This is a genomic window from Runella sp. CRIBMP, assembly GCF_009905605.1.
Lineage (GTDB): Bacteria > Bacteroidota > Bacteroidia > Cytophagales > Spirosomataceae > Runella.
In genome coordinates this window covers 1,037,338-1,095,008 of the sequence record NZ_JAAAKZ010000002.1, presented here as the reverse complement: position 1 = coordinate 1,095,008, position 57,671 = coordinate 1,037,338, and the positions used below count along the sequence as shown (strand labels likewise).

The 57,671-nt window shown below is 46.1% G+C and carries 50 protein-coding genes (2 of these 50 only partly in view); 23 read left to right on the top strand and 27 right to left on the bottom strand.

The features are described from left to right. The 4 genes from GVN20_RS09690 to GVN20_RS30005 all read right to left on the bottom strand — a co-directional run. Window positions 1-955: the 5' portion of a DUF1624 domain-containing protein gene (locus GVN20_RS09690; protein WP_166558104.1), read on the bottom strand. 206 nt of this gene lie to the left of the window's left edge; the window shows 955 of its 1,161 coding nt (coding positions 1-955); the start codon lies at window positions 953-955; the stop codon falls past the left edge of the window. A 90-nt stretch (window positions 956-1,045) separates the two neighbouring features. Further along, window positions 1,046-2,332 carry an aspartyl protease family protein gene (locus GVN20_RS09685; RefSeq protein WP_229599012.1) on the bottom strand — a complete coding sequence of 429 codons (1,287 nt, stop codon included), beginning with the start codon at window positions 2,330-2,332 and terminating at the stop codon, window positions 1,046-1,048. A 166-nt stretch (window positions 2,333-2,498) separates the two neighbouring features. Then, the gene (locus GVN20_RS09680; RefSeq protein ID WP_114460781.1) at window positions 2,499-3,125 is read right to left on the bottom strand and encodes a response regulator transcription factor; all 627 of its coding nucleotides are present in this window, start codon (window positions 3,123-3,125) and stop codon (window positions 2,499-2,501) included. A 27-nt stretch (window positions 3,126-3,152) separates the two neighbouring features. Next, window positions 3,153-6,158 (bottom strand): two-component regulator propeller domain-containing protein, encoded by a 3,006-nt coding sequence (locus tag GVN20_RS30005; RefSeq protein ID WP_166558103.1) that lies wholly within the window; start codon window positions 6,156-6,158, stop codon window positions 3,153-3,155. A gap of 205 nt (window positions 6,159-6,363) precedes the next feature. Between GVN20_RS30005 and GVN20_RS09670 the strand changes: the two genes are divergently transcribed. Beyond that, a complete protein-coding gene (locus GVN20_RS09670; RefSeq protein ID WP_166558102.1) occupies window positions 6,364-7,611 on the top strand; it encodes an FAD-binding oxidoreductase in 1,248 nt (415 codons plus the stop codon). Between the two features lie 53 nt (window positions 7,612-7,664). On the opposite strand, the gene GVN20_RS09665 is transcribed toward GVN20_RS09670, so the two are convergent. Then, on the bottom strand, window positions 7,665-8,141 hold the full coding sequence (locus tag GVN20_RS09665; protein ID WP_166558101.1) for a hypothetical protein: 477 nt from the start codon (window positions 8,139-8,141) through the stop codon (window positions 7,665-7,667). Between the two features lie 84 nt (window positions 8,142-8,225). Here GVN20_RS09665 and GVN20_RS09660 point away from each other — a divergent pair, with 84 nt between their 5' ends. The 9 genes from GVN20_RS09660 (at window position 8,226) to GVN20_RS09620 (ending at window position 18,179) form a co-directional block, all read left to right on the top strand. Then, window positions 8,226-9,281 carry a proline racemase family protein gene (locus GVN20_RS09660; protein WP_166558100.1) on the top strand — a complete coding sequence of 352 codons (1,056 nt, stop codon included), beginning with the start codon at window positions 8,226-8,228 and terminating at the stop codon, window positions 9,279-9,281. A gap of 18 nt (window positions 9,282-9,299) precedes the next feature. Then, entirely contained in the window at window positions 9,300-9,653 is a 354-nt protein-coding gene (locus GVN20_RS09655) for a hypothetical protein (RefSeq protein WP_166558099.1), read from the top strand. Between the two features lie 23 nt (window positions 9,654-9,676). After that, window positions 9,677-10,657 (top strand): ornithine cyclodeaminase family protein, encoded by a 981-nt coding sequence (locus tag GVN20_RS09650; protein ID WP_166558098.1) that lies wholly within the window; start codon window positions 9,677-9,679, stop codon window positions 10,655-10,657. A gap of 147 nt (window positions 10,658-10,804) precedes the next feature. After that, on the top strand, window positions 10,805-12,235 hold the full coding sequence (locus GVN20_RS09645; protein WP_166558097.1) for a metallophosphoesterase family protein: 1,431 nt from the start codon (window positions 10,805-10,807) through the stop codon (window positions 12,233-12,235). A 377-nt stretch (window positions 12,236-12,612) separates the two neighbouring features. After that, window positions 12,613-13,467 carry an ATP phosphoribosyltransferase gene (gene hisG / locus GVN20_RS09640; protein WP_166558096.1) on the top strand — a complete coding sequence of 285 codons (855 nt, stop codon included), beginning with the start codon at window positions 12,613-12,615 and terminating at the stop codon, window positions 13,465-13,467. A 40-nt stretch (window positions 13,468-13,507) separates the two neighbouring features. Continuing rightward, complete coding sequence (gene hisD / locus GVN20_RS09635) at window positions 13,508-14,776, top strand: histidinol dehydrogenase (RefSeq protein ID WP_166558095.1); 1,269 nt, start codon at window positions 13,508-13,510, stop codon at window positions 14,774-14,776. A 60-nt stretch (window positions 14,777-14,836) separates the two neighbouring features. Beyond that, entirely contained in the window at window positions 14,837-15,895 is a 1,059-nt protein-coding gene (hisC, locus tag GVN20_RS09630) for a histidinol-phosphate transaminase (RefSeq protein ID WP_166558094.1), read from the top strand. 55 nt (window positions 15,896-15,950) lie between these two features. Further along, window positions 15,951-16,484 carry a hypothetical protein gene (locus GVN20_RS09625; RefSeq protein WP_166558093.1) on the top strand — a complete coding sequence of 178 codons (534 nt, stop codon included), beginning with the start codon at window positions 15,951-15,953 and terminating at the stop codon, window positions 16,482-16,484. 168 nt (window positions 16,485-16,652) lie between these two features. Then, window positions 16,653-18,179 (top strand): right-handed parallel beta-helix repeat-containing protein, encoded by a 1,527-nt coding sequence (locus GVN20_RS09620; protein WP_229599010.1) that lies wholly within the window; start codon window positions 16,653-16,655, stop codon window positions 18,177-18,179. Between the two features lie 107 nt (window positions 18,180-18,286). Here GVN20_RS09620 and GVN20_RS09615 read toward each other — a convergent pair whose 3' ends face one another. The 4 genes from GVN20_RS09615 to GVN20_RS09600 form a co-directional block, all read right to left on the bottom strand. Further along, window positions 18,287-18,676, bottom strand: coding sequence for a DUF1398 domain-containing protein (locus tag GVN20_RS09615; protein ID WP_166558092.1), 390 nt, complete (start codon window positions 18,674-18,676; stop codon window positions 18,287-18,289). Window positions 18,677-18,763: 87 nt separating this feature from the next. Next, complete coding sequence (locus GVN20_RS09610; RefSeq protein ID WP_166558091.1) at window positions 18,764-19,528, bottom strand: helix-turn-helix transcriptional regulator; 765 nt, start codon at window positions 19,526-19,528, stop codon at window positions 18,764-18,766. A gap of 16 nt (window positions 19,529-19,544) precedes the next feature. Next, complete coding sequence (locus GVN20_RS09605; protein WP_166558090.1) at window positions 19,545-20,534, bottom strand: NAD(P)H-dependent glycerol-3-phosphate dehydrogenase; 990 nt, start codon at window positions 20,532-20,534, stop codon at window positions 19,545-19,547. 83 nt (window positions 20,535-20,617) lie between these two features. Continuing rightward, entirely contained in the window at window positions 20,618-20,743 is a 126-nt protein-coding gene (locus tag GVN20_RS09600; RefSeq protein WP_229598173.1) for a FeoB-associated Cys-rich membrane protein, read from the bottom strand. Window positions 20,744-20,866: 123 nt separating this feature from the next. On the opposite strand from GVN20_RS09600, the gene GVN20_RS09595 reads away from it, so the two are divergent. Beyond that, the gene (locus GVN20_RS09595; protein WP_229599009.1) at window positions 20,867-22,126 is read left to right on the top strand and encodes an MFS transporter; all 1,260 of its coding nucleotides are present in this window, start codon (window positions 20,867-20,869) and stop codon (window positions 22,124-22,126) included. A 96-nt stretch (window positions 22,127-22,222) separates the two neighbouring features. On the opposite strand, the gene GVN20_RS09590 is transcribed toward GVN20_RS09595, so the two are convergent. Further along, window positions 22,223-22,600, bottom strand: coding sequence for a DUF1573 domain-containing protein (locus tag GVN20_RS09590; RefSeq protein WP_166558089.1), 378 nt, complete (start codon window positions 22,598-22,600; stop codon window positions 22,223-22,225). Between the two features lie 213 nt (window positions 22,601-22,813). Between GVN20_RS09590 and GVN20_RS09585 the strand changes: the two genes are divergently transcribed. After that, window positions 22,814-24,061 carry a sensor histidine kinase KdpD gene (locus tag GVN20_RS09585; protein ID WP_166558088.1) on the top strand — a complete coding sequence of 416 codons (1,248 nt, stop codon included), beginning with the start codon at window positions 22,814-22,816 and terminating at the stop codon, window positions 24,059-24,061. A gap of 90 nt (window positions 24,062-24,151) precedes the next feature. Next, window positions 24,152-24,847 (top strand): response regulator transcription factor, encoded by a 696-nt coding sequence (locus GVN20_RS09580; RefSeq protein ID WP_166558087.1) that lies wholly within the window; start codon window positions 24,152-24,154, stop codon window positions 24,845-24,847. Window positions 24,848-24,853: 6 nt separating this feature from the next. Here the strand turns inward: GVN20_RS09580 and GVN20_RS09575 are convergent, their stop codons facing one another. Then, the gene (locus GVN20_RS09575; RefSeq protein ID WP_166558086.1) at window positions 24,854-25,732 is read right to left on the bottom strand and encodes an AraC family transcriptional regulator; all 879 of its coding nucleotides are present in this window, start codon (window positions 25,730-25,732) and stop codon (window positions 24,854-24,856) included. A 187-nt stretch (window positions 25,733-25,919) separates the two neighbouring features. On the opposite strand from GVN20_RS09575, the gene GVN20_RS09570 reads away from it, so the two are divergent. Further along, entirely contained in the window at window positions 25,920-27,353 is a 1,434-nt protein-coding gene (locus GVN20_RS09570; RefSeq protein ID WP_166558190.1) for an arabinose isomerase, read from the top strand. Between the two features lie 5 nt (window positions 27,354-27,358). Here the strand turns inward: GVN20_RS09570 and radA are convergent, their stop codons facing one another. Further along, entirely contained in the window at window positions 27,359-28,726 is a 1,368-nt protein-coding gene (gene radA, locus GVN20_RS09565) for a DNA repair protein RadA (protein WP_114066213.1), read from the bottom strand. A 215-nt stretch (window positions 28,727-28,941) separates the two neighbouring features. On the opposite strand from radA, the gene GVN20_RS09560 reads away from it, so the two are divergent. After that, a complete protein-coding gene (locus tag GVN20_RS09560; RefSeq protein ID WP_166558085.1) occupies window positions 28,942-29,601 on the top strand; it encodes an ABC transporter ATP-binding protein in 660 nt (219 codons plus the stop codon). A 165-nt stretch (window positions 29,602-29,766) separates the two neighbouring features. On the opposite strand, the gene GVN20_RS09555 is transcribed toward GVN20_RS09560, so the two are convergent. From GVN20_RS09555 to recJ, 7 genes are all read right to left on the bottom strand, one after another. Then, window positions 29,767-30,465, bottom strand: coding sequence for a hypothetical protein (locus GVN20_RS09555; RefSeq protein WP_166558084.1), 699 nt, complete (start codon window positions 30,463-30,465; stop codon window positions 29,767-29,769). Window positions 30,466-30,560: 95 nt separating this feature from the next. Continuing rightward, the gene (locus GVN20_RS09550) at window positions 30,561-32,057 is read right to left on the bottom strand and encodes a helix-turn-helix domain-containing protein (RefSeq protein ID WP_166558083.1); all 1,497 of its coding nucleotides are present in this window, start codon (window positions 32,055-32,057) and stop codon (window positions 30,561-30,563) included. A gap of 56 nt (window positions 32,058-32,113) precedes the next feature. After that, entirely contained in the window at window positions 32,114-35,842 is a 3,729-nt protein-coding gene (locus GVN20_RS09545; RefSeq protein WP_166558082.1) for a hydantoinase B/oxoprolinase family protein, read from the bottom strand. 108 nt (window positions 35,843-35,950) lie between these two features. Beyond that, on the bottom strand, window positions 35,951-36,679 hold the full coding sequence (gene gldF / locus GVN20_RS09540) for a gliding motility-associated ABC transporter permease subunit GldF (RefSeq protein WP_114460756.1): 729 nt from the start codon (window positions 36,677-36,679) through the stop codon (window positions 35,951-35,953). A 48-nt stretch (window positions 36,680-36,727) separates the two neighbouring features. Further along, the gene (locus GVN20_RS09535; protein WP_166558081.1) at window positions 36,728-37,246 is read right to left on the bottom strand and encodes a DUF4199 domain-containing protein; all 519 of its coding nucleotides are present in this window, start codon (window positions 37,244-37,246) and stop codon (window positions 36,728-36,730) included. A gap of 168 nt (window positions 37,247-37,414) precedes the next feature. Further along, a complete protein-coding gene (gene lptB / locus GVN20_RS09530) occupies window positions 37,415-38,149 on the bottom strand; it encodes an LPS export ABC transporter ATP-binding protein (RefSeq protein ID WP_166558080.1) in 735 nt (244 codons plus the stop codon). A 111-nt stretch (window positions 38,150-38,260) separates the two neighbouring features. Continuing rightward, window positions 38,261-39,982: a single-stranded-DNA-specific exonuclease RecJ gene (gene recJ, locus GVN20_RS09525; protein ID WP_166558079.1), complete on the bottom strand. Its 1,722-nt coding sequence runs from the start codon at window positions 39,980-39,982 to the stop codon at window positions 38,261-38,263. A 410-nt stretch (window positions 39,983-40,392) separates the two neighbouring features. On the opposite strand from recJ, the gene GVN20_RS09520 reads away from it, so the two are divergent. Further along, on the top strand, window positions 40,393-41,454 hold the full coding sequence (locus tag GVN20_RS09520) for a saccharopine dehydrogenase C-terminal domain-containing protein (RefSeq protein WP_166558078.1): 1,062 nt from the start codon (window positions 40,393-40,395) through the stop codon (window positions 41,452-41,454). 31 nt (window positions 41,455-41,485) lie between these two features. On the opposite strand, the gene GVN20_RS09515 is transcribed toward GVN20_RS09520, so the two are convergent. Next, on the bottom strand, window positions 41,486-41,818 hold the full coding sequence (locus GVN20_RS09515) for an L-rhamnose mutarotase (protein WP_166558077.1): 333 nt from the start codon (window positions 41,816-41,818) through the stop codon (window positions 41,486-41,488). A 150-nt stretch (window positions 41,819-41,968) separates the two neighbouring features. After that, on the bottom strand, window positions 41,969-42,565 hold the full coding sequence (locus GVN20_RS09510; RefSeq protein WP_166558076.1) for a hypothetical protein: 597 nt from the start codon (window positions 42,563-42,565) through the stop codon (window positions 41,969-41,971). Between the two features lie 49 nt (window positions 42,566-42,614). Between GVN20_RS09510 and GVN20_RS09505 the strand changes: the two genes are divergently transcribed. Together GVN20_RS09505 and GVN20_RS09500 are read left to right on the top strand one after the other, a co-directional pair. After that, window positions 42,615-43,070, top strand: coding sequence for a nuclease A inhibitor family protein (locus tag GVN20_RS09505; protein WP_166558075.1), 456 nt, complete (start codon window positions 42,615-42,617; stop codon window positions 43,068-43,070). Between the two features lie 10 nt (window positions 43,071-43,080). Continuing rightward, the gene (locus tag GVN20_RS09500; protein WP_166558074.1) at window positions 43,081-44,565 is read left to right on the top strand and encodes an aldehyde dehydrogenase (NADP(+)); all 1,485 of its coding nucleotides are present in this window, start codon (window positions 43,081-43,083) and stop codon (window positions 44,563-44,565) included. Between the two features lies 1 nt (window position 44,566). On the opposite strand, the gene GVN20_RS09495 is transcribed toward GVN20_RS09500, so the two are convergent. After that, window positions 44,567-44,965, bottom strand: a complete 399-nt coding sequence (locus GVN20_RS09495; protein ID WP_166558073.1) for a lipocalin family protein — start codon at window positions 44,963-44,965, stop codon at window positions 44,567-44,569. Window positions 44,966-45,173: 208 nt separating this feature from the next. Between GVN20_RS09495 and GVN20_RS09490 the strand changes: the two genes are divergently transcribed. After that, the gene (locus GVN20_RS09490; RefSeq protein WP_166558072.1) at window positions 45,174-45,917 is read left to right on the top strand and encodes a DUF4197 domain-containing protein; all 744 of its coding nucleotides are present in this window, start codon (window positions 45,174-45,176) and stop codon (window positions 45,915-45,917) included. Between the two features lie 120 nt (window positions 45,918-46,037). On the opposite strand, the gene GVN20_RS09485 is transcribed toward GVN20_RS09490, so the two are convergent. From GVN20_RS09485 to GVN20_RS09465, 5 genes are all read right to left on the bottom strand, one after another. Further along, window positions 46,038-47,060 carry a hypothetical protein gene (locus tag GVN20_RS09485; protein WP_166558071.1) on the bottom strand — a complete coding sequence of 341 codons (1,023 nt, stop codon included), beginning with the start codon at window positions 47,058-47,060 and terminating at the stop codon, window positions 46,038-46,040. 22 nt (window positions 47,061-47,082) lie between these two features. Next, window positions 47,083-48,366, bottom strand: a complete 1,284-nt coding sequence (gene rodA / locus GVN20_RS09480) for a rod shape-determining protein RodA (RefSeq protein ID WP_166558070.1) — start codon at window positions 48,364-48,366, stop codon at window positions 47,083-47,085. A 94-nt stretch (window positions 48,367-48,460) separates the two neighbouring features. After that, window positions 48,461-50,383, bottom strand: coding sequence for a penicillin-binding transpeptidase domain-containing protein (locus tag GVN20_RS09475; protein WP_166558069.1), 1,923 nt, complete (start codon window positions 50,381-50,383; stop codon window positions 48,461-48,463). Between the two features lie 188 nt (window positions 50,384-50,571). Continuing rightward, complete coding sequence (locus GVN20_RS09470) at window positions 50,572-51,582, bottom strand: SMP-30/gluconolactonase/LRE family protein (protein WP_166558068.1); 1,011 nt, start codon at window positions 51,580-51,582, stop codon at window positions 50,572-50,574. 161 nt (window positions 51,583-51,743) lie between these two features. Continuing rightward, window positions 51,744-52,529, bottom strand: coding sequence for a hypothetical protein (locus GVN20_RS09465; RefSeq protein WP_166558067.1), 786 nt, complete (start codon window positions 52,527-52,529; stop codon window positions 51,744-51,746). A 328-nt stretch (window positions 52,530-52,857) separates the two neighbouring features. Between GVN20_RS09465 and GVN20_RS09460 the strand changes: the two genes are divergently transcribed. The 4 genes from GVN20_RS09460 to GVN20_RS09445 all read left to right on the top strand — a co-directional run. After that, entirely contained in the window at window positions 52,858-53,067 is a 210-nt protein-coding gene (locus GVN20_RS09460; RefSeq protein WP_114065138.1) for an alkylphosphonate utilization protein, read from the top strand. A 152-nt stretch (window positions 53,068-53,219) separates the two neighbouring features. Beyond that, a complete protein-coding gene (sufB, locus tag GVN20_RS09455; RefSeq protein WP_114065139.1) occupies window positions 53,220-54,665 on the top strand; it encodes a Fe-S cluster assembly protein SufB in 1,446 nt (481 codons plus the stop codon). Window positions 54,666-54,786: 121 nt separating this feature from the next. Beyond that, window positions 54,787-57,087, top strand: coding sequence for an FdhF/YdeP family oxidoreductase (locus GVN20_RS09450; RefSeq protein ID WP_166558066.1), 2,301 nt, complete (start codon window positions 54,787-54,789; stop codon window positions 57,085-57,087). Between the two features lie 263 nt (window positions 57,088-57,350). Then, window positions 57,351-57,671: the 5' end (the start) of a putative Ig domain-containing protein gene (locus GVN20_RS09445; protein ID WP_166558065.1), read on the top strand. 3,435 nt of this gene lie beyond the right edge of the window; 321 of the gene's 3,756 nt are visible here — the first part of the coding sequence; it begins with the start codon at window positions 57,351-57,353; its stop codon lies beyond the right edge, outside the window.

The following is a 57,671-nucleotide window of genomic DNA, read 5'->3' as shown; positions in this document are numbered from 1 at the left end:
ACATGACGCTGTGTATCAAATACCAGTGAACCAAGTAATAAAACATCGGAACTTTTCCATAAGTAGCCATTACCTTGGTGAAAGCATTGGGTTGAATATCGCCCAGCGCTAACAATCCAAACATGAGTCCGAGCATAACCAACGTATAAAGCAGGGAAGGCGGGTATTTGGATACATTTATAAACGACAGAAAAGTAAAAAGACTTGATTTTTGCGCTGCCCATTGCGTAGGGTTGCCGTAAAAATTGAGGAGCCGAATCATCACAAACAGACTTATTGCCAACAAAGCAGAGCGCCAAAGTATGTTTCTGCGAATGGGCTCGGCTTTTTCAAACACGCTACCAAAGCCAAACCCCGCTAGCATGATGCCAAGCCAAGGAATGAAAGGGTATAGTGTGCCCAATGTGAAGTTTGGAGAAAGCGTAAATACATTGGTGACAAACAAAAATGACCAGCCCACGGCTAGTCCTGGATTTTGAGGAACAGGAATTAGGGTGGTCAGGCCATGCAACAAGACAATGCTCCACCCGATAATACCTAATACCCTCACGGGTACTTTTAACAAAAAGGATAACGTCACAAAACCCAACCCGATGGCAAAAATAACTTGTAGAATAATGGTACGGAAATGAATATCGAACCAAAAAGCAAAATTGATGACTGTGATTTCCAACAACATCAGCCAGAGTCCTCTGGTCAGCAGGAAGCGTTTGGTTTGCGCGGGATTGTGTTGGCTTTTAAAAGTTAAGTACGCCGAGACTCCCGACAAAAAAACGAAACTGGGCGCGCAAAGATGCGTTACCCAGCGGGTCATAAACAGGGCAGCGGTAGTGGTTTGTAAATTGGTAGGGTCTTGGGTTAACGCGGTAGTGTGCATCAAATCCCTGACGTGATCTAATGCCATGATAATCATAACAATACCGCGGGTAACATCAATCGTGTGAATTCGTTTCATGAATTTATCTTTTGGCTTAGGGGCCTAAAGATAAATAGAAACCCACAGAAATAAAGGCGATTTACTTCTGTGGGAATGGATATTTGAGGTTTAAATAATCCGCTTCAAGGCAAAATTGGCCGATACCAGCCGCCCGTTGCGACGTACCACCACGTGCATTTCTTTGCCTTCGCGGCGTTGAAACATTCGGTAAATATCAGGTAGCCCCATGGTTTCGACCGATTGGCTGTTGATCAGAAGCACTTCGTCTCCTTCTTGAAGCCCTGCCTGAAAGGCGGGTGAGCCTTGGATTACGTTTTCAACAAAAAATTGCCGAAAGCCTTTTCCTTTGGCTCGTACATCCATACCGCTCATGTCGTGTTCAAAGCGCTCTTTGAAGCGTTTTTTGTTGGGTTTCAGCACAATGTATCCTGCTTCATAATTAAACGTCACCTTGAAGCGACTTAACAATTCTCCACCTAGGTTTCCGTCGCGGTAAGGAGACTGGTCGGTGAGTTTCATGCCAAATGCTGAGCTGTCTGGAAAAGTGGTCAATACATCCGTTAGTTCAAACTGCCCGATACGCACCTTGGGAATCCGACCGATGTGGCCGTTGATAACCCCCGCCAAGCCAACGCCTAGCTGCGATTTTACCACTTTTTGGGGCAATTGAATATTATTGACCGAAGTATTGAGCATTAAAGCGTGCCCCGCACCCGTATCCAACACCACCCGAATCGGTAATTCGCGGTCATTGGACACGACCGTTACGGCGTCCAGATAGGGTTTGGTTTTTTCAATTACAATCGGGAATCGGTCGCCTTGTTTGGCCGTATATTTGTATTTGGTAGGCGTGGTGAGCGTGAGTTCTTGTCGATGAAAATCAATCGTGACCACAAATTTGCTGAATATTTCGTACCCAAAAATGCCGTGAATGGGCGTTCCTACCACCTCCGATAGCCGCAATATTTCGCTGTCCATTACCACGATGTTATGTTTGAACCCCTGCATTTTGCCCATTTTGAGCGTGTTGCCCACGGTGACATCGGCTGCAATGGATTTGCCGTCGCCCATGCCTTCGATTTTCATTTTGCGTACCGATTTCATGCCCAGTTTTTGCGCAACGGAAGCATCGGTCAAAATCGTTGAGCCCACGCCCGTATCAAGCACAAATCGGAGGGTATCTGATTTATTGATGCGCACGGGCACAATGATGAGATTAGAGTGTAATTCAAACGGAATCCGTGTGGATTGGCGACCGTTGGCCAAGTGCAGCCCATGGATTTGCTCCTGTTCTTTTTGCTCGATGGCTCGGCTGCTGAAGCACACAAAAAGAGTAGCGAGGCAAAGTACTAAGTATTTCATTTTCATGGCTTTGTAAGGGTTATTTGAAGCCATGAAGTAAAGCTATTTATCAATGCGGCGCATCACCCCAAAATAGGGGTTTTTGCGCCAATGTATTGTTTATCAGCTGATTTTGGCGGAGCCCACCCGCCTGACGGACTGTGCGTCCCAGTTCAAAACCGTCAGACGGGATAGTGGTTATCCCCCAAAAATAGGTAGGTTAGATAAGTTTGTCTTTTACCGCCTTTTTGAGGGCTTCGGTCTTGTTGGTTACGTGTAGTTTTTGGTAAATATTCCGAATGTGCGTCTTAACGGTCTCGACACTAATAAACAGTTCGTCGGCAATCGAATGATACGTTTTTCCCCTAGAAAGAAGGGTCAAAACGTCTGTTTCTCGGTCGGAAAGAGGAGTATTGAGGTTGCGTTGAAATGACTTTACCACCAGCGATGCAATCTTTGAGCTCATGGGCGCACCACCGCTCAATACCTCATCAATGGCATTCAGCAAACGGATGTGGTCGGTATCTTTAGTTAGATACCCCGAAGCACCCGCACAAAGCGCTTCAAAGACCAATTTGCCATCTTCGTGTACGCTGATGACCAGTATCGTGGTGTGGGGGCGTTCGCGCAAAATGCGTTTTATGCCTTCAATGCCGTGCATCCCCGGAAGCTCAAGGTCAATCAATACGAGGTCGGGAGCGTCTTTTTTTAAGTTTTTGAGGGCATCGATGCAGTTCGTGTACGTGTTCACGACGTGAAAACGTTGCTGACTTCCAATGATGAGTGCCAAGCCATCTTTGACGGCTTCGTTGTCTTCAATAACGGTGATTTTTGTAACGTTAATCATTATACGTTTATGGGTTTACCCAAAAAGCTAACTACTTTTGGGGGAGGCTGTTTTGGTTGGAATGCTCCCTCTCAGCAAAACGATTGTTCCTTTGGGAGGGGTAGGCGTAATGGATAAATGACAATGGATTCGTTCGGCGCGTAAGCGCATGTTATTCAGTCCTTTATGATAGCCTTCGGTGGGGAATACGATTCCCGTGCCATCGTCAATCAGGGCAAAAGACATCATTTGATTTTCGATGGTTGCCCGAAAAATGATGTTTTGACATTGAGCATGCTTGACGCAGTTGGTTAAGGCTTCTTTGAAAATCATAATCACCTGAATGCTTCGGCCCGGTGGCAGATGCACGTTTTCGTACTCGTTAGGAAAACGAATGTCGGTATGAAAATGAATGGGGGTATCTTGTAATAAATTTTCGCCTAAATCCTTGATATACAGGGATAATTCGTTGATTTGGTTACTTTCGGGGTCAATCGACCAGATGAAATCTTTGGTGTCTCGGAAGAGCTTAACAACGTTTTTTTCAATTTCTCCCACAATGCGCTTTTCCTCACTTTCGTGCCCATTGTAGCGAAGTTTGAGCACGTTGGACTGCATTCGAATGGCAGCCAAACGATTGCCCAATTCGTCGTGAAAATCCTGAGCTATTTGTACCCTTACGGCGGCCTCGGCTTCCTGTTTTAGCTTTTCATACGCCAATACCCGCCGTGTACGGTATTGAATATAAAGCTTTTGCGATAAAATCCCGAGTGATACTAAAGTGGTGGCAATGAGTAATATAAACCACCAACGTTGATAAAAAGGTGGAATAATTTCAAAAGTATAGGTCGAAATATCTCCCCAATGATTGTCGCCGTAGGAAGCGCGTACTTTGAAGTGATAGCAGCCCGGCGTGAGATGGGAATATACAACGGCCGTTTGGTCGGTTGGGCCGAGCCAGCCTTCATCCGCTCCTGCCAATTGGTACTGGTACCTTACGTGGTCTGGACGGGTGTGATTAATGGCTATAAAGCTGATTCTTAGTTGATTTTTGGTGTTTGGTAATGATAAGCCCTCGTAGACTTGGTTCCACTTGCTTTGGCCTTGGGCGTAGCGGGCAAGGTCTGTTGTGTCAAAAGGAATTCTGACATCCGTAAAATGGACTTTCAATGCTTCTGGGCGAGATTTAACGTTCCTCTCTCGGTGCCTGAAGAGCCCTTTGATGGTTCCAATCCATAATTCCCCGTTGGGGGCTACAAATGCCGTATTGGCGTTGGTTTCGCGGGCGGTAAAGCCGTCAGTTTCGTTGTAATGTCTGATATTGCTGATTTTCAGGCTTTTATCAATCGTGATTAAATCAATGCCGCGCTCGGTGCCGACCCATAACCGGCCTTGCTTGTCAAAAATGGTATTGTAAATCAGGTTGGAACAAAGCCCGTTTTTTACGGTATAATACTCCTTTTTGCGCGTTTTTGGGTCAAACACCGCAATACCGTCCTCAAAGCTTCCCAAGGCTAGCAGACCATCGTGGCGTTTGGCCATGCTCAAGGCGGGAAAAGAAGCAAGGGCACGGTCGTACATAAAATCGTAGACAGTACCGTTTTTTAGGATATTCAATCCCCCCGGGCCAGAAGCAATCAGTTCATTATCATTGAGTTGTAGCGTTCTACGTACAAATCGACCTTTTAATCCCTGCTTAGAAGTATAGTGGTGGAGTTGGGTTCCATCGTGCAAAATTAACCCGTTAGAAGTGCTAATCCACATCTCCTTCCCCTTTCCTACTTCCATAAAAAGCGTGACTCCGTGCGAAGATAAGTATGTATCAAGGGGGATATATTCTATGGCTGTTTTTGAAATTTTATAAACCCCCGCCCCCGCCAGTCCAACCCAGGTATTTCCTTCATTATCAACGGATAGGCAATTGACTCGCTTGCCCAGAAGCGGCTTGGGGAGCGGCAGAATTTTGCTGGTTTTGGTGTCCCAAATATCCATTCCATGATCGAAATAGCTAATCCATAATTTTCCGTCGGGGGCAAGGGCAAAACAGGAGATGGTATTGCTGCTTAAACCTGACGTAGCATTCAAACCCGTGAAGGCAGGGTTGGTGAATTTATAGACGCCGTCGCCGTCGGTGGTAAACCAAATATTTCCTTCGCGGTCTTCCAACATTCCTTTGACCATGAAGTTTGTAAAACCATTTTGGACGCCAAATTTTAGGAGGCCTCCTTTTTGGTAACGCATCGCTCCCGTGGTCAGCCCCATCCAGATACAGCCGTCGGAGGTTTCGGTCATTTCGTGGGCGAGTTCTTTGCTAATAAATTGTAAATCAGTGGTTTTGATGTCAGAGTTATGGGCAGAAGTTCGAAAAACTCCCTTTTCGGTTCCCAGCCAAAGGCTGTCTTTAGAGTCAAATAAAATACACCGCAAGACCATGCCGTCGGGCGTATGATACCGAGATTGAAGGCCTTTAGGAGTTACCTCAAAAATTTCTCCGCTGTAGGTCGAAACCATCAATCTTTTATCGCGCGTGCCCGACATATCGCTGTAAAAGGAGGGGCGAACCGCGCCGCTTTTCTTCAAAAAAATGAGGCTATCGTTGACTATTTTCCCCAGTTGACTCGCATTACAAATGGCGTAAACATTGCCTTTTTGGTCACCAATTACGGAGGAAACCGTGTAGGGTTCGCGGTTGGGGGAGTAAACGGGACGGGTATTTTGGCCGTCGTAGATAGAGAGACCAAAGGGGGTACCGATGTACATCAGGCCTTTGGCGTCAATTTCGAGTGATAAAATATTGTTTGCGGGCAGATTATCCTCTTTTCGGTAGGTGGTAAAATGCAGCCCGTCGAAGCGAGAAAGCCCGCCGCCGCGCGTAGAAAGCCAAATGTACCCAAAGCGGTCCTGCTCGATGTCGGAAACCTGCGATTGGCCCAACCCCGAAAAAATATCATAGTGCCGGAAATAATACACCTGCGCCACTGATACTCGCAGCACCAGTGAGAACAGCAAAAGGGCAACCCATCTGCTGGCGGTTAAAATGTTGATTGACTTCACATTGCTAAATATATTTTAGAGAATATTCTATATGGCTGAAATTTTGAATATTCACTACAGGAAGTAAGTGTACAAATGTAAAACAAATCTTTATATCTGATTAAAAATAGGGTAGTTAATATTTTATCAAAATTCATCAATTTCTGGCTATGAAAACTCCTCGGGGGCATCGTACCTTTGGCCTGAAGAATGTAAATTTCAAACGATGAATTCAGTAACGATTATCGGGGGAGGGGTAAGCGGCCTTTTTTCGGCGTATTATCTTCAAAAAACGGGCCATTCGGTCACTATCATTGAGCAAGGAGCGTTTCTCGACGGTTGCTCTTTTGGCAATGCAGGCATGATTGTCCCGAGTCATATTGTGCCGTTGGCCCAGCCGGGCATGATTGCCAAAGGCTTGCGCTGGATGCTGAAATCCACCAGTCCGTTTTATGTAAAGCCACGGTTGAGTTGGGATTTGATGAAATGGGGATTGCTGTTTTATAAATATTCCACCGAACAACACGTCCAACGTTCCATCCCTATTTTGCGGGATATAAGTTTGCTTTCTAAAAAACTCTTTCAAGATTTGGCTGCTTCTGGCGACGTAGATTTTGGGTGGCACGAGCGCGGATTGTTGATGTTGTACAAAAACGCCGATACCGAGCACGAAATGGCCGAAGAAGCGCACTTGGCCAATCAGGCGGGCATTGTGGCGGAGATGCTGAACGGCGCTCAGGTGCAGGCGCTTGAACCTGAGGTTCGGGTAGATGTGCGTGGCGCAGTTTACTACCCAGGTGATGCACACATAACACCCAACTTGCTTATTAAGAATTTATTAGACTTTCTTAAAAAACAGGGAGTGCAGGTTTTGGAGAACGAAGAGGTGCTTGGTTTTGAGAAAAAAGGAACAAAAATAACGGCCATACAAACGGCCAAAGGGAGTCATAAAACCGAAGAATTAATCATTGCGGCGGGGGCTTGGTCGCCCGTTTTGACAGAGAAGTTGGGTATTTCGTTGCCTTTACAGGGCGGGAAAGGCTACAGTTTCATGCTCAAAAATGTGAAAAATAATATCCACGTACCCGCCATCATGCTTGAAGCGCGCGCCACGGCGACTCCGATGGGCGGGGACTTACGTTTTGCAGGTACCTTGGAAGTGGCAGGAACCGACATGACGGTCAATATGAACCGCGTGCGGGGAATTGTACAGGGAATTACCAATTATTATCCCGAACTAGAAGTACAACTACCCGAAGTAGACAAGGTATGGCGCGGTTTGCGGCCTTGTTCGCCCGATGGGCTGCCTTATATCGGACGAGTAAAAGGACTGGATAATGTTACGCTCGCCACGGGGCATGGAATGATGGGCGTGAGTTTGGGCCCTGCTACGGGAAAATTAGTCGCTGAAATTGTGACGGGCAAGGCGGAATCAATGGAGGTGCAGGCTTTTAATCCTTTGCGTTTTAGCTAGTTAATATCTTTTGGTCATGAGTTGTGACTACTTGCACAACTCATGACCAAAAATTAATTTTTAGAAGTTTGGGTATACGGCATTCCTTTTTTCTTCTTTTCGTAGATTGCCCACTGCTCGGGTGTGAGAATGCCTTTGAACTTTTCATCTTTTTCCGTTTGCCATTTATCCACCGTTTCTCGGATTTGTTGGATTTCCTGCGGAGAAGGGCGTGAATTGGCGTGTATTTTCATGAACGCCTCCTGATAATCGCTTAATTTCAGGGCATGGTCCAGATTGAGCGTTTCGATAGAAATTGATTGATCTTCGGTAAGCTTTACTTTTTTGTCCAACCATTTGGTTTGCTCTTCGGCAATTTGGTCTGGCGTCAGTGGTTTTTTGGGCGTAGAGGGAAGCTGATTCATGCTGCGAGAACCGTATCCACGGCCATAGCCGCCACCGTAGCCGCCGTACCCACCATATTGCGCCATTGTTTGAAAACTTATAAAAAGGGTAGCTACGAGGCAAAATTGTAGGAATCCTATTTTCATCGTGTGTCTTTTTTAGAAAATTGGTCGAAATGTAGTTATTTTCGATGCACTTTCAAAAATACTGTTCCCGTATTCTTTCAGTTTATGACTCCTTTTAATCAACGCCTACGTGCCCTTAATGCCTGGAAACCGCCCCAAGATTGGCTTCAATTGACCGCCATCGACGCCCACACGGGAGGGGAACCCTTACGAATTATCACGGACGGTTTGCCCGAAATCAAGGGGAATACAATTCTGGAACGACGGGCTTATTTAAAAACAAACCTTGACCAATTGCGCAAAGCCTTGATGTGGGAGCCGCGCGGTCATGCGGATATGTACGGGTGCATCGTTACCGAACCAGTAACCAAAGAGGCTGATTTTGGAGTGATTTTTTTGCACAATGAAGGCTATAGTTCCATGTGTGGGCATGGAATTATAGCAGTAACAAAAATGGCGGTTGAATTAGGATTGATTGAGGTAAAGGAACCAGTTACAACGGTTAGAATTGATACGCCAGCGGGCTTGATTACGGCCTATGCCAACGTGAAAAATGGCCAGATAACGTCGGTGAAATTTCAAAATGTACCTTCCTTTGTCTTGTACCGCGACCAATCTTTGATGATTGAAGGATTGGGCGAAGTGCGATTTGATGTGGTCTACGGCGGGGCTTTTTATGCGTATGTAGACGCAGACGCACTGGGCATGGGCATGACGACTGGAGATTATCGTTTGTTGATTGAAAAAGGAATGGCCATCAAAAAGGCTGTGATGGATTCACTTTCCATTGTGCATCCTTTTGAGAAAGATTTGAGCTTTTTATACGGGACCATTTTCTACGGAAAAGGCCATGCCGAAGGCGTTGACAGCCGAAACGTGTGCATTTTTGCCGATGGCGAAGTGGATCGCAGTCCTACGGGAACGGGGGTGAGCGGGCGCGTGGCGTTGCAACACGCGCGTGGGGAGCTGGCCATCAATCAGCCAATGGTGATTGAGAGCATTGTAGGGAGCCGATTTACCGCTTCCCTTCAATCCGTTACCACCTTTGGCCCGCACGCGGCGGTTATCCCTGAAGTGGAAGGGACCGCTCATATTTGCGGTAAAAACACCTTTTTGATTGACCCAAAAGATGAATTGGGAAAAGGGTTCTTCTTGCGGTAAATTTAATTCTAACAACCAATGACTGAGTTACAAAAAAACTCAAGAAACCATATCATGGATTTTTTCTACACATTAGCCTCAAATGAAAGGCAAATTGGTTATAAAAGATTTGTGCCTTTTGTTCATATTCCATACGAGTTAATTGCTCAATGGGATGGGTTTTACAAATATCATCAAAATCAAAAATGGTTTAGAGATATTTGGAATGAAAATGAATTGAAATGGCTCAGAGACTTCGATAACAAGTTCAATGAGTCATTAGATATGTTACCAAAAGATATTCCTGACATCCCCGAAATATTTGAAAATACTCATTGGTTACAGATTATGCAATTAGCTAAAGAGACACTGGATAAATTTACTAACCAATAGAAATTAAAACATATTTTCTGAAAATGTTTCAACTTCGCTATTTTTCCCGTCAGGCCGTCGAAGAAGGAGTTACCATGCCTGAGGCCATCGAATTGATGAAAGAAGCTTTTCGCAGCCTATCGGTGGGGGAGGCGGTGGTGCCTTTGAGGGTAAACCTGCCGCAGCCCCAACAAAACGCCCAAACGCTCTTTATGCCTGTGTATCTACCATCAGCCGAGGCTTTAGGCCTGAAAATGGTCACGATTTTTAGAGATAATCCAGCGCAAAATCTCCCCTTGATTCACGGGCTGATGCTCGTGATGGATGGCACCAACGGACAGCCGCTGGCGCTATTGGATGCTGAATACCTGACCGCCTTACGAACGGGGGCGGCGTCTGGCTTGGCAACAGATTTATTGGCCCGCAAAAACGCGACTGTGTTGGCGGTTTTTGGTACTGGAGTGCAGGCACGTACGCAGGTTGAGGGAGTTGCTGCTGTACGGGCGCTGCAAAAAGTGCTAGTTTTTGGGCGAAATCCTGAAAATACAGAAGTTTTTTGTAAAGAAATGCGGGCAAAAACGGGGCTGAAAATAGAAGTAGCGCACACCCCTGAGCAGTTGTTGGAGGCGGATATTATTTGCGCCGCCACTACGTCCAACGTGCCTGTTTTTGAACATCGCTACCTCAAAAAAGGTGTACACATCAACGGTGTAGGTTCGTACCGACCCGATGCCCGCGAAATTTCTGGGCAGACCATGCAGGCCGCGACCATAGTGGTAGACCAACGAACAGCGGCCATTGCCGAGGCGGGAGATATTGTGTTGCCCATGAAAGAGGGGTTGCTCAGAGATACCTCAAATTTTGTGGAGCTAGGTGAGATTATTTTGGGAGCAAAACCGGGACGCATTTCGGAGAATGAAATCACGGTTTTTAAGTCCGTAGGCAATGCTGTGCAGGATTTGGCTGTGGCGAGTTACTTAGTTGGGAAAGCCCAGAAAGAAAGTTTAGGTATAGTTTTGATGTGACTTTTGGGATGTAATTGAGTATCACATTAAAGAAACAGACATTTTTTTAATGTACCAATTTGAATTTAACCTTTTATATTGCCGACGATTTATAGACGATATATACTGGATTGATAGAGGAATAAAGGGAGAAAAAGTATGAACGTTATGAATTATTGGGTACTTCTATGCACATCTTCTACGGTTTGCTGCGCCCAGTCCATTATCACGCGTGGGCCTTATTTAAATAACTCTGATACCAAAGCGACTATTCGCTGGCGGACAGACAGTCCCACAAATTCGGTCGTGACCATTGGCGCTGCCACCTATTCCAATTCGCTCCAAACCACTGAGCATATTGTGAAAATAATGGGTTTGACGCCCAACTCCCATTATTCATACCGCATTGGAAGTACAAGTTATACCTTTCCAGTCGACACAAATTATCATTTTCATACCGCCCCGGTTTCGGGTAGCTTCGTACGTCCCGTAACGGTGATTGGGATTGGGGATTTCGGGGTAAGTACAACGGCGCAAAACGATGTGGAAAATGTTTTGCCACAGCAGGCGGATGTTTGGCAATGGTATGGCGATAATGCGTATCCTATCGGCTCAGCGGCTGAGTATGAGGCCCATGCCTTTGGCCCTCATTATCGAAATCATTATCCTAAACTCAATCTTCTGCCGAGTTTGGGAAACCATGATGCCGTCAGTTCTTCTCCCACTACCCAAACTGGGCCTTATTTTGAGTATTTTAGTCTTCCGTCATCGGGAGAATATGGGGGTGTAGCCTCCAATACTGCCGCCTATTATTCATACAATTATGGGCACGTTCACTTCATTGTTTTAGAATCAACAGAGGCTCCTTTTCGCAGCGCTACTGGTGCAATGGCCAATTGGCTTCGGCAAGATTTGCAGGCGGATAAAAGCCTTTGGAGGGTTGTCTATTTTCACCATCCCCCCTTTTCAAAAGGCTCACACAACAGTGACCTCGAAATAGACATGGTGGAGATGAGGCAAAATATAGTTCCTATTTTGGAACAATACGGGGTGGATTTAGTATTGACGGGCCATTGCCACGGGTACGAACGAAGTCATTTTATGCACGGTTTTTATGGTACTTCGTCACAATTCAACGATTCGTATCGCTTGTCTACGGGGACGGGGTTTCCCGAACCCTATCAAAAAACGAACAAAGGGGCGGTTTATGCCGTAGTGGGGACGGGAGGAGTTGCTTTGAAAGGCTCTGGGATTCATAACGCAATGGCGACTTCTGTTTTTAATAAATATGGCTTTGCTAAAATGACCTTCACACGTGACAGTCTTTGGTTTCAGTTTATAGGGACTGATAAACAGGTAGTTGATCAGTTTATTATTCGAAAGTTGCAACCCTGCCCTGACCAACTTGTTTTTAGTTCTCCACCTCACCTCGGAACCCAATCATTTGAGGCACACCTGACCATTACCTCTACTAATCAGACGGCAAAAGGAAGTGCAATTTCGTATTCAGCAGGTAAATCGGTAGAGCTTAAACCAGGGTTTTCGACGTCTTCGGGAAGCATTTTTCAAGCCACTGTCGGAGGGTGTAATCCCCCTTGAACCTTTAGTTTATCCTTTAAAATACTCCGTCCGACTTACTTACAATCATACGCTGACGCGTATTTTTTTTGTTAAAATTGCTTTTTTTGTACAAATCCTTGACAATCCTGCGCGCCTACCCTACATTTGCAGCTTCAATTTGTACAATTCTTCGTGAAAACACGCAACTACGCTTTTTTTCGACATCACCACCACCACGCCTGCGGGCGAGCGTAGATACTATTCCATGCGTAGGGCTTCTGGATATAAGTCATGCGTTTTCATTAACTTTGCCTCCCTATTTCGTGTTAGAACGACTTTTGCTCAGGCAATCGTACGCGCACAGATAGTGAATCCCACTCAATCATTTGCTCATCTATTCTTTTCGTTATTCAAAAATGTTACGCATTGCCATTCAAAAGTCCGGACGTCTCAGCGACGATTCCATCAAATTATTCAAAGAATGCGGTATTCAGTTCGATAGCAGTTCTTCCGGAAAGTTAAAGTCTATTTCTGCCAATTTTCCCGCCGAATTTTTATTCCTGCGCGACGATGATATTCCTGGTTACGTCGAAGACGGCGTGGCCGACTTGGGCATTGTTGGAGAAAATGTATATACCGAAACGGGCCGTCAGGTGACCGTAGTGCATAAATTAGGATTTTCGAAGTGCCGTTTGTCGTTGGCTATTCCGCGCGGTACACAATGGAACGGCGTTGAAGACCTTCAAGGCCGGGGCATTGCTACGTCGTATCCGCGTATTTTGGGCAATTACCTGAAAGAAAATGGCGTAGAAGCCGACATTCATGAAATCAGCGGTTCGGTTGAAATTGCGCCAAGCATTGGCCTTGCCGATGCCGTATGTGACATCGTAAGTTCAGGAAGCACGCTCTTGAGCAACGGCCTCAAAGAAGTAGAGGTCATTTATCGTTCGGAAGCGATTTTGATTGCGGCTCCGAATCTAAGCGACGAAAAAGCCCTTTTGCTGGACAAAATCATGTTTAGAATTAAGGCAGTACAGGCGGCGCAAAACCACAAATACATTCTGCTCAATTGTCCTGCCGAGGCCGTTGATAAAATCATGCAATACATTCCGGGCATGAAAGCACCGACCGTATTGCCGCTGGTGACCGAAGGCTGGGTGTCGCTTCATTCGGTTATTAATGAAAATGATTTTTGGACCAACATCGAAAAAATACGCGAAGCTGGTGCCGAAGGGATTTTAGTCATTCCTATTGAAAAAATGATTCGATAACAGTGTAGTCATTGCTTGGCACGACATTTCTTACAGAACTATGCAAATTATCCCTTATCCCAACCGCAGTGAGTGGCCTGCGCTTTTAGCTCGACCGACGCAAAGCATGGCCAATATCGAAAAAGCCGTAGCACCGATTCTGGAACAGGTTCAGAAAGAAGGTGATGCCGCCTTGCGCGCTTTGGCCCTCAAATTTGATAAAATTGACCTTACAGAGATTGCCATGCCCCCCGCAACAGTGGCGGTAGCGGAGGCCAGTCTTACCGAAGAACTCAAAGCCGCCATCCGACAGGCGTATGCTAATATTCGGAAATTTCACGAAACCCAGTACCAGCCTGTTCAGAAAGTTGAAACCATGTCGGGCGTTACTTGCTGGCGGCGCAGCGTGGGTATCGAGAAAGTGGGATTGTATATTCCTGGAGGCTCGGCTCCGCTTTTTAGTACCGTGCTGATGCTTGGTGTGCCTGCACAACTGGCTGGTTGTAAGGAGATTGTTCTCTGTACTCCTAGCGACCACCCCGCCATTTTGTACGCGGCGCAGTTGGTGGGCGTGACCAAAATTTTCAGAATAGGCGGAGCGCAGGCCATTGCGGCGATGGCTTATGGAACGGAGTCGGTCCCCAAAGTTTATAAGATTTTTGGGCCGGGAAACCAATACGTAACGGCTGCAAAAATGTTGCTGGCCAAAGAAGGCGTGGCTATTGATATGCCTGCGGGCCCTTCTGAAGTGGCAGTGTACGCCGATGGGTCGGCGGTTCCGTCGTTTGTTGCGGCGGATTTATTGTCGCAAGCGGAGCATGGTGCAGACAGCCAAGTGTTGTTGGTATCGACAGATAAGAAATTCTTAGCATCGGTTAATCTTACGCTTTCTACACAGTTGGAAGCGTTGCCCCGTAAGGAATTGGCGCGAAAAGCGATTGAAAATAGCAAGGCAATTTTGGTCGAAGATGAAGCCGAAGCCATTGACTTGCTCAATGAATACGCCGCCGAACACTTGATTTTGAGCGTAAGAAACGCCGAGGAAATCTGCGAAAAAATCATCAATGCGGGTTCTATTTTCTTAGGTAATTATACCCCTGAATCCTGCGGCGACTACGCATCGGGCACCAATCATACTCTGCCGACCAACGGCCACGCCCGGGCATACAGCGGAGTGTCGTTGGATAGTTTCGTGAAAAAAATCACCGTTCAGCATATCACTCCCGAAGGCCTCAAATCCCTCGGACCGACCGTTGAAGCCATGGCCGAAGCCGAATCGCTCCACGCCCACAAGCGCGCCGTGAGCCTTCGATTGAGCAGTTTGAAATAATGTAAACGTGGGGGCAGGCCTTGTGCTACCCGTTTGTGTCTATCAGAAATACCTACCACAATGACTTTTGACTTAACAAAAATCCTCCGTCCGCACATCCTTAACTTGGTGCCGTACTCGTCGGCGCGGGATGAATATACGGGCAAAGAAGGTATCTTTTTGGATGCCAATGAAAATCCCTATCAGTCGGTAAACGGGCAGCACTGGAACCGCTATCCCGACCCGTACCAGTGGGCTATCAAACAAAAATTGGCGCCAATTAAAGGCGTACGACCTACCCAAATTTTTCTGGGCAATGGCTCTGACGAACCCATTGACCTTTTGGTGCGGGCCACTTGCACGCCCCGTGAAGACAATATGCTGCTCATGCCGCCTACCTACGGCATGTATCAGGTAAGCGCCGACATCAACGATGTACCTGTAATAAAAGTGCCATTGACGTCTGATTTTCAGATTGATACCTCTAAAGTGTTGGCGGCGTTGACCCCCAAAACCAAAATTGTGTGGATATGCTCGCCCAATAACCCCAGTGGAAATCTGGTACAGCGCGAAGCAATTTTAGAAATTCTGAACAATTTTCAGGGATTGGTGGTCGTCGATGAAGCGTACATTGATTTTGCGAGTGAGCCGTCGTTTACGCAGGAATTGGATAATTATCCCAATCTGATTGTGTTACAGACTTTTTCTAAGGCGTGGGGGTTGGCTTCGCTGCGTTTAGGAATGTGTTTTGCCTCCGAAGAAATTATTAAGGTATTAAACAAAATCAAACCTCCTTACAACCTCAGCGGGGCTACGCAGCAGTTGTTATTTGAAGCACTGGACTATGTCGAAACCAAAAAACAATTGGTCAATGATATTTTGGCGGAGCGGGAGCATTTGCGCACGAATTTGGCCGACTTGCCGTTAGTTAAAAAGATATATCCCTCAGATTCCAACTTTTTGCTCGTCGAATTTGACGATGCGTCGGGCGTGATGCAGTACTTAATTGACCAAAAAATCATCGTGCGTGACCGTTCAAAAGTAATTCTGTGTGATGGATGCCTTCGGATTACGGTCGGCACGGCGGAGGAAAACAAAACGCTGTTAGAAACGCTGAAAGCATTTGCCATCATGGCATAACCGATAAGGGTTCTGAGGCCGCCGATTGTCATTATTAAAATTAACACTACAGTAGATGAAAAAGAAGCTTTTATTCACTTTGTTGCTTACCGCCTTGGGCATTCTACCCTCAATGGCGCAGTATAATAATTGGGCGGTTGGATTTCAATTGGTGGAGCCTTCTGGGCTGAATGTCCGTAAATATTTTGGCGACAACAAAGCCTTAGATATATCGGCAGGAACGTATGGCCTGTTTTATGGCCGCGACCGCAAGTACCGCAAAGGTACCTACCAAAATGCGGGATTCTCGGTGCGGGCGGCGTACCTGTGGCACAAGGGGTTGTTCAAAGCTGAAAAACTGCACGTTTATTACGGCTTCGGAGGCCAAATCAACTCACGTCGCTATTATTTTGACCCTAGCAATGTGCCCGGTGTCAAAGTGTTTACCAATAATATTTCGCTCGGAGGCGCGGGTTTGGCAGGAACTGAATATTTTGTACCAAACAGTCCCTTATCCTTGTTTCTGGAAGGCGGACTTTACATTGAATTGATTCCTGACATTTTTTATCTTCACCCGCAGGCCAGCATTGGCGTTCGTTTTAATTTTTAGCATTGTTATCGTCGGTGGAGTTATAACCTCACCGACGATATTTGTTAAAACGCGGCTTTTTTTATCACTTCAGCACTCACTTTTACCGTTTCAGCACAAATGCCCCTTTGCTTGAGGGCTAGGCCAATTACTTTTGAGCGTTCAAAAATTCAAACAGTAATTTAAGCCATGAAACAAAAAAATGTACTTCAGAACCTGCGGGTTCAGGCAATGCCTTTTGCCAAAAATGCTGCTATCGCCTCGCTATTTGTGCCTTTGATGATGCTCATGTTGATAATGACGGGGTGTAAGAAGGAAGAAATTGTGGATCCAACGTTTACGGTTACGGCAAAAGCGGGCGCAGACCAATCCGTACAGGTAGGGCAACAGGTCAGCTTGGATGCCTCTGAGTCAAGCGACGCGCAGGGCAAGCCGCTCACGGTAGAGTGGAAGCTATTGCGTAAGCCCGCCAAAAGTACCGTAACCCTCTCAAACGCGTCGTCGTTTAAGCCTACGTTTACGCCTGATGAAGTAGGCGAATACGAGCTAGAATTGACCGTTAGTAGTGCCAATGGCAAAAGTACCGACAAAGTGCTGATAACCGCATCGGTGGCCGAGCCTTTGGCCATTACCGCAAACATCACCGTAAAGACCAACCTCACCGACCGCGTAGCCAATCCCGACTTGCCAGACTACATCGTAACCAAATCCATTGACGTCAACAACGAACTGACCATTGCTCCGGGCGTAGTCATTGCGTTTGAGCGAGATGTGCGGATGAACATCAACGACAACGGCGGACTTATCATCGCCAAGGGTGAAGCCAACCGCAAAATCAAATTTGTGGGCGTACAGAAAACCAAAGGGTATTGGGTAGGTATTTCGCTTTATTCGGGTAGCAACGCCAATCTCTTGGAATACGTGGAAATAATGCACGCAGGTAGCCGTACCGTCTTCAGCACTACAAAATCTGCCTTGTTTATGTCGGGAGGTAGCAAGGCGCAGATTGCCCTTAAAAATACCGTGTTTTCACAAAACGAAGGCTACGGAATCTATGCCTACGACGGGTCTATTATACGCGAATTTTCACAAAATGCTTTTTCGAACAACACCGAAGCGGGGATTATGCTTACTGCCGAAAATGTGGCAAAATTGGATGCCGCTTCGACGTTTAAAGGTGGAAATGGCCGCGATGTGGTAGAAGTGACCGCCTCGGGCATCAAAGGCAAAGAAGAAATCACGTGGGCGGGTTTTGCCGACAAAACTCCTTACCGCTTGACGGGTGAATTTACGGTTAGTACCGGTTGGAAATTAAACCCGGGCGTTATTCTGGAAATGAACCGCGACGCCGTCATCAGAATCAATACAGACGGGTATATTTTGGCCAAAGGAACGGCGGCCGCGAAAATAGTTTTTAACGGAGCCAACAACACGGCGGCCTATTGGCGCGGACTGATTTGTTACTCGGCTGACCCGAAAAATTTGCTTGAACAAGTAGAGGTTAAAAATGCGGGCAGCGTAGCTATTGTGTCAGGCAAGCGGGCAAACGTAGCCATCTACGGCAACCGTGCCACCATGACCATCAAAAATACGGCTATCAGCGGCAGCGGCGGTTATGGGGTATTTGTGGGCTACGGCGCTTCGGCCAACGCCGATTTAACGACGGTGAATACTTTCGATAAAAATCAGGAGTCGAATGTGTTGATTGAGAAATAATCAGGGAGATTCTGCACAATTCGGGCCGCCCTTCACGAAGGGCGGCCCGAATCTTTTTGCTCACTTGCCCCACAAATGCCTGAATTTTGGGGTTTTCTAGGGCCGTTCTATTGTGGTATAATTTCCGTCAACAGTTTATTTTCGGCCTTGTCATAGTAGGTGCAAGTCATTTTGTCCATCGCAACTGTCCATTTTTCGATGCCCGATTTTGCACAGTCCTTGCAAAAAGTAGGATAGTCGGTTTGGCCTTGCTGATGCGCATTTAGGTCAATTTTGAATTGTTCGGCATTGCTTATTTCGGCAATAAACAGGGTATCATACGCCGGGGTAGTTGAAGTATGGTAGGCATCTTTCCCAAAATAGTCGGTGTGTCCGTCTGAAACGTAGGTTTCATAGGAGGTCACACCCAATTGAACCAGCTCTTGAATATAGTTGGGAAAATCGGCACCCGATTTTACTTTTGAATGGGCGGCTTTAATTTGGTCTATGGTAAACATTGGTTTTGATTTTTTGGTCGTTAAACGATAATTTGTACAATGCAAAAGTCCTCAAAATGAAGGCGCTGTCATTGTAAAAAACCGTTTTTATAAGAACCGCTTAAACTGTTCGGGAGTGTCGCCCGTGTATTGTTTAAAGTCCTTGATAAAATGGGCTTGGTCAAAAAAGTTGTTTCCGTAGCAAATGTCAGTAAGCGATTTCGGGCCATTCAAATCATTTAATACCGTATTGAAACGAACAATCGACGCAAATTTTTTGGGGGAAGTGCCCACTAATTTTCTGAAACGTTTCTCAAAAGGGCTTTGGCTGATAAACAGCTTTTCGTTTAACTCCTTGATTTTAATGGCTCCTTTTGACTGATAAATGAGTTTGACCGCCTCAACGATAAGTCGGTCGTTTTGAATGTCTTTGAGATGCGAGAGAAAGAATTGTTCAATAATCTGAATACGCTGGGCATCCGTCGTGGCAGATGAGAGTTTTTCTTCCGCTTCACGTACTTTGTTCTTGTCAAAAATATCGTCGAGCGAAATGCTTTGGTTAAATAGTTCGTGGGCGGGGCTTGCCGTAAAGTGCGTAAAGCCGATTTCGGTAAAGTAAACCAATAGGGTCCCGATGTTGGCGGAGTTTTTGAAGAGTTTATAGTGGTCAGAAATACCCGTTATGCCCGATGTTTCCAAATTTAATTTCACATTATTGATAACGGTTGAAAGCTGCCCACGGTACTGAAATCCAATGACAAGGCCCGACGCAGGAAAAACCTTGTATTGGCTTTCCTGCGCGTTTTCGGCCACCACAAAGTATTTAATGTAGGGGCTAAGTTGCGCTGTCGGGATGAATTTATCAAATCTCATAGGGGCTTCTTAGTAGCTATCGAAGTTTCATTTTCAGCAATCCAATTTCAGTGGCTGGCGGCTGACGTTCGTAGAGAATCCTGTAGGTGGCTTCTGTGATGGGCATTTCAACGCCGTATTTCTTGTTCATTTCAAAAATACTGTTGACGGCGTAGTAGCCTTCGGCAATCATTTTCATTTCCATTTGGGCCGATTGAACGCTGTACCCGCGCCCAATCATGTTGCCAAAAGTACGGTTGCGGCTAAATTGCGAATAAGCTGTTACGAGCAAATCGCCGAGGTAGGCCGAGGCGCTCAAATCACGCTCACGCGGGTCTACGGCATTGACAAAACGGCGGATTTCTTGCATGGCGTTGGAAACCAAGACCGCCTGAAAGTTATCTCCGTAGCCCAATCCGTGACTGATGCCACAGGCTAATGCCACTATGTTTTTCATCACTGCGGCGTACTCAACCCCGTACAAATCCACCAAAGGGTTGGCGGTGACAAACCGACAATTCATCAATTGGGCAAAATGCGAAGCGCAGGCTTCGTCGGTGGAGGCGATGGTGAGGTAGGATTGCTTTTCGAGCGCCACTTCTTCGGCATGACACGGGCCCGCAATGACGGAAATCTGACTCAGCGGTACTTCAAAACGCTCCTCTACCCAATCCGTAACCAGACAGTTTTTTTCGGGAATCATGCCTTTAATGGCCGAAACGACCCGTTTGCCTGCAAAATGTTGGGCGGTTAGTCCTTGGAGCGGCTCCTGAACAAAAGCGGCAGGAATAGCTAAAATGACGTATTCGGCACCGTTTAGGGCGTCGGTAATTTTAGAAAAAGTCTTTACTTTACGGGGACTTAGGCGCACATCGCGGAGATAATCGGGATTGTAATGGTGCTTCCGGATGTGGTCAACGGCGCCACGGTCGCGCAGCCACCAACGGATAGATACGTTGTTTTCGGACAGGATTTTGATAATAGCAGTGGCCCAACTGCCACCACCTATAACGGCGATTGATGTCATTGATAGGATTGTCGGTTCTAATTTCGTAGCACAAACTTGCAAAAAAAGCCTCAACTTTACCCTTTGCCACTTCAACTTTACCCTTATTTCTCACATCCGCAGCCTTTGCCGCAACCCGATTTTTTGGGGCTTAATTCTTTTCGTAGGCGGTTGCCGACGTACCCCAACGCTCCTAAAAAAAGCAAACCGATGACAATTGTTTCCATCATTTTGGAAGAGAATTAACGTAAAAATGCGTTTGGGAGAATTTTCTGGTGATTTACGCATTAAAGTATAAAATCTACCCCTCATCGCTTTACACAAAAACGCCTTTTTCCGTAATTGCGTTCCTGATGACCCTTTCCGTTAATAATTTTATGAAAAACAGCAGTACCGAACCTACCTCTTTAAGCCGTTTAGTGAGCTTGCCCGTTATTGTGGCTGCGCTGGGCTATTTTGTGGATGTATATGATTTGATTGTGTTTAATATCGTAAGGGTACCGAGCCTCAAAAGCCTCGGTCTTAGCCCCGAAGAAGTGTCGAGTGTAGGCGCAGCCATTTACAACTGGCAGCAGGCGGGATTGCTGATAGGGGGAATTTTATGGGGAATTTTGGCCGATAAACGTGGTCGGCTGTCGGTCTTATTTGGCTCTATTATCATGTATTCGCTGGCTAATATCCTATGCGGTTTTGTGCAAACGCCTATGCTGTACGGTTTTCTGCGTTTTATGGCTGGGGTAGGGCTAGCGGGGGAATTGGGGGCAGGCTTGACGTTGGTTTCTGAGATTTTGCCCCAAAAGCTACGCGGTTATGGGTCTTCGATTGTGGCGAGTGTGGGGCTTTTGGGTGCGGTGGTGGCTTTCCTGACCAACTCATGGTTTGACTGGCGCACTACGTATTTTGCGGGTGGTGGTTTGGGGTTGGCTCTGCTGCTGTTGCGGATACGCGTGTATGAATCAGGGATGTTTGAGCAGGCCAAAACCCAAAGTTTGCGACTGGGCAGTATGTCGGCGTTTTTTACTGATAGTGCCCGTTTTTGGAAATACATGCGTTGCATCGGGGTCGGTGTGCCTACGTATTTTGTCATCGGAATTTTGGCCACGTTCAGCAATGAATTTGCAAAGGCGTTGGGTATCACGGAAGAGATAGTGACCGGACGTTGCGTGATGTACGTTTTTGTCGGAATGGTCATCGGAGATATGTTCAGTGGGGTGTTGAGTCAGTGGCTCAAATCGCGTCGCATGGCAATTGGTATCATGACCACTATGACTTTGCTGGGGGTGATTATTTATCTGTATGGCGGTATCACCGAGGCAGCGGCTTTTTATATTGTGTGTGCGTATTTGGGCTTTTCGATTGGTTATATCGCCATGTTTTTAACGGTAACGGCCGAAAGTTTCGGGACCAATTTGCGCGCTACGGCTACCTCGACCGTGGCTAATTTTGTGCGGGCCACTACGCTACTGACGCTTCCCTTGTATCAATACCTCAAACCAGGCATGGGGGCTATTTCGGCAGGTGGACTGGTAGCGCTGCTCTGTTTTGCGATTGCGTATCTTTCCCTTTTTCTCATGGAAGAAACGTTTCATAAAGAGCTTGACTATGTAGAATAAGGAGTTGTGGTTTCATGACAATGACAGGCGCACTTTCGGGGTGCGCCTGTTTGTTTCATGACTGTGTTGTACTTTTCTACATCCAATCTGATATGGTTATTTAGTGACTTCTCCGTGGATGTTTAGCGTCACCAATCCACCCTCTGCGTTGGATTCTACCGTGACTGTTTTGTTAAATGTTCCAACGGCGGCGGCGTTAAATGTCGCTTTGATCGTGCCCGATGCTCCTGGCATAATTGGCTGTTTGGGATAATCTACCCCCGTACACCCGCATGAACCGTAAGCCTTGTGGATGATGAGGGGAATGGCACCTTTGTTGGTGAACGCAAATTCGGCCGTAACTGGCTTGCCCTGTGCGATTTGGCCAAAATTGTGGGCGGTTTCTGCCCAACCAAACGCTGCTACTGCCGCACCTGCAAAGACGAGCGACGTGGTAACAAAAAATAATAATAAAGGAAGTGTTACTTTTTTCATAATAATAAGTCTTAAAGTGATTAATTATTTTTTTGATCAATTGACTTTTCAAAAGTAGAAGGTTAGGGCTTGTGCCTGTGTTAATGAAAACTCAACTTTTGTTAATGGTTTGTTAATCCATTGGTAAGAATCCGTCTACGTCCTAAATTCGTATGTGTTTTTTGGTTAATATTGCCAACAGGCAATTTTAATTAAAAGCCTACGCCTGTATTTATGTCAAGAAAAACGATACGCCTTCTGGTAATTTTATCCACATTGTCCATCATTGGGGTCATTGTGACTCAGATATATTGGGTAAGGAAAGCCCTCGACATGGGAGAGCGCCAGTTCAATCAGCAGGTACATGTGTCTTTGCAGGAAGTGGCCGAGCAGCTTGCGCAGCTCAACGCCGTGATGCTGCACAACAACCCCGTCGAGCAACTTTCTTCCAATTATTTTTTGGTTAATACCAACTCCATGGTTGATCCAGGCATTCTGGAACATTACCTCAAAACGAGCTTTGTTAGGCATAATATCATTACTGATTTTGAAGTAGGAATTTATGATTGTGCCAGCAATAAAATGTTTTATGGCGTAGCCTTGAGTACCCGCAATGACAACAAAACCCCAACTCAAACCGCCAATTGGCTCAAATCCAACAAATATCCTTATTATTTTGGCGTACGTTTTCCCAATCAAAATAGTGCGGTCATCAACGACCTTAGAGGCTGGATTTGGTCTTCGTTGCTGGTGTTGATTGCAGTTAGTTTTTTTGGATATGCCCTGTTTGTCATTTTACGGCAAAAACAACTGACCGAAATACAGCGCGATTTCATTAACAACATGACGCACGAGTTGCAAACGCCCATTGCTACGATACGTATCGCAGCCGACGTGCTCAACACCCCCGCCATCAAGGACCAGCCCGAACGCCTCAAAAAATACACTGCGATTATCAAAGAAGAGGCTCTACGCCTCCAAACCCAAGTGGAAACCGTCCTGAATATGGCCAAGGCGGCAAAAAATAAGCTGCCACTTACCATTGAATGGCTCGACGCCCATCAAGTCATTACTTCAGTATCTCATAAGTACGAGAAAGACCTGACCCTTCATCTGAACGCTGTGGAGCCTTATATTCACGCTGACCGGATGCATTTTACGAATGCCATCAGCAATTTAATTGACAACGCTTTTAAATATACGCCCCAAAACCCCGTAATTTTGTTGGAGACATTCAATGAAAATGGCTCATTGGTGGTGTCAGTCAAAGACAATGGCATAGGAATTGCCCCTGAATACAAAGATAAGGTCTTCAAAAAGTTTTACCGGATTCCGACTGGAAATGTCCACAACGTAAAAGGGTTTGGCATTGGCCTGAGCTATGTACAGCAGATTGCTAAAGCGCACCAATGGAGAATCCAACTCAAGAGTGAAGTGAATAAGGGAAGCGAGTTTAAGATTTTGATTCCATTAAAAAAGTAGAGGAAAGCATCTGTACTTTCCGCCATAAATTCTCGATGAGCAGTAATTCTACTTACTGATACGATTTCACCAATAACAGAACCCCTGAAAATGCCGCGTATTTTATATGTTGAAGATGACCCAAATTTGGGTTTTGTGACCAAAGATAACCTCGAACTTCATCATTATGACATCGTCCATTGTACGGACGGATTGCAAGCGTTAGAAACTTTTCAGAAACAGCAACCTTTTGATTTATGCGTGTTGGATGTGATGTTGCCGCACCTTGATGGATTTACGTTGGCGCAGAAAATTCGTCAACAAGACATGCATGTTCCCATTCTTTTTTTGACGGCGCGTTCGTTGCAAGAAGACAAACTCCACGGCCTCCGTCTCGGGGCAGACGATTACCTCACCAAGCCTTTCAGCATGGAAGAATTGGTACTCAAAATAGCAGTTTTTCTCCGCCGAAGTCAAAAAAATCAAGCCAATGAATCAATAACGCAAACGTCAGGAGTAACCAACGTTGGTAATTATGCGTTTGATTTTGAAAAATTATACCTTCAAATCGACGGTAAAACGCAAGATTTGACCTTTCGTGAAGCCGAAGTTCTACGCTATTTGGCTGAACGCCGCAATCAGGTCATCAAACGCGAAGACTTGCTCAAAGCCATTTGGGGCGACGATGATTATTTTATGGGACGTAGCCTCGATGTGTTTATGTCGCGCTTACGTAAATACCTTTGCGACGACCTCAATATCAAGATTGAAGGAATTCATGGCGTAGGCTTCAGAATGCGGTGGTGAGGTTGATTACTTCTTCTTACGAAGCTCAGAGGCGTTGTAATTCATCTTCTTTTTGAAAATTCTTGAAAAATAAAACTCTGATTCAAAGCCAGATTGATACGCAATTTCGGCCAATGTCAGGTTGCTTTCCTGAATGAGTTGCTCCGCTTTGCGCAATTTAAGGGTAAGGTGGTATTGGTTAGGTGAGGTACCTAACACTTCTTTGAAGGTTTTTCGGAACCAGATATAGCTTAGGTTAAATTTTCTAGCAAGTGCTTCAAAGTCAATGTCTTTGTTCCAGTTTCTGTGGATTTCGTCCCGTATTTTGTCAATGATTTCTTCTTTTCTCGATATCTTTTGGTTAGACAACAAGACCGATGCGTACACGATTCCCAAAAGGTGAATGAGCTGAAAAGAAGATAGTTTTTGGAAAGAGTCGCCACGAGCCTCAATTACCTCAATGAGCTTCGAAAAAGTCTCCAAGAATTCAGCGTTAAAACCTACTTTAATGATTGGATTTTGGGGATTAAAACATTCCTGTTCCAATAAATAATGCGCATACGTGCCCGAAAACCCCACCCAATATTCTTCCCATCCCGTTTTCTCTTTGGGACGATAGCGGTGCCAAACCCCGGGATACAGCAAAATAATGGTTCCTTCTTCAATGACTTGCGGGGGGAGGCCGTTGGCCTCAAAATAGCCTTCTCCTTTGGAAATATAAATGATTTGGTACTCTTTTAGGCTTCTACCTTTATCCCACTCAAAATAGTAGTCGTTAGGGTGTTGGATGTCAGGGTAAGGATGATTGGCTGGGTGAATATTATGCCCTACATTGAGGATGTTTATTCCCTGATTTTGTTCGTTTGTGCCGGGGTCAAGGGTAAAGTATTTTCTAAATAATTTCATATCAAAAAATATAAAACAATAATCAAAACGGTCATTTGTGGATGGTCGAAAATACTATTTATTTGTGGAATATTACCATAAATATCCTTTAGTACTGATTTGGTTTGAAAATGGGCCAGTCTGCTGTTGTACAAAGTGATATTTATATTGTGAGTGTACTACCGTTTGGAATGAATTCTAACGTATGATGAAATTGAATACAACCTTAAAAATTGGACTGTTTGGTATTGGGCTAGATACTTATTGGCCGCAGTTCGAAGGATTAAAAGAGCGCTTAGAAGGTTATCTGGGGGTAGTTGAGGCAAAATTGGCCACCGTTCACGCAAACATTCTCAACGTCGGATTGGTGGATTCGCCTGATAAGGCATTTGAAGCAGGAAAACAGTTTAAGACCGAAGATGTCGATATTATCTTTTTGTACGTAACTACCTACGCGCTGTCTTCAACGGTTTTGCCCGTCGTGCAGCGCGCCAAAGTTCCTGTCATCATTCTTAACTTATCGCCCCAAGCGGCCATTGATTATACGTCATTCAATGCCATGACCGACCGCACCAAAATGACGGGCGAATGGCTGGCGTACTGTTCGGCCTGCCCCGTACCCGAAATCGCCAATGTCTTCAATCGGGTGGGGATTAGGTTCCACCAAATTACGGGGATGTTGCACCACGACGCTGAAACTTGGCGGGAAGTTAGCGAGTGGGTAGAGGCGGCCAAAGTTGTCAATATCATGGCTTACAATCGGTTGGGCTGCATGGGGCATTATTACAGCGGAATGTTGGATATTTATTCAGACCTGACCCAACATTACGCGCATTTCGGTGGCCATATTGAGTTGTTGGAAGTGGAAGAATTGGCTGAATTACGAAAAGAAGTAAGTCAGGCTGAAATTATCCAACGCCTTCAGTTATTTCAGGAAACATTTGATATTCAGCTAGATTGCCCGCCTGAGGAGCTTGAAAAAGCGGCCGTTACATCGGTAGCGCTGGAGCGCTTGGTGGAGAAGCACAAGCTGGGCTCGATGGCGTATTATTACAAAGGAACGGGCAATCCAGAGAATGAAGAAGCGATTGCGTCCATTATTTTGGGAAATTCTCTACTGACCGCCAATGGCGTACCCGTAGCGGGTGAATACGAAATCAAAAACGCCCAAGCCATGAAAATCATGGACAGTTTTGGAGTAGGTGGTTCATTTACAGAATATTACGCCATGGATTTTGCGGACGATGTGGTGCTGATGGGCCACGATGGCCCAGGGCACATTGCCATTGCCGAAGGTAAAACCAAAGTGCGCCCCTTGAAAGTCTACCACGGCAAAGTAGGCAAAGGGGTTTCGGTCGAAATGAGCGTAAAAAATGGCCCCGTTACCCTATTGTCCGTTGTAGAAAAAAGAGGCGGTGGGCTAATGCTATTGGTGGCCGAGGCAGAATCGGTTGCGGGGCCGATTTTAGAGATTGGCAACACCAACAGCCGATATAAGTTTTCTATCGGTGCCCGTAAATTTGTTAACGATTGGAACAGCCACGGCCCTGCGCATCATTGCGCCATCGGGATTGGGCATATCAGTTCAAAAATCGAAAAATTGGGGGCGTTGCTGGGAATGGAAGTACGAAAAGTTTGCTAAAAAAATTATCTTAATAATTCACCAAACACTTCATCCAACTTCGCGACGGGGATAATTTTAATGTCGTAGCTCTTGAAAATCAGTCCTTTGGTGTTGTACTTGGAAATAAAGATTTTCTTAAAACCCAGTTTCTCTGCTTCGGCAATGCGGCCTTCGATGCGGCTCACGGCCCGAACCTCCCCGCCCAAGCCCACTTCTCCCGCAAAACAGACCGAAGGCGGCACAAAAGAATCTTCAAAAGACGACGCAATCGACGTCACCACGGCCAAGTCAATGGCGGGGTCTTCTACGCGCAGACCACCCGCTACGTTGAGAAACACATCTTGGGTACCCAGACGAAAGCCGCCGCGTTTTTCCAACACCGCCAACAGCATCTGAAGGCGTTTGTTGTCAAATCCCGTGCTGCTGCGCTGCGGTGTACCGTAGTTGGCCACACTCACCAGCGACTGTATCTCGATCATCAGCGGTCGGTTGCCTTCGAGCATGGAGCCAATGGTGATGCCGCTCAATTGCTCTTCGCGCTGTGAAATCAATATCTCCGACGGATTGGTCACTTGGCGCAGGCCCGTGCCGAGCATTTCGTAAATTCCTAATTCTGAGGTGCTTCCAAAGCGGTTTTTGGTGGTACGCAAAATCCGGTACGTAGTGTGGCGGTCGCCTTCAAACTGAAGCACCGTATCCACCATGTGTTCGAGGGTTTTAGGTCCCGCCAAGCTGCCGTCTTTGGTGATGTGCCCAATCATAAACACGGGTACGCCGCTTTCTTTGGCGTATTTCATCAGTTCGGAAGCGCACTGACGCACCTGCGACACGCTGCCCGCGCCCGATTCGATGAGCGACGATTGCATGGTTTGGATAGAGTCAATGATGAGAACATCGGGCTCAAATTCTTCGATTTGACGAAAAATATTATCGGTCGACGTTTCCGTCAGAATAAAGCAATTGTGATTTTTGGACGTAAGCCGCTCGGCACGCATCTTGATTTGCTGCTCACTTTCCTCACCCGACACGTACAGCACGCGTTGGGTAAGCGTGAGCGCAATTTGCAGCATCAGCGTCGATTTTCCGATGCCCGGCTCGCCGCCAATGAGCACCAACGACCCCAACACAATGCCGCCGCCCAAAACGCGGTTAAGTTCACCGTCTATCGTGACAATACGCGGTTCTTCTTCGTATTTTATTTCGACAATGGCTTTGGGTTTAGAGGCCAAACTCACCGATTTCCATTGTCCGATGGGCCCTTTTTTATCTTCTTTTTCGAGAACTTCTTCTACCAATGTGTTCCATTCGCCGCAGGAAGGGCAGCGCCCCAGCCATTTGGGTGACTGATGACCACAACTTTGACAAAAATAAGCGGTTTTGACTTTAGCCATATAATCGTTGAAAAATAGGTTACGAAACTAACCTATAAAAATGAAACATCAATATCAGGGATAAAGATTTGGAGAGGAATGTAAATAAACGGCCTTTCTTTTTCATTCGGGCTATCTATCACCAACAGCTACTAAAAGGTGTTTAACCTTAAATCGCTGTTGCCTAAGTTGCGAAGTTTTTCAATCTTTGTCAATTCAATTTTAACGCGTTAAGAATGCTGAAAGCCCGCCAAATTGTTCGTAAATACGGAAATCTTTCCGTTTTGAAAGGCATTGATTTAGAGATTAATAAAGGAGAATTGGTTACGATAGTGGGCGCTTCGGGGGCGGGAAAAAGCACCCTTTTGCACATTTTGGGAACCCTCGACCGTCCTGATGCGGGACAGGTTTTTATCAACGATACCGATGTTTTTGCCCTCAAAGAGAAAGACTTAGCCGCTTTTCGCAACCACACCATTGGCTTTGTGTTTCAGTTTCACCATTTGCTGCCCGAATTTACGGCCCTAGAAAATGTGTGTATGCCCGCTTTTATTGACGCCAAAAGTGATGAAACGGAAGTGAAAAAAAAAGCTGGTGAATTATTGGAAATGCTGGGATTGAAAGACCGTTTGGGCAATTTGCCCTCACAATTGTCGGGGGGAGAGCAACAGCGCGTGGCCGTGGCCCGGGCCTTAATCAACAATCCCGCCATTATCTTTGCCGACGAGCCCAGCGGTAACCTAGACTCTCGAAACGCCGAAGACCTGCATCAATTGTTTTTTCGTCTGCGCAACGAATTGGGCCAAACCTTTGTCATCGTGACTCACAACGAACACCTCGCCGACATGGCCGACCGCAAACTGGAAATGATCGACGGTGGTCTGGCCCACCCGTAGTTTTTTGTTAGTCCAAAGCTTGGAAAAGTCTTACATAGAAACGTCATGGCACTTGGTGAAGAAGCGGTTTTCGGAACCCGAAACTGTCCATACACCATCCCGAAGGCTTTCGGGATTTCATAGCTTGGCTTTCAACCACCACGAAACCTTAGTTATTATTGGCAGTTAATTTTGTCCACATGCTTTTGCTATTTCTTTTTCAATGCTTATAAAGTCTCCTGTCAAGGCAAAAGATTTTACACTTTGCAAAAAAACACTTTCGTCAATTTCATTGCTGTCTGGCTTTAGATATTCACTTTGAGTAATCCCCATAACAGGTCTGCTCATTTTTTTGTCAAGATATTGATTTAGCAATTCCTTGTTTTTTGTCCTTATTGCTGCATAAATTAAAAGTTCGTACTTGTTATCTAGCCCAAAATCCTTTGGTTCTATCTCTTTACGCTTTGCAATTATCTTGTAGTAGGAGCCATGAGTTTCAAAATATTTTTCTATTTCTGTTTTGATTCTTGTCGCCAAATAAACTGCTAAGTCATTCCATTCTTGAGTCAATGGAAAAGAAGTCCTTCTATGATTATTCAATATGTCACACAAAGGAACGATGTTAAGCATAGTATATTTGTGCTTTCGGTAAAAGTCAACAGGCTTAATTGAAGTCCTGACTTTCAAATTGTATGTCCCCTTATCTTTTTCTATAAAAATAGCCTGCTCAAGTTGATTAATTTCTCGGGAAAGTTTAATAATTGAAGCTGTCTGGTCGAGTTTGAAGCCGTTTGTAAAGGACAATAGTGTCGCACCGAACTTTTTAAATGTCGGATTAATTTCTGCTTTATCTAGCTGCTTATATACTTTTAGTTCTTCCCACATGGGCTTTCGTTTAATTGCCTATAACATCCATACACACCCATCTACCTGCGTATATACACCAAAAACAAACAGCTTGACGCAATGAACAGCTCCTCCTACGCCTCGCTGCTTAGCATTTTCATGGCTTTTTGGATGGCTTCGTTTTTGCGCTTGCGTTGGAGTACGGTGGGCGCGGCCATGCGCTCTTTGCAGTCAAACGAAGGGCAGCGCTCGCAGGTCTCGTTCACTTCGCGCTTGGTGATTTCGCCAGTGCTCAAAAATTTAATTTTGGAGAGCACGTTTTCGTCCAACCGAATCCCCATCGAAACGCTCACGTTGAGGTTGGGCGTGGGTGACATCGGCTTGGCAAACGACACCACAAAATACTGGTCCTGCGTGTCCATGTAGTGAGAAACCTGCGTACGGCACAGTATCTGCTCGTACTCTCCGCGCGATTGCAACTCGGCCAACTCCTGCAAAATGGTCAGCGAAATCCAACGACGGCAGTAGTGCTCATCGCGCACCGTGTGTGGATTGTGCTTGCGCGCAATGTGCATTTCTTTGGTCAAATCAAAGCGGTTTTGTCCCGCAAAATTATTGAACCGGAGAAAGAATAACTGACTGATTCCGAAGTATTTAGGAAGAATATTGCTCAGTCGATAGCAAAATGACTCGGGCGTACTGTGGAAGTAATTGATCATATTGACCAATGCCTCCCCGTTAAAATGCGGCTGCTCAAAAAAGGTGGATAGTTTCTTGGCCAGCACTTCCCCTTTAATGATAATGGCACTGGAAAAATAAGAAGCTTTGTAGTTGTTGAGCAGTTGTTCAAACGATTCAGCTTCTACTAAGTGTGTGGTATTCAGTCGGTTTTTGAGCTTCATGAATTGATACCCCAACTCACGCCCGTAAATAAACGCCCGCTGATTGGCGTCGAGTTGGGGGCTGATGAGCAACCGTAATTTATCCCCGCGGGACACCAACATCGAGCGAATTCCGATAAGTTCGGGATATTTTTTTTCGTCAATGAACTGAATTTCGTACGGATAATTTTTAACCAACAAGTCGGCTAAGTATTTGTCGTCCAGAATCAACTCTTCAGGAACGGCATGAAACTTCAAAAACTGCTCGGCTTCTTGCTCCAAATCCTCGAAATAGTTGTCGTACATTTCTTGGTAGGTCCGCAGCGCCGAAAAGTAAAATTGCTCCACCGACATATTGTAGTTGCGCGCGATTTCAATGAGTGTCCCGATAAACGCGCTCAATTTGGTGGGCGCGTCGGAAAGCATTTCCAACAAATCGGCGGGGTCGATTCCGAAAAGGTCAAGCGGGAGTTCAGTGAGAATATTGGACTGCAATAATTCCGAAATGGGCTCCAGTTTTTTGCTCAACTTGATGGAAACCAGCGAGTCGTATTCTACGTCCAATGCCCGCGAGAGGGCCATGATTTTGTCGGACTTGGGATATTTTTTCCCTTTTTCAATTTCGTTGATGTAAGAAATGGATAGTCCAGTAAGTTGTGACAAATCGCTGAGAGAGAGAGATTTGTCAAGACGAAGCTGCTTTAATTTGAGCCCAAAAACGAGGCGAATATTATCTTGGTTAAGAGACACGTTAGGGATTTTTATTACTGTGTAAATTTAGTACTTTTTCCGAAAAACATAGTACTTTAAATGAGGTTTCCGTAACCGCCGCCGCCGGGAGTTTCAATACTCAGTGAATCACCCGCTTGTGCTTCTACGCTGCAAACCCCTGATAATGTTTGGGTTGTTCCATTTTTTCGGATCAGGATTTGCCGCCCCGTTTGCCCGTTTTGTCCACCTGCCAAACCATACGGCGGCACTTGGCGGTGCTGGGTAATGAGCGTGACACGCAGCGGCTCTAAAAAGGTGATTTCGCGGACAACGCCCTCTCCGCCGTGCCATTTTCCGCTGCCACCCGAGCCTTCTCGAATGGCGAACTGATTGAGACGCACAGGATACCGCCGTTCTAGTTCTTCGGCATCGGTGATGCGCGTATTGGTCATGTGCTGATGCACGGCCGAGCGCCCGTTGGCTCCTTCGCTTGCGCCCGTACCGCCGCAAATGGTCTCGTAATAGCCGAATTGCCCGTTGCCAAACAGGAAATTATTCATCGTTCCCTGACTGCAAGCCGCTAATTCAAAGGCTTTTAGCAGCGTGTCCACTAATCGTTGGCTGACTTCCGTATTGCCTCCTACCACGGCGGGGCATTGCGTGGGGTCGTCGCTGAAATGAGGGTGTAAAAAGCTATTTTCGGGTAAAATGACTTCGACGCCTTGCATCAATCCTTCATTCAAAGGGATATTTTTGTTGACCAACAGTCGTAAAACGTATAAAATAGCGCTGTAAATAATGGAAATGTTGGCGTTGAGATTGTGGGGGTGGCAGGGTGAGGTGCCCGTGAAATCAAACTGTGCTCCCCCTGCCAAGCGCGGTGTAATCTTGACCTGAATGCAATGCCCGTCATCCAATGATTCGGTAGCGGCAAATGATTTATTTTGATAGGGAATCAGGGCTTTTTGTAAGGCGTCAAAAGCGCTGTTTTTCAGTAACTTCATATAGAAATGTACCTTTTCTAACCCGTGTTGCGCCACAAGACTTTGAAGGGCCGCTTCGCCAGAGCGTAGCGAAGCAAGGGCGGCGTTGATGTCGGCAATGTTTTCGGTCAGGGCGCGGGTGGGGTAGGAAGATTGAGTAAAAAGACGCTCAATGCTTTCCCATTGCATTTCGCCGTTTTTGACCAAATACGTCGGTAGAATCACTACCCCTTCTTCGTTGAGCGTGGTGGCGTCGGGGGGCATAGAGCCGGGCGTTCGACCGCCGATTTCGGCGTGGTGCGCGCGGTTGATGACGTAGCCAATAAGGAGTTGGTCGGGCGTAAATACACCCGCGAGAATCGTGACGTCGGGTAAGTGCGAGCCGCCGTATTTGGGGTGGTTGGTGATGATTACGTCGCCCGGGCCGATGGTGATTTTTTCGCGAACCAATCGCGCGCACACGCCCAAACTGCCCAAATGTACGGGAATATGGGGCGCATTGACGAGCAATTCGGCATTGGCGTCCAACAAAGCGCAGGAGAAATCAAGTCGCTCCTTTACGTTGACCGAAAAAGCGGTACGCTGCAATTGTGCCCCCATTTCTTCGGTAATCGCCATAAAACGATTGGTAAAAAGCTCTAGCTCAATGGCTTGGTTGACATCGGTTTTGGTGACGTTCTTTTGGTTTTGGGCCGTACTTTTAACGACAATATCTCGCGTAGATGTCACCACTGCTTGCCAACCTTCAGGGATGAAAGAGGTTGACGTTGGATTGAGCAACACGGCAGGGCCATTGAAAAAATCGTTTGCTGAAAGCTGTTCCCAATCATACACTGGGTAGCGCGCGTGTTTGATTGGATTGGCTTCATTATCAGCTTGATATGCGATTGGTGTTTGGTTTTTTTTGCCTTTTTCTCCCGCAATTATTTTTATGCTTTCCACTTCGATGGGTAGCGTGGTGGGACAATACCCAAACAACTGTTGGTACTTTTCGCGGAATTGGTGCGGGAGGTTTTCGGGGGTGTGATAGCTGATTTCCAACGCATTTTCCTGTCCTTTAAAACGTAAATAAAGCAACACAGCGCTCACCTCAACAGCACTTATGCCTTCATTGAGAAGAATTTTTTCGGCTTTTTGAGAAAGTTGAGCAATGCGCTCGTCGAGCTGTGGGGTTAGTTCATCCAACGGTTTAAGAACTTGCTGACTGACAATCCGTTCTACCCGCGCCTGCCCCATTCCGTAGGCACTCAACAAACCTCCATCGTAGGGTAAAATGACCGTTGCAATGTTCAGGATTTCGGCCAATTGACAACCGTGCAAACCGCCCGCACCGCCAAAAGTGAGCAGCGGATATTCTTTGGGGTCGAAGCCCTTAGCGACCGATATGCGCCGAATGGCCTCGGCCATTTTTTCGTTGGCAATTTGCTCAAACCCATGCAATAATTCGTCTTCCGAAAGTTGTTGGTTGATTTGGGTAAAAATGCGTTGCTGAATTGCCTTTAATGCCTCATGAGATTTGTCTATTCGCACTGGAATCCCAAAACGGGACGTGTCCAATTTTCCTAACAATAAATTAACGTCGGTGATGGTCAGCGGGCCGCCTGCTCCGTAGCAGGCGGGGCCAGGATTTGCGCCCGCACTCTCGGGGCCTACGTGGAGTTTTTGCCCATCAAAAGAGCAAATAGAGCCTCCACCTGCGGCGACGGTTTCGATGGCGAGCGTGGGGTTATGGAGCTCAATGCCTTCAATTTTGGTGACAAATTCTAAGTCTAATTTACCGTCAAAACGGGCGGTGTCGGTGCTTGTTCCGCCCATGTCAAAGGTCAGACAGCGCTCAAAACCAAGTTGTTGGGCAATCGCGGCGGCCCCCACCATGCCCCCCGCTGGGCCACTGAGTAAGCTGTCTTTTGCCCGAAAAGTAGCCGCGCTCACTAAGCCTCCCGCGCTCGTCATTACGCGTACGGTTTGCTGTCCCAGCGCGTATTTTATATTGGTGAGGTATTCCGATAAAATGGGTTGCAAATAAGCATTTACCAGCGCCGTTTGGGTCCGTTTTAGGTAATTAATGCCCGCGTATAATTCCGAAGAACTGCTGATGGAAGGATATTTTTGGGCATTTAGGACGGCTCCCAGTTGCTGCTCATGGGTAGGATTCAGATAGCTGTGTAAAAACGAAATGGCCACCGAATGATGAGCGGAGCGGGGCAAAGCAACTTTAGAATCATCAAAAGGAGCGATTATTTCTCCTTTGGCGTCCAAACGTTCGGGTATTTCAATCACTTCGTCATAGAGCAACGTCGGTTCAGGAATGGCCAATTGGAATAAATTAGGGCGTTGTTGGGTACCGATTCGGACAGCATCTCTAAAGCCTTTGGTCACATAAAGCGTCACTTTTGCGCCTTTACGTTCGAGTAGTGCATTGGTGCCTTTGGTGGTACCAAGTCGCATCGATAGTGACGGGAAAGGATGATTTAAAGGGGTTTCGGTAACTATTCTTGTGGCAAGAACGGGGGCTTCTTCGTGGGTAGTAACTTCAAAATCGACCGGAAAAATGGTGCCTGTCAGGTCAATTTCCTGTTCCAATTCAAGTACTTCTCCGCTAAATTTAATGACTTTGATAAACGCATTTTCCCCCACAATTCGGAAATCATAACCTGTCAATAAGGCACTTTCAAACGCCCATTTGGTATCGGTCCTGTACGTTCTAGGTCCTGTTTTTTCGATAATTTGTCCTCTCAAAAAACTGCTACTCAGTACTTTTGTGCGTTTTAAGACGCCCGATACATTCAAGGCCAAACAGTCGGTAAAGGTTCCTCCAGTATCAATCCAAATTTGCCACATAAAAGGTGAAGGTTTAAAGCTAAAAGTGAAGGGTTAAAAGCTGAAAATGAGGTGTTTATTTCCTCATCCTCGTAGCTTTTAACCCTTAGATTAATCTTTATGTTAAGGTTATTTCCGTCGTGCTGCCACTCTGCTTTGGGTCAACCACAAAAATAACAGTGTTATACTGAAAAGATAAATAACATTTCGAGAGTCAATCAATCCGCGCCCCAAATCAGCGTATTGTTCATCGAGCGAAATCCACGATAAAGGATACGCCAATGAACCCCAAAAGTCCAACTTGGCCACAGCACCGATGCCGTTATAGAGCAAAAACGAAATGAAAACACCGAGTACAAAAGCCACAATTTGGTTGTCACTCAGCGAAGAAGTCCACAAACCCACCGCCACAAATACGGCACTCAAGAGGGCAAGGCCGATGTAAGAACCGAAAATTTGGGCCGAGTCTACGTTTCCTACGGGGTTGCCAAGTTGATAAATGCTGTAATAATACAGTAGTGTCGGGAGTAATGTCACAAGGGCAAGTGCCCAGCTCGCCCAGAATTTACCTAAGATTAACCCCCAAGTACTGAGGGGTTTGGTCAACAGCAATTCGATGGTTCCGTTTCGTACTTCTTCGGCCAAAGCCCGCATGGTGATGGCGGGGATTAGAAACAACAATACAAAAGGGGTGAGGTTGAAAAAGGTCCCTAAATCAGCATAGCCATAATTGAGAATGTTGGTGTCGGGAAAAACCCACATCAACAAACCGACGGCGGTCAAAAAAACTGCCATGACAATATAAGCGGTCAATGAACTGAAAAAGGAGTTGATTTCTTTACGAAAAATAGCGAGCATAAGCGTACGGGACACCAGAAGTTTGACGAAAAAATAGAGAACAGTTTACTATTCTAATTCAAAAGGCTTGTCTTTTTTCATTATGGCGGAAACAATCAATGAGATAATAAAGCCGATTAAAATAGCGCCAAAAATACTTAGCGCAAAAGTGATACCTGGGCTGGAAAACTTTTCGCTCATGGCCAATGCTTGTTCTACCTGTGCATCGTCCATGCCCCGGTTTTCCAAATCTTCACGGACTTTATCGAGGATTTGTTGACGTAACGTGTTGTCAATGAATTCATTGTAAATGTAAGAATAAACAGAAGAAATAAAGCCCCCAACGGCTGACATCAGTGTGCCGATGCCAAGGCCCTGGCCGTAGGTCATAAAACCACCGTTTAGCGTTCGGTATTCTTTCATTCCTAGCACCATTGCCGCAATCGTAATAATGGCCCCGAGCCATGCCAGAGCGCTGTTGGCGGCTTGTCCCGAAACGTAGAGAATTGTGATAAAAACAATGCTAGCAACCCCCGAAATAACTCCAAATTTGAGCGCGGTACGAGCGGTAGTTGTTTGTTGTTCCATAATGTTGTTGGTTAAGAAGTTGGATGATGGGCAAAAGTAAACAGCGCGGGAGAACGAAAGAAAATTAATGGATAGATGGTTGCAATACCAGCTAAGTGGCGCTTAAAAATGACCGCTTTGTTGAAAATTGAACCATTGTGGGCCGAAATTTAGGCAAAAATCAACCTTCTATTGAATTTTTCGCTTAAGTTCAAAACTTTGCCCTAAATACAAACGCCTTACCTGCGGGTCGGCCGCGAGTTCTTCGGGGGTTCCCTGTTTCAAGATTTTCCCTTCGAACAATAAATACGCGCGGTCGGTGATTGACAGCGTTTCGGATACGTTGTGGTCGGTAATCAAAATGCCGATGTTTCTGAATTTCAATTTGGCCACAATGGTTTGAATATCCTCTACCGCGATGGGGTCAACCCCCGCAAAAGGCTCATCCAACAGAATGAATTTGGGGTCAACGGCCAAACAACGGGCAATTTCGGTGCGTCGACGTTCGCCGCCCGATAGCACCATTCCCTTGTTTTTACGTACGTGGTGCAGGTTAAATTCATCCAATAGCTCTTCACATTTGGCTTTTTGTTCGGCTTTGGTGAGGGAGGTCATTTCCAGCACTGCAATGATGTTTTCTTCCACGGTCAGGGTCCTGAAGACCGATGCCTCCTGCGCCAGATACCCGATTCCGAGCCGTGCCCGTTTGTACATAGGAAGGTCGGTAATGTCTTTATCGTCGATGTAAACGTGGCCGCTGTTGGGTTTTACCAAGCCCGTGGCCATGTAAAATGAGGTGGTTTTGCCGGCACCGTTGGGGCCCAATAACCCTACAATTTCTCCCTGTCCCACTTGGTAGCTCACGTTGTCGTTGACGAGGCGTGAGCCGTATTTTTTTATTAAATTTTCGGTTCTTAGAATCATAAGCTATTCTATACTACTGTTTTGTCGTCACAGATGTGTAGGTAGTGGCTTCGCAAAGAAGCTATTTTAAACTGCCTAGAACATAGCGACAGACGCGTAGAACGAGTGTTATTACTCAAATCGGATGTCTTTCAGATACAACTGTAACGTCGTTTTATCCCGAAACGTATTTTCTTCGATGGTATAGGCGATGGAAAAAGGCTTCCCAGTAATGAGTTTGGGATACATATCGGCCATGCCAAACCCAATAGCGGTAAATTTCACGGCTCCCTGTGGAGAAGGTTGAAAGACTTCTATTTTGAGGTGTTTCTCCTTCATAATGGTTGGCGTACCGCTCAAGCGTACGTCGTGGCTCGCAAATACGGGCGTCATGTTTTCGGGCCCGAAAGGGGCCATTTGTTTGAGAATATTGTAAAATTTGGCGTTGATGGCGTTTAATTCCAAATCCATGTCGATATCAACGAGCGGGGTAAGTTGTTCGGGAGAAATTCGATTTTTAACAATTTCGTCAAACCGCATCCGGAAGGCGGGTACGTTGTCGACCGCCAAGGAAAGGCCCGCCGCAAAAGTATGTCCGCCAAATTGTTCCAATAAATCGGCGCAGGCCTCTATGGCTTCGTAGACGTCAAACCCGGGCACCGAGCGTGCCGACCCCGCCGCTTTGCCGTGTGAGTTGGTCAGGATGATGGTAGGGCGGTGAAAATGCTCAATACATCGGCTCGCCACAATGCCCACCACGCCTTTGTGCCAATCTTCTTTGTACAAAACGGTGCTGTTGGCACCGACCATCCAAGCGTCCTCGCGAATCATGTTGAGGGCTTCGTCGGTGATGCTCGTATCAAACGTGCGGCGGTCACTGTTGTGTTTATTTATTTCCTGCGCAAAAGCCTCAGCTTCGTCTTTGTCGTTGCAAAGCAATAATCGAACGGCCTCTTTGGCGTGGGCAATTCGGCCAGCGGCATTGATGCGGGGCGCAAGACCAAAGACTACGTTGGTAATGTCGAGGTCGTTTTTGAAACCCGCAATCTCAATCAGTGCATTGAGGCCAACGCGTTTTCGCTCATTGAGTTTTTTGAGGCCATAAGCGGCCAAAACGCGATTTTCTCCGGTGATGTGCACGATGTCGGCGGCAATACTTACCACCAATAAATCGAGCTGGTCCATAAGCTCATCCTCGTCGGCAAATCCCTGCTGACAAAGTGCCTGCAAAAGTTTAAAGCCTACGCCGCAGCCCGTCAATTCTTTGTAAGGATACCCACAATCTTCCTGTTTTGGGTCCAGAATGGCCACAGCGGGCGGCAGGTTGGTGTCTGGGCGGTGGTGGTCGCAGATGATAAAATCAATGCCGCGACTTTTGGCATCGGCTACTTTATCGGCGGATTTGATGCCGCAGTCGAGCGTTACAATGAGCGAAAAATCATTGGCTTCGGCATAGTCAATTCCCTGCGACGAAACACCGTAGCCTTCGATGTATCGGTCGGGAATATAGTATTCAATGGAAGGGTAATATTTTTTAAGAAATCCATAAAACACCGCCACCGACGTAGCACCATCGACGTCATAATCGCCGTAAATGATGATTTTTTCCTGATTTTCAAACGCTCGGAGCAACCTTGACACAGCTTTGTCCATGTCTTTCATCAAAAACGGATCGTGGAGGTGTTCGATGGAGGGGCGAAAAAAAGCTTTGGCGGCCTCAAACGTTGTAATGCCTCTTTGCACCAGCAAACGCCCCAAAAATGGATTTACGTTGATAGAAGCAGCGAGGGTATCCGCTTGGGCTTGTTGATTTGGCGTTAGGGTTTGTCGGTATGTCCAGCGTTTGGTATTCATAGTTTGCAAATTAACGAAAATCATTGAAAGCTTTTAAATTTAATGGCCTAACGGTTACATCTATTTTGCGGTATTATTAGTAGAAATGCGCTGTTTTTGAGCTGTTTATGATTGGGTATTGATGGACAATACAAAATATCGAGATGAGTGTTTTTTGTTTTTTTAACAACAACTTGCCCAAACAACAAAGGATTTTTACATTTGCTTTGCTATGAATCCTGAACTCAAAAAATCCCTCGCTCGTTTGGCCTACCTTCGTAGTGCCTGCTCCTTTGTTCCCTAATTTTCTGACTTATAGCGCCCCACTTACAGGGCTACTCATTCGTATTTCATGGATTTCCTGCGGGCAACCAACACATTTTCGTTGTTTTCAACGTCATTATTCCATTTCATCCAAAAATCAAAAAAGTATGCAAAATGTATTAATCATTGGTTTGGGTAAGGTTGGCTCATTGGTGGCTACCTTGCTCAACAAACAATTCAGTGTAAAAGGTTTGGACAAACGTCGACCTACAAAATCGCTTCCTTTTGAAATCATCGAAGGGGATGTAACCGACGAAGCATTTATCGAAACTACACTGGCTGATTTCGATGCCGTGGTGTCGTGTATGCCTTATAATCTCAATTTGCCTATCGCCAATGCCGCCTATAAACTAGGGATTCATTATTTTGATTTGACCGAAGATGTGCCCACCACGGCTGCTATTCGCCAAATGGCCGAAACACACCGGGGTGTGATGGCCCCTCAGTGCGGATTAGCGCCAGGCCTCATCGGAATTGTGGGGGCTGATTTAGCCAAACGATTCGATAAACTTCGTGACATTGAGCTCCGTGTGGGGGCGCTGCCCTGTTATCCTAATGGGCTTTTAGGGTATTCTTTCACGTGGTCGCCAGCGGGGGTCATCAATGAATACATAAACGATGCCGAAGTAATTCATAACGGCGAACGTAAAATGGTGTCGTCGTTGGATGGTATCGAAGTAATCAACATCGAAGGGCAAGAATTTGAGGCATTTAGTACTTCAGGGGGGCTGGGTACCATGTGCGAAACCTATCTCGGAAAAGTCGATACCTTAAATTACAAGACCATTCGCTACCCTGGACACGCCAAGCTGATGCGGTTTTTGTTGTATGAATTGATTTTGAAAAACAATCGTCAGCAAATTGAAGAAATACTAACTTCGGCCAAACCTCCTGTGAAAGAGGATGTTGTGTATGTGTATGCCGTGGTAGAGGGCTGGCAAACTGACGGGCTAGCCCGTGAAGAATTTTATCGAGCCTTTCACCCTCGTCTTATTGACGGGCAGCATTGGAGGGCTATTTCTTGGACTACGGCGGCTTCTATTGCGGCAGTGGTAGAAATGGTGGCGGCGGGAGCATTGCCTCAGCAAGGCTTTATCAAACAAGAAGAGATACCGTTTGAGGCTTTTTTGGCTACGGAAAATGGGGCTTTTTTTAGAGGAAATAATTAATAAAACGTAAGGGCAGGCCTCGCGCCTGTCCTTACGTTAATTTGAAAATATTTTTCATCATCATCCATTTTTCACCTTCTTTGGCCATGGGAAGGGCTTGTTGGTAGTGCCACATCAGGTTTTCCCATTCTTGTACTTTGGGATTGGCGGCATCGGCGGCGGCTTTTTCTTCAAACGAAAAATCGTCGGTGGTTTCCATAATCATAAAAAGACGGTTGCCGATACGGTAAATCTCCATTTGGGTAATGCCCGCGCTTGTGATGCTTTCCGCGATTTCGGGGCGAATTTTTTCGTGGTATTTTTCGTATTCGGCAATGAGAGTGGGGTCGTCTTTGAGGTCGAGGGCGAGGCAATAACGCGGCATACGTAAATATCAATCAGTTGAAGAGATGATTTTTGGTTAAAAAGGCGAAGTGGTTACTTCTTTTACCCAAGTTTGGGAATTTATTGAGGCTTATAACAAAAAAGGATGGTCAGAAGACCATCCTTTTTTGTTATAAGCCTACAAATAAAATTATTTTCCAAAAAGGCCACCTAGTAAGCCGCCTAAGCCGCCGCCAGCATTGTTGTTGCCAGCACCGCCGCCCAAGAAGCTACCTCCGATGCGCATCACATCATTCATGTCCAATTTGCCATCGGCCAAAGCATACCCGATTTGATTAAAGTCAAATCCTCCCTGCTGCTGCACCTGCTGCGTTTGTTGTCCTCCTAAAAGTGAACCCATGATACTACCAAAATCCATGCTATTGTCGTTGGGATTGCTGGTTTTGGAAATCATTGAAGTAAGTACTCCTGGTAAAACTTGAGCAATCACGTTGGCCGCCGCGCTGTTTGAGAGTCCGAATTTTTCCATTAAACTTCCAATGGCATTTTGGGCAATACCCGAAACAATCGGATTGTTCATTAAATTACTGCCAGTACCGCTGTTGCCCGAGAGAAGGCCCATCAAACCACTGATGTTCCCCGATTGTGCTTGGTTTTGTAAACCACCCGTTACCGCACCCAATATCGCTTGCATAGCATCTGTATTGTGTTCGTTGGGGATTGCAGGGTTTTTAACAATGGCATCTTGTGATTGATCTTGGATAAGACCCATTAATTGCTCTAGCATTGTCTTGAAAAGTTTTTAAGTTTGACTCAAATTTAGAGATAATTTTAAAATGGAAAACAATCAACAAGATAATCTTCAAAACCCCGTTTCAATTGAATCCGGCATTGAGACGGGATTCATTTCAGAAGTCACCAGTTTGCTGAAAAATTTATTCTATCCCAGCGAGTCAGACGAGCCAATAGAATGGATTAAATTTAACGCCAGTGTTAAAGATGGGTTGATAGTCAGTGACTTAGAATTTTTTTTAGGCTATCCTCCCTCCGTGAAAGCCGAAGAGATTCTGACAGACAATTTTTGGGCACCTCTCCTTGCAGTAGAGGAATGGTACGGCGACGAGGAGCGTGCTCAGGTGGAAAATTTTAAATCCGTGAAGCAATTACTGGAAACAAATCTGAATCATCTGAAAGCATTTCGCGTTGGCCAAATCGAAATTGATTTGTATTTGGTGGGGCAACTCAATGAAAAAGAATGGGGAGGGCTAAAAACCTTACTCGTTGAAACCTAAATTTTTTGAAATGACTAAACTATTTCAGGATGCTACCTTGACCGAAATTGAGGACGCAATGCAGCGGGCGTACGCCGCATTTTTGATATATCGCCGCACAACGGCTAAACAAAAAGCGAGCTTTATACGTGCCGTTGCCGACGAAATTGAAGCCTTGGGCGAACCGCTGATTGAAGTCGCCATGCGTGAAACCCACCTCCTTGCCGCCCGACTGACGGGTGAGCGTGGGCGAACCTGCTTCCAACTTCGCAACATTGCCGACGTGGTGGCCGAGGGTTCATGGGTTGAAGCTACGATTGACACGGCGCTTCCTGAGCGTTTGCCACTGCCCAAGCCTGATATTCGGAACATGCTGGTTCCTATTGGCCCCGTGGTGGTATTTGGGGCAAGCAACTTTCCGTTTGCCTATTCTACGGCGGGTGTTGACCCTGCTGCCGCATGGGGTGCAGGGTGTCCAGTGGTGGTGAAAGCCCACCCCGCTCATCCCGAAACCTCGGAGATGGTGGCGGCCGCCGTCAAAAAAGCCATTGCTAAAACAGGAATGCCCGAGGGGCTTTTTGAGCACATTCATGGTGCCAATTTTGAAATTGGGAAAGCCTTGGTTTTACACCCCAAAACGGCGGCAGTGGGCTTTACGGGTTCTTTTGCCGGAGGTAAGGCCCTGTTTGACTTGGCTGCGCAACGACCGGTTCCCATTCCCGTTTTTGCCGAAATGGGAAGCACCAATCCCGTCTTTTTATTGCCCGATGTCCTTGAAAAAGAAGCTGAGAAGTACGCAAAAATGTACGCTGGCTCCATCACGGGGGGAATGGGACAATTCTGTACCAAACCTGGGCTTCTCATCGGGATTGAAAGTCAGGGGTTAGACACATTTATCAGCGTATTGGCGACGGAGATTCGGGCCATTCTGCCCGCTCCGATGCTTCATTCGGGCATTGCCAAGGCATTCAGAACAAAGAGAGCGGACGTATTAGGGCAACAGACAGTCGTTGTGGAAGCCGAAACTTCGCAGCACTACGGGGAAGAAGAAGGGATTCCAAGCGTAGCTTCCGTGACGGCGGCGCAGTTTGTGGCTAATCCCGCGCTTCATCAGGAAGTGTTCGGGCCTTTTTCTCTACTGATTAAGTGCAAAGATGCCGCTGAAATGCAGGAAGTGATTGGTCATTTGGAAGGACAGTTGACGTGTACAGTTGTCGGTACCGAAAAAGATTTAGCTCAGGCCGCTGAGTTATTGTTTTCCGTCAGTCTCATTTGCGGGCGACTTATTTTAAACGGTGTTCCAACGGGAGTGGAAGTGGGGGCGGCTATGCAGCACGGAGGGCCTTTTCCTGCGAGTACCGATGGGCGTTTTGGCTCTGTTGGCCCGCACGCCATGAAGCGATTTGTACGGCCGTTGGCCTTCCAAAACTTCCCGATGCCCTTATTGCCCGATGAACTCAAAGACGGAAACCCCTTGGGGATTTGGCGCATGGTAAATGGCAATTGGGAGAAATAATTTATTGTTTTCCAAAGATATATTCTCCCGTTCCGTAAGGGTTCAAAACGAGCCTTTTGGAAGAAAGGGAGACCAATTCAATCAATCGTCCGTTGCTCGAAGACATACAGACGGCCCTGATTCTGACGTTTTTATCTTCGATTTCGTAGCTGCCACCGCCACACCCCAAAAAAGCATACTCACTGGGTTTGGTGTTTTGAAAATATTCGTTGAATTGTTTATCGTTGGAGAATGTGACAAAAACACCTTTGTCGTTCGGAACCGTTATTGGCGTGCAGTTGGTACTGCCAGTGGGTTTGCAGTAGGAAATTAATTTCCACGTTCCGATGAGTTCATTGTCGAGATTTTTGTTGCAACAAAAGCAGCCTGTAAGTAAGAGAAATAGAAGAAGTTTTTTCATAGTAACTCAGTCAATAGCGTTTTTTCAACGTTCTGTATAAGACGCAATTGACCCTTTTAGGGTTGTAATGATTGTAAAAATAGGAACAGGATTGAAATAATTTTTGTCATTTCTCCATACCATTACTTACCTTAAAGAAGTTAGTCTAATGCTAGATAGCAAAAAAGAAGCTTTAAGCATGTTTATTCAACCAATTGTATATCACATCATGAAAACATCTTTCATTTACGTATTTACGCTGTTTGTTTCGGTCAATGCCCTAGCGCAGGAGGAAACGAAGAAAAAAGGTCTAGGCGGATTTCTGGAAAAAGCGGGTCAGGTGATTAATTCGCCGTCGGTGGGTGATTTGAGCAACGACGAAATTGTGCAGGGGTTAAAAGAAGCTTTGAAAGTGGGTATTTCCAACGGCTCGGCGCAGGCCTCGGCCGTAGACGGATACTTTAAAAATAGCCTCATTAAAATTGCGTTTCCGCCCGATATTCAGCGCGTAGAAGCGCGGTTGCGTCAGCTGGGCCTTGGCAACGAAGTAGACCGTTTTGTATTGTCGCTCAACCGGGCCGCCGAAGATGCCGCCAAAAAATCCAAACCTGTATTCGTAAAAGCTATTACGTCGATGACCATTCAGGATGCCGTGGGTATCTTACGAGGAGATTCTACCGCTGCCACTCAATACCTACGTCGTACGACGAATGAAGAGTTGTATAAGCAGTTTTTTCCCGTGGTAGACAGTACATTACAACTCAACAAAGCCACAAAATACTACGCAGACCTAATCAATACTTATAACAAGCTGCCGTTGGTCCAAAAAGTAAATCCAGATTTGAAGCAATACGCTACCCAAAAAGCAATTGATGGATTGTTTGTACTGGTGGCACAAGAAGAGCGCAAAATTCGGAAAGACCCCGTGGCGCGGGTGAATGATTTGTTACAAAAAGTCTTTGGACAAAAGTAATTTTAAGCCGCTTTGAAGAGGTCTCGGTTTAAGAAATCAGTGGTCTTGGTTTGAAAATCAGTGGTCTCGGTTTCTCAAAACCGAGACTTTTGTGTAAAGTCCAGAGAGCCTTTAAAAATGTCAGTGTACCGATACCAATTCGAGGCTCCGCATGACGACTTCGCCCATGCTACGGCATTTTAAAAAACTCGTGTTTCGGTAGTGTTGCGCGAGTTCGCGCTTCAATTGCTCTAAGTTTTGGGTCGATGAAATCGTATCGGCCATCATCACATTCATCAAATCCTGAATCCGCGTTCGTTCTACCCGAATGCGCCCCGAAATCAACGATCGTTCTTCCTTTTGGTATTGCTCCACACTCTCCGAAGTTAGGTATTTCATGCCTACTTCAATGATGGCGTTGTTTTGCTTGAAATATTGGGGCAGATAAACGGCCTTTTTTCCTTCGTAGGATTGCTGGTCAAAATCAATGGAGCGAATGCGGTAATAAATTTCTTCAAAGTCCGGGGTAATATCGACTACAAAATTGCTGGAGTGCATATCGCCTAATAGACGCACAAAACAGCGCTCGTTAAATTTTACGAATTCTTTGCAAAACCGAACAGTGTTGAGATTGGGCTCGTACAGGTAATTTTTGATAAACATATCCCCCGGAATTCCGGCAATGTGTTCTTCAATCAACGTCTCGTCGCTGGTTAGGTAGCTGATGCGGTTTGGAGATAGAATGTGCTCTAATTCAAGCCCATAAATGCGCGATGAATCGGCGTTTTTAACGTAAAAATAGTCAAAGTTATCATTGACTTTATTCACAATTCGAATCCGAAAAGGCTTCGAGTTGCCGTAAGAGCACACATCCACCCGGTCCACATACAAGTGCTTCATGACCGACAAGTCGCCGTCGGCTTTTAGGTCGGCGTAGATGGTTTTGAGGGCGTAATAGATTTCGTCAATCTCGCTATGGGCGTAGAAGACCGTTTCCCAGAGGGTATCATTTCCACGTTTGTCATACAACGGAATGGCGTTGTCGTATCGCAATAAGTAACGATAATCAATCGGCAAAGCCACTTCGCGGTTATAACTCTCCAAATACTTGCGTAAATCGGCATTGATTCGGAAAGGAACCTTTTTTTTGGAGATGAAGGCCATAATCAGTACTGTCCTTTTTTTATCATGTTCGCGACAGCGTAAACGGTCGTTGGGCGTCCAATTTAAGGAAAATAAACAGCAAAATCGTAAATGCCCACATCGAAGACCCGCCGTAGCTGAAGAAGGGCAGGGGAATCCCGATGACGACCATCAAACCGATGGTCATACCGATGTTGACCAAAAAGTGAAAAAACAGAATCCCCGCTACGCAATACCCATACGCCCGGGCAAAACGCGTTCGTTGGCGTTCGGCCAGAAAAATCAAGCGGCACATCAATCCCAGAATGAGCAACACCACAGCGGCACTTCCTACGAAGCCGTGCTCTTCGCCGATGGTACAAAAAATAAAATCGGTGTGCTGTTCGGGTACGAAGTTGAACTTGGTTTGGGTGCCATCCAGAAACCCTTTTCCCCACAAACGACCAGAACCAATGGCTATTTTTGACTGGATTACGTTCCAGCCTTTGCCCATCGGGTCGGCTTTGGGGTCAATCAATACCTCAATCCGCTTGCGGTGGTGAGGTTGAAGTACGTTTTTGATGAGAAAATCGACACTGGCCGAAAATAGCATCATTGCCCCGAAAATCACCGATAAGTTGATGATTGTTTTCCGGTTTCGGTCGTATCTGGGGAGAACAAAGCGAAAAATAATAATCGCTAATACCACCAATCCCAACGAAATATACAAAGGAGAAAAGAACAGCGAAAGGATGAATAACGTAATGGAAATCAGCAAAATGGAGGGGTAAATGCCGGGGATTCCTTCCCGGTACAAGACCACCATAAAAGAGGCAAACACCAACGCACAGCCCGTTTCTTTGGAAAGAATAATAAGCAACATGGGCAGAAGTATGATGCCGGCGGTCAAGAGTAAATCTCGAAATTTAGTGAGGTTGACATTGGGCTGCGTGACAAACTTGCTGATCATCAAGGCGGTGCCTAATTTGGCAAATTCGGCGGGTTGAAGGGAAAAAGAGCCGATTTTAATCCAAGATTTGGAGCCGTTTATATCACTCCCAATGACCAGAACTGCCAGTAGCAGAAAGATACAAAACCCATAAATAATGGGGGCAAAGGCTTCCCAAAATTTATGGTCGATTACCAGAATAGCGATGATGAGGAATACCCCCGTACCGATAAACATCAACTGCCGACCGGCACTGTTGGAAAGGTCAAACAATTTGGTCTGCTCTTCTGGGTTGTACACCGCAGCGTAGACGTTGAAAAGGCCCATCGTGACGCACGCGGCATAAATCAATACGGTCAGCCAATCTATATTTTGGGTAATGTGTTCGTTACGAGCCATTTTCTTAGGGTAATACTTTTCTAGTTCTTAATTGTGCTTTGCGATTTCCGTTGCCGAAAAGGTAAGCGGATGTCTAAAGCGTTTCTATTAAGAATTAGGGAGCTTCCGTTAATTTATTGAATGCCGCCTTTTCGCGGTTTACGATGGTTGCTTCGGGCTTAGTGGGCGCGGGCTTTTGCTCTTTAGGCTTCGGAAGTTGAGACTTGGGAATAATCACGTTTTGGAGGAAGTTTTTATTCATCCATTCTTGCTCATAGGCTTTACGGTCTACGTGCCGTTTGATGTATTTTTCAATCACCAACGAAGCCACGGGTGCGGCGGCAAATCCTCCAAAACCAGCATTTTCTACAAAGACCGCAATGGCGATTTTTGGGTTATCTTTGGGCGCAAAAGCGATAAAAATAGAGTGGTCTTTTCCCTTTTTATTTTGAGATGTTCCCGTTTTTCCGCACATGACGATGTCGGGAATAATAGCACCCCGAGAAACGGTTCCCCTTACAACGGCCATTTCCATTCCATCCACCACAGGCTCAAAATAGCGGCGGTCAACGCCCGTTTCGTGTCGCTGCTTAAACTCAGGAAGAGGATTGTCGTTTTTGCCGATTCCTTTTACCAAGTGAGGGGCAATGTACCAGCCACGATTGGCGATGGTAGCGGCCAGATTGGCCAGCTTGAGCGGGGTAATCAACAATTCACCCTCGCCGATGCTGAGTGAATATATATTTGAAAACTTCCAGCCGTTTACACCATACCATTTATCATAAAATTCAACGTTGGGCAATTTACCGAGGGCTTCGCTGGGTAGGTCAATGCCAAGTTTTTGACCAAAACCAAATTTTTCGGTATAGTCATGCCATTTCCGCAGCCCCATAGCGGAGGCTTTGAACGTATTTTTTTCAGTATTGGCGTAAATCATTCTCCTAAATACGTGATAAAAATAGGGGTTGCAGGACCACTGAATGGCACTGTGTACTCCTGATAGTCCGCCGTGACCGTGGCATTTCATGGGGGCGCCTGCGTGGGAAAATATACTGCCCGGCGAAATGGCCCCTTCCTGCATGGCCACCAACGCCTGTACCGTTTTGAAGGTAGAACCTGGTCGGTAGCTGCCCATCACGGCGCGGTTGAGCAGCGGACGGTAGGGGTTGAGCGCCAATTTTGCGTAGTTTTTTGAAAAATCGCGCGTGGCAAACAGCGCGGGGTCGTAGCTAGGCGCGGAAGTGATGGCCAATACCTCCCCGCTCGAAGGCTCAATCGCCACCACGGCACCCGCTTTTCCCTGCATCAGGCTATCCACATATTGCTGGATTTCGAGGTCGATACTGGTGTATAAATTCTGCCCAGCTTGCGCGATGGTGTCCAATTCGCCGCCTTTCCACGGCCCTTTGGCAACCCCGTTGACGTCTTGCATCACGTATCTTACTCCTCGCTGTCCGCGTAGGTATTCTTCATAGAATTTCTCCAAGCCACTTTGTCCCATCAAATCTCCTTGCCGATAATACGGATACTCTTGAGCGTCCAATTGCTTTTGGGAGATTTCACTTACGTAACCCAACGCATGGGCGAGGGTAGGAGCGGAGTAAGTCCTGACGGAGCTTTTTACGTACTCAAAGCCGGGATAATCAACCAGCACATCTTGAATATGGGCAAAATCCTCTTTGGATAATTGCCGCAGAAAAAGCGAAGGTTTTTTGCGAGAATACACCTTGGCTGCTTTCATCAGGCTGTCAAAATCAGCCCGTGTAATGCTGAGAGCATTGCATAGCGCAAGGGTGTCTGCTACTTTGAGTTTGTTGGGGGTAACGTACAGGTCGTAAACCAACGTGTTATAAACAATCAGGTTGCCATAACGGTCATAGACCTGGCCCCGCATCGGTACATCGGGAATGGCCCGAATGGAGTTACTGGCGGTTTCGTACGTATTATCAAGTACTTGAAGGTACAGCAGGCGTATCAGATAAATAATTCCTACCAACACAAACAATCCATACACGAAAAACTTTCTATTCTCTGACATTTACTTTAGCTGATGATTAATGGTAATGCGTACTTCTTTTAGGCCTGCCTTCAACGATATTAAGTTGATGAATCACTAATACAAAGTTCGCGGGTTTTAATCAATTTTCAAGCATAAAATAACGTAATTCAATAAAAAAAGGAGGAACCAGTCCCCCTTCTTTCAGAAGTATATTTTTGGGAACAGTTTTACCATCCTGCTCCTTTGGTTTTGGTCTTAATTCGGCATAAGTACATGTCGGCGGTGATGTACAGCGTTGAGCCATCGTCGCCCCAGCCGCAATTGGCCGTTGCTTCTCCAGTGTCAATTCTGCCCAGTAGTTTTCCCGACGGAGAGAAGATTAAAACACCGCCCGGCCCAGTGCTCCACACATTGCCGCTAATATCTACTTTTAGGCCGTCGGGTAAGCCGGGCAATCCTTGTTTGACCATCGGCGTGGCGTCATAAAATACCTTTCCGGGGCCGACAGTGCCATCAGACAGCATTGGAAATGCCATAATAACTGCTTTGCTCGGGTCTGATTGCGCTACATACAGAATTTTTTCGTCGGGCGAAAACGCCAGTCCGTTCGGACGCGTCATGTCTTTGGTTAGCAGCGTCACTTTGCCGTCGGCAGCCGCCCTATATACCCCAAACCAGTCGATTTCGCGGGTGGGGTCTTCATGCTTCTTAGGTAAACCATACGGAGGGTCGGTAAAATAATAAGCCCCACTCGAATGTTGCACCACGTCGTTGGGGCTATTGAAGCGCTTGCCCTGATAATTGTCGGTGATGGTACGTTTACCGACTCCCGTGAGGGGCATGACTGAAATCCTCCGGTCGCCGTGTTCGGCCAATACCAAGTGCCCCTGTCGGTTGAGTGTGAGTCCGTTGCTGCCGGGTTCGTCGCCGTAAGTGCCGGCCCCCGTAAAACCCGAAGGTTTTAGAAATGGGGTAAGCCCTTCTTTGGCACTCCATTTGAAGACCGTATTCTGCGGTACATCCGAAAACAATAGATAACCGCTATCATTAATCCATACTGGACCTTCGGCCCACACAAATCCCGAAGCTAAGACCTCTATTTTAGCGTCGGACGCAATCAAGGCATCCAATTGCGGGTCTATCCGCACGACTTTGCCAAGGGTAGGAAAGGAAGATTGGGCCAACAAAGTAGATTGGCCAACAAGCCACGTAAATATCAGGAGCGCTGGGAATTTCATAGTTGGAGGTTTAGTAGTTAAGTCAACTATTGCTCAAAGTTCATTTTTGGCTTTGTATAATGTTCCAGCTTCCTGAATCTTTTTGGACAAAAACGATAAACCCGTCAATGCGAGAGGCGTTGACGGGTTTGTCGTTAAAATAGATGAACTAAATCATGCTACTAAAGGGTTGCTTTCAGCAAGACCGCTTTTACTTTGGTGTAATATAAAGTGGTAATTCCCTCAAATCCTGAATCCGTACCCACCAGGAGCCACAATTCGCCCTTGTCGTTGGTTTTGGCCGAAAAAGCCTTTGATTGGTTGGTCCGTTTGATGATTTGGTATTTGTATGTTTCTCCTTCAATACCAACGGTTCCTAACACGATGGCGTTTTTGCCGCCGCTGCTTTGATTGCCTTTGTCCCAGTTCAGGGTCCAGTGTTGGGCATTGGTGCTGTCTTTTACTTTTTGGGGTTCAATTCCCGAAGCCCCCGCTTTCAAGTAAACCGCTCCGCCTGGTGAGCCACCCACGCCCACGCCTTTTTCGGGGTATTTTGACGCTAGTTCCACTTCAAAAGTGATGTCGTACGTTTGGTTGGGAGCCAAGCCAGTCAGCTTTCGTTTCAGGTACATAAACGCATCGTCGCTGCGGTTGTGGCTCGTCAGCATAAATCCCTTTTTGAGGGAGTCGGTAGGCAAAGCCGTGATTTTTGCACTGAACTCCATGATGGAGTCTTGTTGGGTGCTGAAGTCGGTAAGGCCCGCTTCCCAGTTCTCGTTGCCTTTGTTAAAATCGCTGGTGTGAATAAAATTAGGTCCTACGTTGTCGTCGGTTGTGTCGCAGCTTGCCATTCCCAGCGTCAGTACGGCTCCAATCCCCCAAATCGCTTTTCTACCCGTTGATTTTGAGTGGTTTACCACTTGTTGCCACATTCCGATGGCCAACCCTTTTACTTGCATTGATTTCATTGCTGTTTACTTTTTTTTTAAGATGAATAATGGTGAATTCAAGGACGCGAATTCATCAAAGTGACGCGGAGGGTTGAGAGAAGGTTGGAAAATGGGTTGTGAAAAAATAGTTTTGAGGGTCGTATATTTTCGTGATACGCGGCAGAGTAACGGCGTAGTTGGCTGAATTACAGCGTACATAAGAAGCTGAAATTTTACTTAAAAAAAGAGAAAAAATTGAGCTGAAATAAAAGGACAAAGTACAGCCAAGGCCTGAGAACAATCATAAAATACGTGTTTAAAATAAAGCTACCTTTGCGGTCAAAATGATAAACATTAAGGCAAAAACATGGAAGTCAAAGACAGTAACGGGAATTTATTGAATGAAGGTGATTCGGTTTCAGTAATCAAAGATTTAAAAGTTAAAGGCTCGTCGAGCGTCATCAAAAGGGGGACAATTGTCCGTAAAATCCGCCTGACCGACAGCGAATCTGAAATTGAAGGGAAAGTCGAGAAAACGGTGATGGTCTTAAAAACAGAATTTTTGAAAAAGGTATAACTCAACATTTATACGGCATACTCCGTACATCCAGAGGAGTTCTGGCCTCATGCTTATCTTTATTTAGAATTTTTTTAAGATATTTGTACCCCGATTAGAACAGAAAGTACGCATTTGTTGTTGAATTATTGAATTAACTGCACACATACGCGATGAGCAAAGAGGTAGATATCCTGGAAGAAATTACCAACTCCGAATATAAGTATGGCTTCGTAACTGACATAGAAGCTGATGAAGCCGCGCCTGGCCTGACGGAAGATACCGTACGGTGGATTTCGGCCAAGAAACAAGAGCCAGAATGGATGACGGAGTATCGTTTAAAAGCATTTAAGATTTGGCAAAGCATGACTGAGCCCACGTGGCCCAATGTTCATTATACGCCCGTTGATTATCAAGCGATTAAATATTATTCTGCCCCCAAGCAGAAAAAGGAGATAGGTTCGTTGGATGAAATTGACCCTGAATTGAGACGTACTTTTGAACGTTTGGGAATTTCGCTGAACGAACAAAAACGTTTGTCGGGTGTAGCAGTAGATGCCGTTATCGACTCGATTTCCGTAGCCACTACTTTTAAGGTGGAACTCAAAAAACAAGGCATCATTTTCTGCTCTATGAGCGAGGCCATTCAGGACCATCCTGAGTTGGTTCGTAAGTACCTTGGTTCGGTTGTTCCAGCCAAAGACAACTATTTTTCGGCACTGAATGCTGCGGTTTTCTCGGATGGCTCGTTTTGTTATATCCCCAAAGGCGTTCGTTGTCCGATGGAACTTTCGACCTATTTCCGAATCAACGCTTCTGGAACTGGACAATTTGAAAGGACGCTTATCGTAGCTGATGAAGGCTCTTACGTAAGCTACTTAGAAGGATGTACTGCTCCCATGCGCGACGAGCACCAACTACACGCCGCCGTGGTAGAAATCATTGCCCATGAGCGCGCCGAAGTAAAATACAGCACAGTACAAAACTGGTACCCAGGCGATAAAGAAGGCCGTGGAGGAATTTATAACTTCGTCACCAAGCGGGGTATTTGCGAAGGTGCCCACTCGAAAATCTCGTGGACACAGGTTGAGACTGGCTCGGCCATTACATGGAAATACCCTTCTGTTATCTTGAAAGGTGACAACTCCATCGGCGAGTTTTATTCGGTGGCGTTGACCAATAATATGCAGCAAGCCGATACGGGAACCAAGATGATTCACATTGGCAAAAACACCAAAAGCCGAATCGTATCGAAAGGTATTTCGGCGGGTAAAAGCCAAAACTCTTACCGTGGATTGGTTCAGGTGTTTAAGCGTGCCGAAAACGCCCGTAATTTCTCGCAATGCGATTCGTTGTTGCTCGGCGATACGTGCGGAGCGCATACTTTCCCTTACATCGAGGTAAACAATACCACCTCAACGGTAGAACACGAAGCGACCACCTCCAAAATTGGAGAAGATCAGTTGTTTTACTGTAACCAACGCGGTATTCCGACCGAGCAGGCTGTGGCATTGATTGTCAATGGGTATGCCAAAGAAGTTTTGAATCAACTTCCGATGGAATTTGCGGTAGAAGCCCAAAAATTGCTCGAAATTAGCCTCGAAGGTTCGGTAGGCTAAGAGTAGCAATTTGAAAACGTTGCTTTTTTAGGTAGAGCTACGCTAAAAACATTCAGATAAAGAATAGGTTTATGATGGTGATAGGACATAGTTCTTATCACCATTTATTTTTGGTAAAAACATGAAAAAGAAAACGACCCTAACCCCCGAACTCACCCCCGAAACACTAACGGGCCTAAAAACCAGTGAACCCAAAGACGTGGCCGTTGGAATGCCCGCGGTTGTCAGCTCCATGAAACACGTTTTTGGGGCGATGGACGTAGGAAGAGGGGTAAAAGCGTTGCTTAATCTAAACCAAAAAGATGGATTTGACTGCCCGAGCTGTGCGTGGCCTGACCCCGACGACGAACGCTCGTCGTTTGCGGAATACTGCGAAAATGGTGCTAAAGCAGTGGCTGAAGAAGCGACGACCAAACGGCTTTTGCCCGAATTTTTTGCCAAGCATTCAATTGCTGAATTGGGCACGTGGAGCGATTATGAACTAAGCCAGCAGGGGCGTATTGCGCAACCCATGCATAAACGCAAAGGGGCCGAATACTATGAGCCGATTGTTTGGGAAGAAGCCTTTGCGTTGATTGCCAAACATCTTAATGAACTACAATCCCCCAACGAAGCGATATTTTATACATCGGGACGCACGAGCAACGAAGCGGCGTTTTTGTATCAGCTTTTTGTGCGCGAATACGGAACCAACAACTTACCCGATTGCTCTAATATGTGCCATGAGTCGAGCGGAGTGGCCCTGATTGAAACCGTTGGTATTGGTAAAGGTTCGGTGAAGTTAGAAGATTTGTATCTGGCCGATTTGATTATCATTGCGGGCCAGAATCCAGGTACGAATCACCCCCGGATGCTGAGTGCGCTCGAAAAAGCCAAGCGCAACGGCGCCAAAATACTGTCGGTTAACCCGCTGCACGAAACGGGGCTGGTAGCGTTCAGTAACCCTCAAACGGCGGGGGGATTGTTAGGGGCCAAAACCGACCTCTCTGATGTGTTTTTACAGGTACGCATCAATGGCGATGTGCCGCTTTTCAAAGCCCTGTTGAAATTAATGCACGCAGAAGAACAGAAAAACGGGGGAGTATTTGATTGGAAATTTATTGAAGCAAAAACCACTGGAGTTCAGGAATTGCTCGTCGATTTAGAAAAATATACGCTCCAACAACTTGCCGATGATTGTGGGTTGAGCCTGAGCCAGTTGCGAGAAGCGGCGGAGTTGATTATACACTCAGAAAAAATTGTTGCCTGCTGGGCTATGGGCCTGACTCAGCATAAAAATGCGGTTGATAATATTAGGGAGGTGGTGAATCTGCTCTTGCTCAAAGGCTCGATTGGAAAGCCTGGGGCTGGTACCTGCCCAGTGCGTGGGCACAGCAACGTGCAGGGAGACCGAACCATGGGAATTTGGGAAATGCCGCCCAAGTCATTTTTGGACAGTTTGGAGAAACAATTTGGGTTTCAGCCACCCCGCGAACACGGATACAATACGGTGGAGGCCATCAAAGCCATGCATGAACGCAAAGCCTCGGTTTTCTTTGCCATGGGCGGAAATTTCCTTTCGGCTACTCCAGACACTGTCTACACTGCGCAAGCACTGAGAAATTGCCGCCTGACGGCGCATGTTTCGACCAAATTGAATCGAAGCCATTTGGTAACGGGGGAAGAAGCCCTGATTTTGCCGTGTCTGGGCCGTACCGACATGGACATTCAGCAAGGAGAAGCGCAGTTTGTGAGTGTTGAAAATTCAATGGGTGTGGTACACCAATCCAAGGGAAAGTTGAAGCCGATTTCTGAATTTTTGTTGAGCGAGCCTGATATAGTACGTAGGCTGGCAAATTCCGTTTTGGAATATAAATCTGTGGTTGATTGGGATAAATATATATCCCATTATGACAACATAAGAGCGGCCATAGAGCGTACTATTCCTGGGTTTGAAAATTATAATGAACGGGTACGCAAGCCAGGTGGGTTTTATTTGCCAAACGGTGCCCGTGAGGGTGATTTTAATACAAACAGTAGAAAAGCGGTATTCTCGGTCAATCAGTATGTACCTTTACAACTGGCAGATGACGAATATTTGATGATGACCATCAGAAGCCATGACCAATTTAACACCACGATTTATGGCCTTGACGACCGTTATCGTGGTATATATAACGAGCGTAGAGTGGTGTTGATGAATGAAAAAGATATTCTTAAAAGAGGGTGGAAATCAGGCACAAAAGTGGATTTATTTAACTATTTTGGTGGTGTAGAGCGAACAGCACCCCAATTCATCATTGTAGCGTATTCAATTCCTGAAAGATGTGTTGCAACTTATTTTCCCGAAACAAATACACTGGTTCCCATTGACAGTTTTGCAGATAGAAGTATGACACCTACTTCCAAAACAGTTATAATTCAAATAAAGCCGGTGGTTTAGTTATTTTGGCAAGGTAATTTTCTTTGAAAGCTACGGCGTGGTCAAAAACTGTGCCGGGTGAATTTTTTAGCTATTTTTACTTTTATTCCAATCGTTTTCAAACTTATCCTTAAAGGTTTTTAAAAATACTTAATGGCACAGACTATCAGTAAGTTAGGGTTGGTGTACATTTGGGGATAGTAATTTTGAGGCGTATAATTAATGTTTTGCATGGTTTTTGTCCCTAAATGAGTCATTGCCCCATTACACTAAAAATATTTACAATGATTAAACGTTTAGCGCTCTTACTGTGTGCATTGGTGTGGGTTGTTACCTTGGGAGCCTATGCCGGACCTCGCCCAACTCATTCTCCTAATTATTCTCAACCTAACCCACTCTTTGCTGATGATGCCAATCAAAGGTATTTATGTATTGCTCTCCTAAACACAACTGAAGGAAGTCAGTTTGGCTTGGACGTGATTCGTGAAGCGGCTAAACTGGGTACAAATGCATCCATGGTCACAGTGCGCTGGGATGTAGTGTACAAGACAACCACAAGTGCGGCCAATTGGGAGCAGTACGATAACCAAATTAAATTAAGTAAA

Bases quoted from the DNA above. Each gene is read 5' to 3' on its own strand.
- GVN20_RS09685 (WP_229599012.1), bottom strand. From the start codon at position 2,332: ATGGCTTCAAATAACCCTTACAAAGCCATGAAAATGAAATACTTAGTA.
- GVN20_RS09680 (WP_114460781.1), bottom strand. From the start codon at position 3,125: ATGATTAACGTTACAAAAATCACCGTTATTGAAGACAACGAAGCCGTC.
- GVN20_RS09670 (WP_166558102.1), top strand. From the start codon at position 6,364: ATGAATTCAGTAACGATTATCGGGGGAGGGGTAAGCGGCCTTTTTTCG.
- GVN20_RS09665 (WP_166558101.1), bottom strand. From the start codon at position 8,141: ATGAAAATAGGATTCCTACAATTTTGCCTCGTAGCTACCCTTTTTATA.
- GVN20_RS09660 (WP_166558100.1), top strand. From the start codon at position 8,226: ATGACTCCTTTTAATCAACGCCTACGTGCCCTTAATGCCTGGAAACCG.
- GVN20_RS09655 (WP_166558099.1), top strand. From the start codon at position 9,300: ATGACTGAGTTACAAAAAAACTCAAGAAACCATATCATGGATTTTTTC.
- GVN20_RS09650 (WP_166558098.1), top strand. From the start codon at position 9,677: ATGTTTCAACTTCGCTATTTTTCCCGTCAGGCCGTCGAAGAAGGAGTT.
- GVN20_RS09645 (WP_166558097.1), top strand. From the start codon at position 10,805: ATGAATTATTGGGTACTTCTATGCACATCTTCTACGGTTTGCTGCGCC.
- hisG (WP_166558096.1), top strand. From the start codon at position 12,613: ATGTTACGCATTGCCATTCAAAAGTCCGGACGTCTCAGCGACGATTCC.
- hisD (WP_166558095.1), top strand. From the start codon at position 13,508: ATGCAAATTATCCCTTATCCCAACCGCAGTGAGTGGCCTGCGCTTTTA.
- hisC (WP_166558094.1), top strand. From the start codon at position 14,837: ATGACTTTTGACTTAACAAAAATCCTCCGTCCGCACATCCTTAACTTG.
- GVN20_RS09625 (WP_166558093.1), top strand. From the start codon at position 15,951: ATGAAAAAGAAGCTTTTATTCACTTTGTTGCTTACCGCCTTGGGCATT.
- GVN20_RS09620 (WP_229599010.1), top strand. From the start codon at position 16,653: ATGAAACAAAAAAATGTACTTCAGAACCTGCGGGTTCAGGCAATGCCT.
- GVN20_RS09615 (WP_166558092.1), bottom strand. From the start codon at position 18,676: ATGTTTACCATAGACCAAATTAAAGCCGCCCATTCAAAAGTAAAATCG.
- GVN20_RS09610 (WP_166558091.1), bottom strand. From the start codon at position 19,528: ATGAGATTTGATAAATTCATCCCGACAGCGCAACTTAGCCCCTACATT.
- GVN20_RS09605 (WP_166558090.1), bottom strand. From the start codon at position 20,534: ATGACATCAATCGCCGTTATAGGTGGTGGCAGTTGGGCCACTGCTATT.
- GVN20_RS09600 (WP_229598173.1), bottom strand. From the start codon at position 20,743: ATGATGGAAACAATTGTCATCGGTTTGCTTTTTTTAGGAGCGTTGGGG.
- GVN20_RS09595 (WP_229599009.1), top strand. From the start codon at position 20,867: ATGACCCTTTCCGTTAATAATTTTATGAAAAACAGCAGTACCGAACCT.
- GVN20_RS09590 (WP_166558089.1), bottom strand. From the start codon at position 22,600: ATGAAAAAAGTAACACTTCCTTTATTATTATTTTTTGTTACCACGTCG.
- GVN20_RS09585 (WP_166558088.1), top strand. From the start codon at position 22,814: ATGTCAAGAAAAACGATACGCCTTCTGGTAATTTTATCCACATTGTCC.
- GVN20_RS09580 (WP_166558087.1), top strand. From the start codon at position 24,152: ATGCCGCGTATTTTATATGTTGAAGATGACCCAAATTTGGGTTTTGTG.
- GVN20_RS09575 (WP_166558086.1), bottom strand. From the start codon at position 25,732: ATGAAATTATTTAGAAAATACTTTACCCTTGACCCCGGCACAAACGAA.
- GVN20_RS09570 (WP_166558190.1), top strand. From the start codon at position 25,920: ATGAAATTGAATACAACCTTAAAAATTGGACTGTTTGGTATTGGGCTA.
- radA (WP_114066213.1), bottom strand. From the start codon at position 28,726: ATGGCTAAAGTCAAAACCGCTTATTTTTGTCAAAGTTGTGGTCATCAG.
- GVN20_RS09560 (WP_166558085.1), top strand. From the start codon at position 28,942: ATGCTGAAAGCCCGCCAAATTGTTCGTAAATACGGAAATCTTTCCGTT.
- GVN20_RS09555 (WP_166558084.1), bottom strand. From the start codon at position 30,465: ATGTGGGAAGAACTAAAAGTATATAAGCAGCTAGATAAAGCAGAAATT.
- GVN20_RS09545 (WP_166558082.1), bottom strand. From the start codon at position 35,842: ATGTGGCAAATTTGGATTGATACTGGAGGAACCTTTACCGACTGTTTG.
- gldF (WP_114460756.1), bottom strand. From the start codon at position 36,679: ATGCTCGCTATTTTTCGTAAAGAAATCAACTCCTTTTTCAGTTCATTG.
- GVN20_RS09535 (WP_166558081.1), bottom strand. From the start codon at position 37,246: ATGGAACAACAAACAACTACCGCTCGTACCGCGCTCAAATTTGGAGTT.
- lptB (WP_166558080.1), bottom strand. From the start codon at position 38,149: ATGATTCTAAGAACCGAAAATTTAATAAAAAAATACGGCTCACGCCTC.
- recJ (WP_166558079.1), bottom strand. From the start codon at position 39,982: ATGAATACCAAACGCTGGACATACCGACAAACCCTAACGCCAAATCAA.
- GVN20_RS09520 (WP_166558078.1), top strand. From the start codon at position 40,393: ATGCAAAATGTATTAATCATTGGTTTGGGTAAGGTTGGCTCATTGGTG.
- GVN20_RS09515 (WP_166558077.1), bottom strand. From the start codon at position 41,818: ATGCCGCGTTATTGCCTCGCCCTCGACCTCAAAGACGACCCCACTCTC.
- GVN20_RS09510 (WP_166558076.1), bottom strand. From the start codon at position 42,565: ATGCTAGAGCAATTAATGGGTCTTATCCAAGATCAATCACAAGATGCC.
- GVN20_RS09505 (WP_166558075.1), top strand. From the start codon at position 42,615: ATGGAAAACAATCAACAAGATAATCTTCAAAACCCCGTTTCAATTGAA.
- GVN20_RS09500 (WP_166558074.1), top strand. From the start codon at position 43,081: ATGACTAAACTATTTCAGGATGCTACCTTGACCGAAATTGAGGACGCA.
- GVN20_RS09495 (WP_166558073.1), bottom strand. From the start codon at position 44,965: ATGAAAAAACTTCTTCTATTTCTCTTACTTACAGGCTGCTTTTGTTGC.
- GVN20_RS09490 (WP_166558072.1), top strand. From the start codon at position 45,174: ATGAAAACATCTTTCATTTACGTATTTACGCTGTTTGTTTCGGTCAAT.
- GVN20_RS09485 (WP_166558071.1), bottom strand. From the start codon at position 47,060: ATGGCCTTCATCTCCAAAAAAAAGGTTCCTTTCCGAATCAATGCCGAT.
- rodA (WP_166558070.1), bottom strand. From the start codon at position 48,366: ATGGCTCGTAACGAACACATTACCCAAAATATAGATTGGCTGACCGTA.
- GVN20_RS09475 (WP_166558069.1), bottom strand. From the start codon at position 50,383: ATGTCAGAGAATAGAAAGTTTTTCGTGTATGGATTGTTTGTGTTGGTA.
- GVN20_RS09470 (WP_166558068.1), bottom strand. From the start codon at position 51,582: ATGAAATTCCCAGCGCTCCTGATATTTACGTGGCTTGTTGGCCAATCT.
- GVN20_RS09465 (WP_166558067.1), bottom strand. From the start codon at position 52,529: ATGAAATCAATGCAAGTAAAAGGGTTGGCCATCGGAATGTGGCAACAA.
- GVN20_RS09460 (WP_114065138.1), top strand. From the start codon at position 52,858: ATGGAAGTCAAAGACAGTAACGGGAATTTATTGAATGAAGGTGATTCG.
- sufB (WP_114065139.1), top strand. From the start codon at position 53,220: ATGAGCAAAGAGGTAGATATCCTGGAAGAAATTACCAACTCCGAATAT.
- GVN20_RS09450 (WP_166558066.1), top strand. From the start codon at position 54,787: ATGAAAAAGAAAACGACCCTAACCCCCGAACTCACCCCCGAAACACTA.